General features: G+C 62.4%; 52 protein-coding genes and 1 pseudogene (1 of these 53 running past the window's edge). 39 read left to right on the top strand and 14 right to left on the bottom strand.

The features are described from left to right. Positions 1-74 carry the end of a bifunctional GTP diphosphokinase/guanosine-3',5'-bis pyrophosphate 3'-pyrophosphohydrolase gene (gene spoT / locus H9642_RS00265; protein ID WP_251834414.1) on the top strand. It extends 2,041 nt beyond the left edge of the window, so 74 of the gene's 2,115 nt are visible here — the last part of the coding sequence; the start codon falls outside the window, past its left edge; the stop codon is at positions 72-74. 138 nt (positions 75-212) lie between these two features. Continuing rightward, a complete protein-coding gene (locus H9642_RS00260) occupies positions 213-593 on the top strand; it encodes a RidA family protein (RefSeq protein WP_251834413.1) in 381 nt (126 codons plus the stop codon). Positions 594-734: 141 nt separating this feature from the next. Here the strand turns inward: H9642_RS00260 and H9642_RS00255 are convergent, their stop codons facing one another. Next, positions 735-1,595, bottom strand: coding sequence for an NAD-dependent epimerase/dehydratase family protein (locus tag H9642_RS00255; protein ID WP_251834412.1), 861 nt, complete (start codon positions 1,593-1,595; stop codon positions 735-737). 180 nt (positions 1,596-1,775) lie between these two features. Between H9642_RS00255 and exbB the strand changes: the two genes are divergently transcribed. The 6 genes from exbB (at position 1,776) to H9642_RS00225 (ending at position 8,614) form a co-directional block, all read left to right on the top strand. Then, the gene (gene exbB, locus H9642_RS00250; RefSeq protein ID WP_251834411.1) at positions 1,776-2,771 is read left to right on the top strand and encodes a tonB-system energizer ExbB; all 996 of its coding nucleotides are present in this window, start codon (positions 1,776-1,778) and stop codon (positions 2,769-2,771) included. 3 nt (positions 2,772-2,774) lie between these two features. After that, positions 2,775-3,200 (top strand): TonB system transport protein ExbD, encoded by a 426-nt coding sequence (gene exbD, locus H9642_RS00245; protein ID WP_251834410.1) that lies wholly within the window; start codon positions 2,775-2,777, stop codon positions 3,198-3,200. Further along, a complete protein-coding gene (locus tag H9642_RS00240; protein WP_251834409.1) occupies positions 3,197-3,958 on the top strand; it encodes an energy transducer TonB in 762 nt (253 codons plus the stop codon). The genes exbD and H9642_RS00240 overlap by 4 nt, the downstream gene beginning before the upstream one ends. A gap of 167 nt (positions 3,959-4,125) precedes the next feature. Further along, positions 4,126-5,058, top strand: coding sequence for a hydrogen peroxide-inducible genes activator (locus H9642_RS00235; protein ID WP_251834408.1), 933 nt, complete (start codon positions 4,126-4,128; stop codon positions 5,056-5,058). Then, positions 5,055-7,130, top strand: a complete 2,076-nt coding sequence (gene recG / locus H9642_RS00230) for an ATP-dependent DNA helicase RecG (RefSeq protein ID WP_251834407.1) — start codon at positions 5,055-5,057, stop codon at positions 7,128-7,130. Before H9642_RS00235 ends, recG begins: the two co-directional genes overlap by 4 nt. Before the next feature lie 107 nt (positions 7,131-7,237). Further along, positions 7,238-8,614 carry an HDOD domain-containing protein gene (locus tag H9642_RS00225; RefSeq protein ID WP_251834406.1) on the top strand — a complete coding sequence of 459 codons (1,377 nt, stop codon included), beginning with the start codon at positions 7,238-7,240 and terminating at the stop codon, positions 8,612-8,614. Positions 8,615-8,693: 79 nt separating this feature from the next. On the opposite strand, the gene H9642_RS00220 is transcribed toward H9642_RS00225, so the two are convergent. The 4 genes from H9642_RS00220 to H9642_RS00205 form a co-directional block, all read right to left on the bottom strand. Beyond that, positions 8,694-9,086 (bottom strand): helicase, encoded by a 393-nt coding sequence (locus H9642_RS00220; protein ID WP_251835328.1) that lies wholly within the window; start codon positions 9,084-9,086, stop codon positions 8,694-8,696. Positions 9,087-9,221: 135 nt separating this feature from the next. Continuing rightward, positions 9,222-9,494, bottom strand: a complete 273-nt coding sequence (locus tag H9642_RS00215; protein ID WP_251834405.1) for an HU family DNA-binding protein — start codon at positions 9,492-9,494, stop codon at positions 9,222-9,224. A gap of 184 nt (positions 9,495-9,678) precedes the next feature. After that, positions 9,679-10,830: an FAD-dependent oxidoreductase gene (locus tag H9642_RS00210; protein WP_251834404.1), complete on the bottom strand. Its 1,152-nt coding sequence runs from the start codon at positions 10,828-10,830 to the stop codon at positions 9,679-9,681. Positions 10,831-10,850: 20 nt separating this feature from the next. After that, entirely contained in the window at positions 10,851-11,018 is a 168-nt protein-coding gene (locus H9642_RS00205) for a rubredoxin (RefSeq protein WP_251834403.1), read from the bottom strand. 156 nt (positions 11,019-11,174) lie between these two features. On the opposite strand from H9642_RS00205, the gene H9642_RS00200 reads away from it, so the two are divergent. Beyond that, positions 11,175-11,720 carry a chorismate--pyruvate lyase family protein gene (locus H9642_RS00200; RefSeq protein ID WP_251834402.1) on the top strand — a complete coding sequence of 182 codons (546 nt, stop codon included), beginning with the start codon at positions 11,175-11,177 and terminating at the stop codon, positions 11,718-11,720. Between the two features lie 27 nt (positions 11,721-11,747). Further along, entirely contained in the window at positions 11,748-12,656 is a 909-nt protein-coding gene (gene ubiA / locus H9642_RS00195) for a 4-hydroxybenzoate octaprenyltransferase (RefSeq protein ID WP_251834401.1), read from the top strand. Positions 12,657-12,691: 35 nt separating this feature from the next. Here the strand turns inward: ubiA and H9642_RS00190 are convergent, their stop codons facing one another. Further along, positions 12,692-13,072: a COG4315 family predicted lipoprotein gene (locus tag H9642_RS00190; RefSeq protein ID WP_251834400.1), complete on the bottom strand. Its 381-nt coding sequence runs from the start codon at positions 13,070-13,072 to the stop codon at positions 12,692-12,694. 178 nt (positions 13,073-13,250) lie between these two features. Between H9642_RS00190 and phoB the strand changes: the two genes are divergently transcribed. The 3 genes from phoB (at position 13,251) to H9642_RS00175 (ending at position 16,681) form a co-directional block, all read left to right on the top strand. Beyond that, complete coding sequence (phoB, locus tag H9642_RS00185; protein ID WP_251834399.1) at positions 13,251-13,940, top strand: phosphate regulon transcriptional regulator PhoB; 690 nt, start codon at positions 13,251-13,253, stop codon at positions 13,938-13,940. Positions 13,941-13,949: 9 nt separating this feature from the next. Continuing rightward, positions 13,950-15,272 (top strand): phosphate regulon sensor histidine kinase PhoR, encoded by a 1,323-nt coding sequence (gene phoR / locus H9642_RS00180; RefSeq protein ID WP_251834398.1) that lies wholly within the window; start codon positions 13,950-13,952, stop codon positions 15,270-15,272. 68 nt (positions 15,273-15,340) lie between these two features. Further along, entirely contained in the window at positions 15,341-16,681 is a 1,341-nt protein-coding gene (locus tag H9642_RS00175) for a hemolysin family protein (RefSeq protein ID WP_251834397.1), read from the top strand. 22 nt (positions 16,682-16,703) lie between these two features. Here the strand turns inward: H9642_RS00175 and H9642_RS00170 are convergent, their stop codons facing one another. The 8 genes from H9642_RS00170 to H9642_RS00135 all read right to left on the bottom strand — a co-directional run bounded on the left by H9642_RS00170 (position 16,704) and on the right by H9642_RS00135 (position 26,254). Next, positions 16,704-16,955 (bottom strand): hypothetical protein, encoded by a 252-nt coding sequence (locus H9642_RS00170; RefSeq protein ID WP_251834396.1) that lies wholly within the window; start codon positions 16,953-16,955, stop codon positions 16,704-16,706. A 139-nt stretch (positions 16,956-17,094) separates the two neighbouring features. Further along, positions 17,095-17,991, bottom strand: a complete 897-nt coding sequence (locus tag H9642_RS00165) for a peptidoglycan DD-metalloendopeptidase family protein (RefSeq protein ID WP_251834395.1) — start codon at positions 17,989-17,991, stop codon at positions 17,095-17,097. A 138-nt stretch (positions 17,992-18,129) separates the two neighbouring features. Beyond that, positions 18,130-19,047 carry a response regulator gene (locus tag H9642_RS00160; RefSeq protein ID WP_251834394.1) on the bottom strand — a complete coding sequence of 306 codons (918 nt, stop codon included), beginning with the start codon at positions 19,045-19,047 and terminating at the stop codon, positions 18,130-18,132. A 325-nt stretch (positions 19,048-19,372) separates the two neighbouring features. Next, complete coding sequence (gene phoU, locus H9642_RS00155; RefSeq protein WP_251834393.1) at positions 19,373-20,101, bottom strand: phosphate signaling complex protein PhoU; 729 nt, start codon at positions 20,099-20,101, stop codon at positions 19,373-19,375. Positions 20,102-20,204: 103 nt separating this feature from the next. Further along, on the bottom strand, positions 20,205-21,038 hold the full coding sequence (gene pstB, locus H9642_RS00150; protein WP_251834392.1) for a phosphate ABC transporter ATP-binding protein PstB: 834 nt from the start codon (positions 21,036-21,038) through the stop codon (positions 20,205-20,207). A 96-nt stretch (positions 21,039-21,134) separates the two neighbouring features. Then, positions 21,135-22,751: a phosphate ABC transporter permease PstA gene (gene pstA / locus H9642_RS00145; RefSeq protein ID WP_251835327.1), complete on the bottom strand. Its 1,617-nt coding sequence runs from the start codon at positions 22,749-22,751 to the stop codon at positions 21,135-21,137. Positions 22,752-22,820: 69 nt separating this feature from the next. Beyond that, complete coding sequence (locus H9642_RS00140; RefSeq protein WP_251834391.1) at positions 22,821-25,103, bottom strand: ABC transporter permease subunit; 2,283 nt, start codon at positions 25,101-25,103, stop codon at positions 22,821-22,823. A gap of 182 nt (positions 25,104-25,285) precedes the next feature. Continuing rightward, the gene (locus H9642_RS00135) at positions 25,286-26,254 is read right to left on the bottom strand and encodes a phosphate ABC transporter substrate-binding protein PstS (protein WP_251834390.1); all 969 of its coding nucleotides are present in this window, start codon (positions 26,252-26,254) and stop codon (positions 25,286-25,288) included. 215 nt (positions 26,255-26,469) lie between these two features. Here H9642_RS00135 and H9642_RS00130 point away from each other — a divergent pair, with 215 nt between their 5' ends. The 26 genes and pseudogenes from H9642_RS00130 (at position 26,470) to H9642_RS00005 (ending at position 57,519) form a co-directional block, all read left to right on the top strand. Then, a complete protein-coding gene (locus H9642_RS00130; RefSeq protein WP_251834389.1) occupies positions 26,470-26,877 on the top strand; it encodes an acyl-CoA thioesterase in 408 nt (135 codons plus the stop codon). A 156-nt stretch (positions 26,878-27,033) separates the two neighbouring features. After that, positions 27,034-27,585 (top strand): TRAP transporter small permease subunit, encoded by a 552-nt coding sequence (locus tag H9642_RS00125; RefSeq protein ID WP_251834388.1) that lies wholly within the window; start codon positions 27,034-27,036, stop codon positions 27,583-27,585. Then, entirely contained in the window at positions 27,578-28,954 is a 1,377-nt protein-coding gene (locus H9642_RS00120) for a TRAP transporter large permease (protein ID WP_251834387.1), read from the top strand. The genes H9642_RS00125 and H9642_RS00120 overlap by 8 nt, the downstream gene beginning before the upstream one ends. A gap of 103 nt (positions 28,955-29,057) precedes the next feature. Beyond that, a complete protein-coding gene (locus tag H9642_RS00115) occupies positions 29,058-29,960 on the top strand; it encodes a D-hexose-6-phosphate mutarotase (protein ID WP_251834386.1) in 903 nt (300 codons plus the stop codon). 309 nt (positions 29,961-30,269) lie between these two features. After that, on the top strand, positions 30,270-31,832 hold the full coding sequence (gene tssA / locus H9642_RS00110; protein WP_251834385.1) for a type VI secretion system protein TssA: 1,563 nt from the start codon (positions 30,270-30,272) through the stop codon (positions 31,830-31,832). Between the two features lie 17 nt (positions 31,833-31,849). Further along, positions 31,850-32,353, top strand: a complete 504-nt coding sequence (gene tssB, locus H9642_RS00105; protein ID WP_251834384.1) for a type VI secretion system contractile sheath small subunit — start codon at positions 31,850-31,852, stop codon at positions 32,351-32,353. A 23-nt stretch (positions 32,354-32,376) separates the two neighbouring features. Further along, positions 32,377-33,855 (top strand): type VI secretion system contractile sheath large subunit, encoded by a 1,479-nt coding sequence (tssC, locus tag H9642_RS00100; RefSeq protein WP_251834383.1) that lies wholly within the window; start codon positions 32,377-32,379, stop codon positions 33,853-33,855. A 6-nt stretch (positions 33,856-33,861) separates the two neighbouring features. Further along, complete coding sequence (gene tssE / locus H9642_RS00095) at positions 33,862-34,266, top strand: type VI secretion system baseplate subunit TssE (protein ID WP_251834382.1); 405 nt, start codon at positions 33,862-33,864, stop codon at positions 34,264-34,266. Between the two features lie 13 nt (positions 34,267-34,279). Beyond that, a complete protein-coding gene (locus tag H9642_RS00090; protein ID WP_251834381.1) occupies positions 34,280-34,555 on the top strand; it encodes a PAAR domain-containing protein in 276 nt (91 codons plus the stop codon). A 1-nt stretch (position 34,556) separates the two neighbouring features. After that, on the top strand, positions 34,557-36,347 hold the full coding sequence (gene tssF / locus H9642_RS00085) for a type VI secretion system baseplate subunit TssF (RefSeq protein ID WP_251834380.1): 1,791 nt from the start codon (positions 34,557-34,559) through the stop codon (positions 36,345-36,347). Continuing rightward, positions 36,311-37,336 (top strand): type VI secretion system baseplate subunit TssG, encoded by a 1,026-nt coding sequence (tssG, locus tag H9642_RS00080; RefSeq protein WP_251834379.1) that lies wholly within the window; start codon positions 36,311-36,313, stop codon positions 37,334-37,336. Before tssF ends, tssG begins: the two co-directional genes overlap by 37 nt. A gap of 3 nt (positions 37,337-37,339) precedes the next feature. Then, positions 37,340-39,919: a type VI secretion system ATPase TssH gene (gene tssH / locus H9642_RS00075; protein WP_251834378.1), complete on the top strand. Its 2,580-nt coding sequence runs from the start codon at positions 37,340-37,342 to the stop codon at positions 39,917-39,919. After that, positions 39,906-41,435, top strand: a complete 1,530-nt coding sequence (locus tag H9642_RS00070; RefSeq protein WP_251834377.1) for a sigma-54 interaction domain-containing protein — start codon at positions 39,906-39,908, stop codon at positions 41,433-41,435. The genes tssH and H9642_RS00070 overlap by 14 nt, the downstream gene beginning before the upstream one ends. Before the next feature lie 11 nt (positions 41,436-41,446). Then, positions 41,447-43,525: pseudogene (locus H9642_RS00065) on the top strand (type VI secretion system Vgr family protein); the annotation flags it as partial. Positions 43,526-43,971: 446 nt separating this feature from the next. After that, on the top strand, positions 43,972-44,391 hold the full coding sequence (locus tag H9642_RS00060; RefSeq protein ID WP_251834376.1) for a hypothetical protein: 420 nt from the start codon (positions 43,972-43,974) through the stop codon (positions 44,389-44,391). Continuing rightward, complete coding sequence (locus tag H9642_RS00055; protein WP_251834375.1) at positions 44,388-45,260, top strand: DUF4123 domain-containing protein; 873 nt, start codon at positions 44,388-44,390, stop codon at positions 45,258-45,260. Before H9642_RS00060 ends, H9642_RS00055 begins: the two co-directional genes overlap by 4 nt. Beyond that, on the top strand, positions 45,257-46,084 hold the full coding sequence (locus H9642_RS00050; RefSeq protein ID WP_251834374.1) for a hypothetical protein: 828 nt from the start codon (positions 45,257-45,259) through the stop codon (positions 46,082-46,084). Before H9642_RS00055 ends, H9642_RS00050 begins: the two co-directional genes overlap by 4 nt. Before the next feature lie 6 nt (positions 46,085-46,090). Then, entirely contained in the window at positions 46,091-48,226 is a 2,136-nt protein-coding gene (locus H9642_RS00045) for a lipase family protein (RefSeq protein WP_251834373.1), read from the top strand. Positions 48,227-48,237: 11 nt separating this feature from the next. Next, the gene (locus tag H9642_RS00040; protein ID WP_251834372.1) at positions 48,238-48,369 is read left to right on the top strand and encodes a type VI secretion protein; all 132 of its coding nucleotides are present in this window, start codon (positions 48,238-48,240) and stop codon (positions 48,367-48,369) included. A gap of 19 nt (positions 48,370-48,388) precedes the next feature. Next, entirely contained in the window at positions 48,389-49,573 is a 1,185-nt protein-coding gene (gene tagH, locus H9642_RS00035; protein ID WP_251834371.1) for a type VI secretion system-associated FHA domain protein TagH, read from the top strand. Between the two features lie 5 nt (positions 49,574-49,578). Further along, on the top strand, positions 49,579-50,046 hold the full coding sequence (gene tssJ / locus H9642_RS00030) for a type VI secretion system lipoprotein TssJ (protein ID WP_251834370.1): 468 nt from the start codon (positions 49,579-49,581) through the stop codon (positions 50,044-50,046). Positions 50,047-50,048: 2 nt separating this feature from the next. Continuing rightward, a complete protein-coding gene (tssK, locus tag H9642_RS00025) occupies positions 50,049-51,380 on the top strand; it encodes a type VI secretion system baseplate subunit TssK (protein ID WP_251834369.1) in 1,332 nt (443 codons plus the stop codon). A gap of 5 nt (positions 51,381-51,385) precedes the next feature. Beyond that, the gene (icmH, locus tag H9642_RS00020; RefSeq protein WP_251834368.1) at positions 51,386-52,267 is read left to right on the top strand and encodes a type IVB secretion system protein IcmH/DotU; all 882 of its coding nucleotides are present in this window, start codon (positions 51,386-51,388) and stop codon (positions 52,265-52,267) included. Between the two features lies 1 nt (position 52,268). Beyond that, positions 52,269-55,793, top strand: coding sequence for a type VI secretion system membrane subunit TssM (gene tssM / locus H9642_RS00015; protein ID WP_251834367.1), 3,525 nt, complete (start codon positions 52,269-52,271; stop codon positions 55,791-55,793). Between the two features lie 13 nt (positions 55,794-55,806). Further along, positions 55,807-56,529 carry a PP2C family protein-serine/threonine phosphatase gene (locus tag H9642_RS00010; protein ID WP_251834366.1) on the top strand — a complete coding sequence of 241 codons (723 nt, stop codon included), beginning with the start codon at positions 55,807-55,809 and terminating at the stop codon, positions 56,527-56,529. A gap of 9 nt (positions 56,530-56,538) precedes the next feature. Further along, entirely contained in the window at positions 56,539-57,519 is a 981-nt protein-coding gene (locus H9642_RS00005) for a serine/threonine-protein kinase (RefSeq protein WP_251834365.1), read from the top strand. The last annotated feature ends 152 nt before the right edge of the window (positions 57,520-57,671 follow it).

The following is a 57,671-nucleotide window of genomic DNA, read 5'->3' as shown; positions in this document are numbered from 1 at the left end:
TACACCTGGCGCGGGTCATCAAGAAACTGCGCATTCTGATGGGCGTGACGCGCATTACGCGGGTCAGGGCCTGAAAGCAGCGGCAAGCTTCGGGCTGCAAGCTACCCGTAGCAGCCGCTGTTGAGCCATGCCACGTACAGTCTGCAGCGATACCCGCCTTACTTGCAGCTTGAAGCTCGCCGCTTGAAGCTGCCTTCATCAAGGAGTTTTCCATGAGCAAGACCGTCATCACCTCCGACAAGGCTCCCGCCGCCATCGGCACTTATTCCCAAGCCATCAAGGCGGGCAACACCGTCTACATGTCCGGGCAGATTCCGCTAGACCCGCAGACCATGGAACTGGTCGAGGGCTTTGAAGCACAGACCGTGCAGGTCTTCGAAAACCTCAAGTCGGTTGCCGAAGCCGCCGGCGGTTCCCTGGCCGACGTGGTCAAGCTGAACATCTACCTGACCGACCTGGCCAACTTCGGCCAGCTCAACGAGATCATGGGCCGTTACTTCCAGCAGCCCTATCCGGCCCGCGCCGCCATCGGCATTAACAGCCTGCCCAAGGGTTCGCTGGTTGAAATGGACGCCATCCTGGTCGTCGAATAAGCACGCCCTTTGCCAGCAGGCTTCCGCCTGCGGGTGATTACGGCGTCTCGGGCTGATATTCAGCGCAGCCCATGGTAAAGGCCCGCTCCAACGGTCAATCGTTGGAGCGGGCCTTTACGCATCACAGCCTTCCTTCTGCAATCATTGGCCTTGCGTCAGTAACGCGGCATAGCCTTCCCGGTAGCTGGGATACTCAGGCCGCCAGCCCAGCGCGCGAGCCCGGGCATTGCTGCACCGCTTGCTGCCGGCCCGACGCCCCAGGGCCTGCTCAGCCCAATTTCCTACACCCAGCTGCTCACGCAGCCAGGCCACCACTTCATGCAAGGCCGCCGGTTCGTCGTCCACGCCCAGATAGCAGTCGTCCAGCACCCTGCCTTGCGCATCGGCCTGCAGCAGATACGCCAGCAAGCCGGCGGCATCGTCGCGATGGATGCGATTGGCAAACAGGGGCGGCTCACTCTGTACCTGCAGCCCGGCACGCACCTGATCAAGCAGCATGCGACTGTGCGGGCCATACAGCCCTGCCAGACGCACAACGCTGGCCGGCACGCCGCTGCCGAGCGCCAGACGCTCGGCCTCGAGCATGACCTGCCCGTTGAAGCCGCTCGGCTCGCACGGCGAGTGTTCATCCACCCACTCACCCGCCTGCTGGGCGTAAACGGCGGTGCTGGAGACAAACAGCAGACGACGCGGTCGCTGACCACGCGCATCCAGCCAACCCAACAGATTACGCAGCCCCTCGACATAGGCGGCGCGATAGCCCGCCTCATCCCGTTGCTGGGCAGCCACGGCGTACAACACATAATCCGGCGCTGTCTTCGGCCAGTCCTCTGGGCAGTGTGGCGAGGCCAGATCGGCATAAAGGGGCTGGATAGCCGACGGCAAGCCTGCGACATGACGCCGCAAACCCTGTACGCGCCAGCCCTGCGTGGCCAGGCGCAGGCCGACCCGGGAACCAATGTCGCCGCAGCCGGCAATCAGTAAAGCAGGGGCATTAGGCATGATCTTCTCCATTAAAAGTGCTCGCTGCATTAGGCCATTGCGAGTAATAGCAGGCCACTCCAGGCAGCCGCTAATCGATTTAGCCCTTTGACGAACGAGAATTAATTGCAATAATGCCGGCCATTCCGCTTCAGCGTCTCGCGCTGAACTGTCTTGCTCTCACGCGTAGGTCCGGCCCGCATGAAATCGTTGCTCTTTCGCGCCCACCCCCGGGTTCATTCCCCACGCCATTCGAGCGTTTTGCTGGCTGCTGTCTTCAGCCTGCTGATCCTGCCCACCCAGGTGTTCGCCGACGCAGCCGTGCCCGCCCCGAACGCACACGACAGCGCAGCGCTTTCAGCCACTGCGCCGATTTCAGAAGCCGCCGACTCGGCCGCGCTGCCAGCCGACAGCACGGCTGAGGCACAAGAAGGCGCGCCAGAGGCCCTGGCTCCAGTACCCCAACCGCCAGCGGACGTTTCCCACGGCCTGGCCCATGACCTGTCGCCCTGGGGCATGTATCAAGGCGCCGACATCGTCGTCAAAGCCGTCATGATTGGCTTGATCCTGGCTTCGATCCTCACCTGGACCATCGGCATCGCCAAAGGCCTTGAGCTGATGCGCGCCAAACGCCTGCTGCGCCGCGAAGCGCTGGAGATGAAGAAAGCTCGCAGCCTCAAGCAGGCCGCCGAGCAACCCCGTGAAGCACACAGCTTCACTCGCGTGCTGATCGAGGATGCCCAGGACGAGCTGAACCTGTCCGGCAAGCACGCCGACAGGGAAGGTATCAAGGAGCGCGTCGGTTTCCGCCTGGACCGCCTAGTGGCTGCCAGCGGCCGGGAAATGAGCCAGGGTACCGGCGTGCTCGCCACCATCGGATCGACCTCGCCGTTCATCGGCCTGTTCGGCACCGTGTGGGGGATCATGAACAGCTTCATCGGTATCGCCAAGACCCAGACCACCAACCTCGCCGTGGTGGCTCCCGGTATCGCCGAAGCGCTGCTGGCCACCGCCCTGGGCCTGGTCGCGGCCATTCCGGCAGTGATCATCTACAACGTCTTCGCCCGCGCGATTGCAGCCTACAAGGCCCAGGTCGGCGACGCCGCAGCGCAGGTCTTGCTGCTGGTCAGCCGCGACCAGGACCATCAATCCTTCGGCGAGCGCAGCCCGCAGCCTCACGTGGTCAAGGTGGGCTAACCCATGGGCATGCACCTGAAGGAAGGAAACGACGATCTCGCCGAAGCCAGTGAAATCAACGTAACGCCCTTCATCGACGTGATGCTGGTGCTGCTGATCATCTTCATGGTCGCCGCCCCCCTGGCGACCGTGGACGTCAAGCTCGACCTGCCGGCCGCCGCAGCCAAACCCACGCCGCGCCCGGACAAACCGGTCTACCTGAGCATCAAGGAAGACCACAGCCTGTTCCTGGGCAATGACGAGATCAGCCTGGAGCAACTGGGTACGGCGCTGGATGGCGCCACCCAGGGGAAAAAGGACACCACCATTTTTCTACGCGGCGACAACGCGCTGGATTACGGCAACCTCATGGAAGTCATGGATGGCCTGCGCGCCGCCGGCTACCTGAAGATCGGCTTGGTCGGCCTGGAGACGGTCGGCCAGCAATGAGCAGCAGCGCGCGCAAATTGACCCGCTGGGGCCTCAGCCTGCTGCTGGTACTCGGCATCCATGTTGGCCTGGCCCTTTGGTCGCTGTACTGGCAGCCCCAGGCTGCGCCCTTGGCCGATTTGCCGCCCCCAGCGATGATGCTGGAGCTGGCGCCGATTCCCGAAGCGCCCAGCCCGACACCACCGCCGCGCCCGCAAGAACCCGAGCCGGAACCTGAGCCTGAGCCTGAATTGCCCAAACTGGCCGAGGCGCCCGAGCCGGAAATCGCCCTGCCACCACCGCCCAAGCCCAAGCCGAAACCGCCCAAGCCCAAGCCGCCCGAGCCCAAGCCGTTGCCACGCGAGCCCGAACCCGAACCCAGCTCGACACCGCCGGTGGAAACGCCGCCGGCCAAGCCGAGCCAACAGGCCCGTGCACCCGAATCATCGTCGCAGCTGTCAGCCAACACCCAGGCCACACAGGGACAACCAAGCTGGGAGAGCCGCCTACTCGGTCACCTGAACCGCTACAAGCGTTACCCCAACGACGCCCGGCGTCGCGGACAAGAAGGTGTGGTCAAGGTGCGCTTCGTGATCGACGCTCGTGGCAAGGTCATCGACCACCAACTGGTCGGCCGCTCCGGTAGCCCCTCGCTGGATCGCGCCACCCTGCACATGATCCGCCGCGCCCAGCCCCTGCCTGCGCCCCCGCCAGAACTGTTGAAAAATGGCAGCCTGGAAGTGGTCGCGCCGTTCGTGTACTCGCTGGAGCGTGGCTGAGTAGCCGCAATTCGAGCGTTTTCACCTTTAAGCTTGCCATGCGTCCGAGTCCACCGGGCCATGACGTTGACCGCTACACGTCTGCAGCTGCGTTTCGAGGGCCCGCCGGCGGTTGGTTCCAACCAAGACAGCGGCTATGCTTAGGGTCATTGCAATGGATATTCGCTATGACCCTTACTGAACTGCGCTATATCGTTACCCTCGCTCAAGAACAGCATTTTGGCCGCGCCGCAGAGCGCTGCCACGTCAGCCAGCCGACGCTCTCTGTCGGCGTCAAGAAGCTTGAAGACGAACTGGGCGTCTTGATCTTTGAACGCAGCAAAAGCGCGGTGCGCGTCACGCCCGTCGGCGAAGGTATCGTGGCCCAGGCGCAGAAAGTACTCGAACAGGCCCAGGGCATTCGCGAGCTGGCCCAGGCCGGCAAGAACCAGCTGGCCGCACCGCTCAAGCTGGGCGCCATCTACACCGTCGGCCCGTATCTGTTCCCGCACCTGATCCCTCAGCTGCATCGCGTGGCACCGGACATGCCGCTGTACATCGAGGAAAATTTCACCCACGTCCTGCGCGACAAGCTGCGTACCGGCGAACTGGACGCGATCATCATTGCCCTGCCGTTCCAGGAAGCAGATGTCCTGACCCGCTCGCTGTACGACGAGCCGTTCTATGTGCTGATGCCCAGTGGCCACCCCTGGTCTGCGAAAGACACCATCGACGCCTCCATGCTCAACGACAAAAGCCTGCTGTTACTCGGTGAAGGTCACTGCTTCCGGGACCAGGTGCTCGAGGCCTGCCCGACCACACGTCGGGGCGAAGCCGCCAGTCACACCACGGTCGAATCCAGCTCGCTGGAAACCATCCGCCATATGGTCGCCTCGGGGTTGGGTGTCTCCGTCCTGCCATTGTCGGCCGTCAACAGTCATCACTATGCAGAGGGCGTGATCGATATCCGCCCCATGACGCCCCCGGTCCCCTACCGCACGGTCGCCATCGCCTGGCGGGCCAGCTTTCCGCGGCCCAAGGCCATTGAAGTGGTGATGGACTCGATTCGTCTCTGTTCCGTCAGCCGTTCGCCCAGTCCGGCCGTCACCGAGCCGGCATGAGCGAACTGTCCCAAGTGCCGGTAACCACCTTGAAAGGGGTGGGCGCCGCACTGGCGGAGAAGCTCGCCAAGGTTGGCCTGGAAACGCTCCAGGACGTGCTCTTCCATCTGCCACTGCGCTACCAGGACCGCACCCGCATCACGCCCATCGCGGCCTTGCGTCCTGGTCAGGATGCCGTGATCGAAGGCGTAGTCGCGGGTGTCGACGTGGTCATGGGTCGACGACGCAGCCTGTTGGTGCGCCTGCATGATGGCAGCGGTGGCTTGTCCCTGCGTTTTTTTCATTTCAGCCAAGCGCAAAAAGACGGCATGAAGCGTGGCACTGCGTTGCGCTGTTACGGCGAAGTGCGTCCCGGCGCCACCGGCCTGGAAATTTATCACCCCGAGTACCGCGCTCTGAGCGGGGCTGAGCCCGCGCCGGTCGAACAGACCCTGACGCCCATTTATCCCAGTACTGAAGGCCTGACCCAGCAACGCCTGCGTACGCTTAGCGAACAGGCCCTGGCGCGCCTGGGGCCCCACAGCTTGCCAGACTGGCTGCCCCTCGAGCTGGCCCGCGATTACCGCCTCGGCGCGCTGGACCAGGCGATCCGCTATTTGCATCGCCCGCCACCGGATGCCGACCTGGACGAACTCGCCGAGGGCCAGCACTGGGCTCAGCGCCGCCTGGCCTTCGAAGAATTGCTCACTCACCAGTTGTCCCTGCAGCGCCTGCGCGAGCAAGTGCGCGCTCAGGCCGCACCCGCCTTGCCAATCGCTCAGCGCTTGCCGCAGCTGTTTTTACAGAACCTTGGCTTCGCGCCCACTGGCGCGCAGCAACGCGTTGGTGCCGAGATCGCCTATGACCTCAGCCAGCATGAGCCCATGCTGCGCCTGGTGCAGGGTGATGTCGGCGCCGGCAAGACCGTGGTCGCCGCGCTGGCCGCCCTGCAAGCGCTGGAAGCGGGCTATCAGGTGGCGCTGATGGCGCCCACCGAGATTCTCGCCGAACAGCACTTCATCAACTTCAGCCGCTGGCTGGAGCCGCTCGGCATTGAGGTCGCCTGGCTAGCCGGGAAGCTTAAAGGCAAGGTACGCGCCAGTGCCTTGGAGCGTATCGCCAGCGGTGCACCCATGATCGTCGGCACCCACGCGCTATTTCAGGAAGAGGTGCGTTTCCAGCGTCTGGCCCTGGCGATCATTGACGAACAACACCGCTTCGGCGTGCAACAGCGTCTGGCGCTGCGCCAGAAGGGTGTCGATGGCCGGCTCTGCCCGCACCAGCTGATCATGACCGCCACGCCGATCCCGCGCACGCTGGCCATGAGCGCCTACGCCGACCTGGACACCTCGATTCTCGACGAGCTGCCACCGGGGCGCACGCCGGTGAATACTCTGGTGATCGCCGACAGCCGCCGCATCGAAGTCATCGAACGAGTACGCGCCGCCTGCCAGGAAGGCCGTCAGGCCTATTGGGTGTGCACACTGATCGAGGAATCCGAGGAACTCACCTGCCAGGCGGCCGAGACCAGTTTTGAGGAGCTCACCTCGGCCTTGGGCGAGCTGCGTGTCGGATTGGTACACGGACGCATGAAGCCGGCCGAAAAAGCGGCAGTAATGGACGCGTTCAAACGTGGCGAACTGGAGTTACTGGTTGCCACGACAGTGATTGAAGTCGGCGTCGACGTACCCAATGCCAGCCTGATGATCATCGAGAATCCCGAGCGCCTGGGTCTTGCACAGCTGCATCAACTGCGCGGCCGAGTCGGCCGTGGCAGCGCAGCCAGCCACTGCGTCCTGCTCTACCACGCGCCGTTATCGCAGCTGGGTCGCGAACGGCTGGCCATCATGCGCGAAACCAGCGACGGCTTCGTCATCGCCGAAAAGGACCTGGAACTGCGCGGCCCGGGCGAAATGCTGGGCACCCGGCAAACCGGCCTCTTGCAGTTCAAGGTCGCCGATTTATTGCGCGACGCCGACCTCCTTCCCGCCGTACGCGATGCGGCCCAAGCGCTGCTGGCCCATTGGCCTCAGCATGTCAGTCCACTATTGGAGCGATGGCTGCGCCATGGACAGCATTATGGCCAGGTTTAAGCATCCTGAACCCTACTGAATCGCGCCTTGCGGCCGATATAGTTGAAACCCTGGCACTACCGCGGACCCGTTTCATGAGTGAATGTTTTTCGCCTCAAGAGCACGTGTTGACTCCTCCCCTTATCATTCAGCAGCTGTTGCGAAAACTGGCCGTTCCCGTGCGCACGCGCATTGAGGAGCCCGGTCAACCGGCAGCCCAACGTGTCCAGGCGGTTCTGCTCGAAGATAGCGCCGGTGCCGTCCTGGTTCTTTACCCGCGTAACCAATTGCTCGATCTGAAACGCCTGAACGAGGTCAGCGGCCGCCCGTTGAGCATCATCAAGCCGGATCGCTTGAGCCGCATGCTCACCCGACACGGCCTGAGCAGCCTGCCGGCGCTGCCGGCGATCACCAGTTCGCCTTGCCTGTACGATGAACGGCTGCTCGAACAACCGGTACTGCTCATCGAAGCCGGTGTCCCCAATCTATTGCTCGATATTTCCCGCGAGCATTTCCAGCTATTACTCGGCAAGGCCAAGCCAGGCCTGTTTGGCCAGCCGTTGAGCAATATCCGCCTCAACCTGACCCGCCCGACCGACGACGGTACGGAAATCGACCAGGCCGTGCAGAATTTCACCGCTCGACGCATCCAGCAGCGTCTGGGCGAGACCATGGAAATTCCGCCGTTGGCGCAGACTGCTCAGCGCATCATCAAATTGCGGGCCGACCCAGAAGCGAACATCGACGACATCACCAGCGTGGTGGAAACGGATCCGGCTCTGGCCGCCCAGGTTATCCGCTGGGCCGCCTCGCCTCTGTATGCCGGGCCGGGGCAGAAGGTTCGCTCGGTAGAGGACGCAATCATCCGTGTGCTCGGTTTCGATCTGGTGATCAACCTGGCACTGTCCTTGGCGCTTGGCCGTCATCTGAATCAGCTCAGCGACCCGAAGCAACAGCGCACGCCTTATTGGCAGCAAGCCATTTACACCGCGGCGCTGATCGAAGGTCTGACCCGCCTGATGCCCCTCCCACAACGCCCCGAAACCGGACTGGCCTATCTCAGCGGCCTGCTGCACAACTTCGGTTATCTGCTGCTGGCGCATATTTTCCCACCGCACTTCGCGATGATTTGCCAGCATCAGGAAGCCAACCCGCACTTGGCCCATGGCCATATCGAACAACACCTGCTGGGTATTACCCGCGAGCAGATCGGCAGCTGGATGATGCGCGACTGGGCCATGCCTGATGAAATCGTGACGGCGCTACGCTTCCAGCATGACCCGGACTATGCCGGCCCGCATTGCGCCTACCCAAACCTGGTATATCTGGCGATCAACCTGCTGCGTGGACGCGGAATCGGCTCAAGTCCGCCACAGCCGATTCCCGATGGCCTCTTGCAGCGCCTGGGGCTGGAGAAAAGCCAGGTTGAACACGCCCTGGACAAGGTATTGAAAGCCGAAGCGGCGCTGCGAGAGCTGGCCAACAACATCTCCCAGGCGCGCTGACTACCCCTACCGGATTCGGTGTCGACGCAAAAACGCCACGCGGCCCAGAGATCGCGTGGCGTTTTTCATTTCGGCGTGTTCAGGCTGCTTTTGGGGCCGCGCTTTTTTTCTTCGGCATCAGGTACTTGGTCAGCCCCTGGAACCACATCACCAGCGCCGGGTTGCCTTGAATCTGGATGTCTTTGTTCTGGATGCCCTGCATAAACGCCAGCTGCTTGTTCTTGGCGGTCATGGTGGCATATCCGTAGGTGGCGTCCTTGAAGCCAAGGGCAAAGGCCGATTGCTGGGCCGGACCGCGCTTGCTGACCACGCGTTGATCCTTGACGATGAAGTGGCGGGCGACCTTCCCGTCCAGGGTGTGCAACTGGAAAACCAGCTCCTTGTCGGCCAATTGCTTCTGGAAATCAGGATTAGTGCGGCTGGCCTTGCTCATCAGGCGACCCAACATCCAGAGAAGAAAGCGGAATTTCATCGAAACAGTCTCAATGACAAAAGATAAGGCGCGCGATTGTAGCGGCAGGCCCGCCGTATCACAGCCGGTCTTTCGGACAAATTCAAGCAATCGTCTGCACTAGCCGGCGCGCCCAGTGCAGACGCTGCCGGCCTGTCAGTTCACGGCGTCCTTGAGGGACTTGCCGGGTTTGAACGCCACAGTATTACTGGCCTTGATCTTTACGGGCTCGCCCGTTTGAGGATTCTTGCCGGTGCGCGCGCCACGGTGGCGTTGCACGAAGGTACCGAAGCCGACCAGGGTGACACTGTCCTTGCGGTTCAGCGCACCGGTGATTTCGTCGAGCACGGCATTGAGGACGCGGTTGGCTTGCTCCCGAGTCAAGTCAGCCTTTTCCGCAATGGCTGCGGCGAGTTCTGGTTTGCGCATACAAATTGCCTCTTAGACGGTGTTGTTGTTGTTTTTTCCGTGCTGCTCGCAGGAACAGCGCCCAAGGCGCCGCAGCGGCTCTACGCTGCGGCAGTCCTTGGAGAATGGCATGACACTCTGGGTCATGCCAGTTCCCCTATCCGCTTTCGTGAGCCAATGACCAGTCGTCTTAGGCCTACCGTGCTCAGCCCAACAGGTCGGGGAGCTGGCGATTCAGGGCCAGCCGACCCTGCACCTCGGCACCGGTCAAGGCATAGCCGAGCAACTCGCCTTGCGCATCACGGCATAACGCCCGGATATCCGCACCTGCGCCTTCGACTTGCCATTCGCCGTGCCGGCCTGCCGGAACCGGTGACAGCACCAGCGGACACACCGGCGTCTTGACCATGATCGGCATCGGCCCGTAGCGCACCTCGCCCGGCTGTCCTGCCAACGTCTTGCCCAGGGCACGAGCACCGGCCATCAACGGCATCACGTACATCAGGTTGAGACCGTCCACTTCGGCACAATCGCCCAAGGCATAGATGTTCGGCTGAGAGGTGCGCAGCTGGCGATCGACCACAATGCCGCGCTTGACCGTCAGCCCGGCTGTCTGTGCCAGTGCCGTGCGCGGGCGCAAGCCTACAGCGCAGAGCACCAGGTCGCACTCGACGTGCGTGCCATCAGACAACAGCGCGCTCAGGCCATTCACCGTACGGTTCAGACTGACCAGCGTAGGCCCCAGGCGCAGGCGCACACCCAAACCCTCCAGGCCAGCCTGCAGCGCACTGGCCGCAGCGGGATGCAACAGATACGGCATCACCTGTTCGCACGGCGCGACCATCTCGACCTGATAGCCTCCCAGGCTGAGGTCATTGGCAAATTCACAACCGATCAGCCCGGCACCGAGGATCAGCACGCGCTGCTGGCCGACCGCAGCGGCGCGAAAACGTCTGTAATCCTCCAGGTCGTTGATCGAATAAATCGCCTCGCTGGCATCCCCCACCACCGGTACGCGGATGCAATCCGCGCCCAGAGCCAGCACCAGATCGCGGTAGTCCACGGCTTCCTCATCAAGCCACAAGCGCCGCTGCGCTGGATCCAGGCCGGTCACTTGGGTATGGGTGCGCACCTGCGCATCCAGTTGCACCGCCATGGCACCCGCCTCGGCCATTACCAGAGCGTCGGCATCCTGGCCCTTGGCGAAGCCGGTGGAGAGCATGGGTTTGGAATAGGAGCGCCCATCATCGGCACTGATCAGCAGGAGCGGCGTCTGGCTATCGAGCTTGCGAAATTCCCGAGCCAGGTTATAGCCGGCCAACCCTGTGCCCACGATGACGACCGGCTTGTTGGGCATCGTCGATCCTCTCACGCCGATTAGGCGACTTTCTGCATTTCAAAATCCGCCTTGCTGACACCGCAGTCGGGGCAGATCCAGTCTTCCGGCACATCGGCCCAGCGGGTGCCAGCAGGAATTCCCTCCTCTGGCCAGCCCAGTGCTTCGTCATAAATCAGACCGCAGACCACACATTGCCACTTGTTCATCCAGGCGCCTCAATTCGTTGCGTTGGCGGCAACGCTATACCATGCGTGCCCCTCAGCCAACACTTGCGGACCCCTCCCTTGGTTGAGTGCAGCATCCGGTGCCAAGCCGTACGCGTGATAGACTTCGGCCTTCTTCCGCTGTGCCGATTGCCACCCGTGTCCGATTTCTGCTCCTGGCTGACCGCCGACCGCCTTGCCCCTGCGCTCGAACCGATGTGCCATGACTGGCTGCACGAACCGGGATCCTTGACCCGCCGCCTCACCGCGCTTGCTTGCGGCGCCTTCAACGTCGAACCGCTGCGCGAAGGCTGGCAGCCACTGCGCCCTGACGAATGCACGGCCCTGGCCCTGCCCCGCGGAAGTACCGGCTGGGTGCGCGAGGTCTATCTGTGTGGACACGGCCAGCCGTGGGTGTTCGCCCGCAGCGTTGCCAGCCGGGACGCCTTGCAGGCCTTGGGGCTGGATCTGCAGCATCTGGGTACGCGCCCGCTGGGCCACCTGCTATTCAGTGACAAGGCCTTTGCGCGCACGCCGTTCGAAGTCTGTCATTACCCAGCGGCCTGGCTACCGGAGGCCATCCGTCAGCCCCAACTGTGGGGCCGGCGCTCGTGCTTCCTGCGCGGCACCGCGGGTGTATTGGTCGCCGAGATTTTCCTGCCCGCGCTGTGGAAGGCGGCGCAGAGCGCTCACACGCCTCTATAATCGCCGCGTCCATTTGGAGGGGCCCCCATGTATACCCACCTGCTGCATTCCTTCAATCGCCTGCACCCACGCGCCTGGGATTTCATCCAGCTCATGCGCCTGGACAAGCCCATCGGTATTTACCTGCTGCTCTGGCCGACGCTGACCGCCCTGTTGATTGCCGGCAAGGGCGCGCCCAGCGTTGCCAACGTGGTGATCTTCACCCTGGGGGTGATCCTCATGCGCTCGGCCGGCTGCGTGATCAACGATTTCGCCGACCGTAACGTCGACGGCCATGTACGCCGCACCCGTGAGCGCCCGCTGGCCAGGGGCAAGATCAGCGTGCGCGAAGCCTGGGCGCTGTTCGCCGTATTGGTCGCGCTGAGTTTCGGCCTGGTATTGATGACCAATGCCGTCACCGTCTGGCTGTCGTTCGGCGCCCTGGCGGTCGCTTCGCTATACCCGTTCATGAAGCGCTACACCTATTACCCGCAGGTGGTGCTCGGCGCGGCCTATTCGTGGGGCATTCTGATGTGCTTCACCGCCGAGACCGGCAGCCTGCCGCCCGAAGCCTGGCTGCTGTTCGTCGCCAACTTGGTGTGGACCGTGGGTTATGACACCTACTACGCCATGGCCGACCGCGAGGACGACCTGAAGATTGGCGTGAAATCCACTGCCATTCTGTTTGCCGAAGCGGATCGCGCGATCATCCTCGGCCTGCAGTTTCTCTCGCTGTTCTGCCTGATGCTCGCCGCGGCGCGCTTCGAGCTGGGCCTGTACTTCCACCTCGGCCTGGTCGGAGCCGCGCTGTGCTTCTTGTGGGAATTCTGGCGCACCCGCCATCGTGATCCGCTGGTCTGCTTTCAGTGCTTCCTGCACAACCACTGGGCGGGGCTGGTGATTTTGATTGGCGCACTCGTCGATTACGCGCTGCGCAGCACACCCCTGGCCGGCTAGTCGACTGGTGGTCTACCTGGGCCAACAGCGCGCCCTTACTTCGGCTTGGCGACGTGCCAGACGCCCATCAGGGTGTCGCCGGTGGTGTCGCCGGGTTTGGTGTCCTTGACGTAGGTGTACAGCGGCTTTCCGTCATAGGCCCACTGTTGCGTGCCGTCGTCGCGGGTGACCAGGCTCCAGTCACCCGAGCCTGTGGCGTCCTCGCTGGCGACCAGCGGTGGCCAGATGTCCGCGCATTCCTGGGTACAGTTGGATTGGCCATCACTGTCCTTGCCGTAGGTGTAAAGGGTCATGCCCTGGCCATCGACCAATCGACCTTCTTTCACCATGGCCGGCTCCTGCGCCAGCACCAGGGCCGGAAGCGCCAGCCATGCGGCCAATGCGGCCCCCGTCAGCAACGTGAAACGTGTTTTCATCGCAATGTTCCTCTTGTCAGGCCAAGCGCGGGCTGCTGCCAGTTCGAAGGGTATGACCCTGCGCCCAGGCGGCATGTTCAACCCTGCCCCATCGGCAGCTGAAGTCCGCCTGTCACATCCCTGCAATAATTCCGTTATCTAATGCAGGCCAGTGACTGGAACCCAAAAGGCGATACCCATGGCAGGAAAAACCATTCTTATCGTCGATGACGAAGCACCCATCCGCGAGATGATTGCCGTAGCGCTGGAAATGGCCGGCTACGAAAGCCTCGAAGCCGCGGACAGCCAGCAGGCCCACAGCATGATCGTGGACCGCATGCCCGACCTGATTCTGCTCGACTGGATGCTGCCCGGCACGTCGGGCATCGAACTGGCCCGGCGCCTGAAGCGCGACGTGCTGACGGCAAACATCCCGGTAATCATGCTGACCGCCAAGGGTGAGGAGGACAACAAGGTGCAGGGCCTTGAAGTCGGCGCCGATGATTACATCACCAAGCCGTTTTCCCCGCGCGAGCTGGTTGCCCGTCTAAAAGCGGTGCTGCGCCGCACCGCTCCGGACCAGGGCGAGACGCCCATCGAAATCGGCGGCCTGCACCTGGATCCGGTCAGCCACCGGGTGACCATCGACGGTCGTCCGGCCGAAATGGGCCCGACCGAATACCGTTTGCTGCAGTTCTTCATGACTCATCAGGAGCGCGCCTACACCCGCAGCCAGCTGCTCGACCAGGTGTGGGGTGGCAACGTTTACGTTGAAGAACGTACCGTGGACGTGCACATCCGCCGGTTGCGCAAGTCGCTGGGCGAAAACTATGAAGGGCTGGTGCAGACCGTGCGCGGCACCGGTTACCGTTTTTCCACTAAAGGTTGAGTAACGCCCTTGAATTCCAATTGGCGAAGTGTGCTGTTCCGCCACATGGCCCTGTTGGTGGGCACCAGCCTGCTGCTGGGTCTGTTCACCAAGGCGTGGGGCTGGAGTGTGGCACTGTGCCTGGCCGCCTACCTGGCCTGGCTGCTCACGGGTCTGCTGCGACTGCGCCATTGGCTGGAACATGCCGAACCGGACGATGAAGTGCCCCATGCCAGCGGCTTGTGGGAAGAACTCTACGACCGCATCCACTACCAGAAGCGCCGCAGCCGCCAGGCCCGCGATCGGCTGCAGGCGGTGATCAACCGCGCCCAGAAGTCGACTGCCGCGCTCAAGGATGCGGTGGTCATGCTCGATCGCGACGGTAATCTGGAATGGTGGAATCCCGCCGCACGCACGTTGCTCGGCCTGACCGCACCCCAGGACACCGGCCAGGCGGTGACCAACCTGATCCGTCATCCGCGTTTCAAGGATTATTTCGATCGGCAGAATTTTCACGACCCGCTGGAGCTGCCCTCGCCGATCAACCCGCAGCTGCAACTGCAGTTTTTTATCACCCTGTACGGTCAGAGCGAGCACCTGATGGTGGTGCGAGACGTCACGCGACTGCAGTTGCTGGAGCAGATGCGCAAGGACTTCGTGGCCAACGTCTCCCATGAACTGCGCACACCCCTGACGGTGATTACCGGCTATCTGGAGACGCTGCTGGATAACGTTGACCAGATCAATCCGCGCTGGCTGCGCCCCATGCAGCAAATGCAGCAGCAGGCCGGCCGCATGCAGAACCTGCTCAATGACCTGCTGATGCTGGCCCGCCTGGAAGCCACCGAGTACCCCTCGGACAACCAGCCGGTGGCGGTCGACCTGTTACTGCTGTCGATCCGTGCCGACGCCCAGGCGCTATCGGGCGAGCGCCAGCATCGCATCAGTCTTGAGGCCGATCCGCACCTCAAGCTCAAGGGTAGCGAAAGCGAGTTACGCAGCGCTTTTTCCAACCTGGTGTTCAATGCGGTGAAATACACCCCGGATGAGGGGGAGATCCAGATTCGCTGGTGGGGCAATGAACAGGGTGGCCATCTGTCGGTGCAGGACAGCGGCATCGGCATCGAACCGCGGCATATTTCTCGCCTCACCGAGCGTTTTTACCGGGTCGATGCCAGTCGGGCTTCCGACACCGGCGGCACTGGGCTGGGCCTGGCGATCGTCAAGCATGTGCTCTTGCGTCATCACGGCCGCCTGGATGTGATCAGCACGGTGGGCCAAGGCAGCACCTTCACCTGCCACTTCCCGCACAACCAACTGGTCCAGCGCAACGCGCCAAATTCAAGAGACTGATCTTTATGCCTTGAAAAACCGTGCGCGCAGGCCCATCTTGCGCGCTTCATTGGCCAACTTTCGTATCCATGGACCCTTCCCCTAGTTTTACCGCTGCCTCCTACTTTGCCGACTTCGGCCTCGTCCTGTTCGCCCTGTTTCTCGTCCTGCTCAACGGCTTCTTCGTCGCCGCGGAGTTCGCCATCGTCCGCCTGCGCGCCACCAAGGTCGACGCCATTGCCGAGCAACACGGCTGGCGCGGACATATTCTGCGCACCGTTCACAACCAGATGGACGCCTACCTGTCCGCGTGCCAGCTGGGCATTACCTTGGCGTCGCTGGGATTGGGCTGGGTTGGCGAACCCGCCTTCGCCCATCTCCTCGAACCAATGCTGGAGATGTTCGGCGTCGAATCCGAGGCTTTGCTCCACGGTATTGCCTTCTTTTCCGCCTTCGCGGTGATTTCCTACCTGCACATCGTGGTCGGCGAACTGGCGCCCAAGTCCTGGGCGATTCGCAAACCGGAACTGCTGTCGCTGTGGACCGCCGTGCCGCTGTACCTGTTCTATTGGGCGATGTATCCCGCCATTTACGTGCTCAACGCCAGCGCCAATGCCATCTTGCGTATTGCCGGGCAGGGCGAGCCGGGCGAACACAGCGAGCATCACTACAGCCGCGAAGAACTCAAGCTGATCCTGCACTCCAATCGGGCTCACGACCCCAGCAATCAGGATATTCGCGTACTGGCCTCGGCCGTCGAAATGGGCGAGCTGGAAGTCGCCGACTGGGCCAACTCCCGTGAAGACCTGGTCTATGTCGAGCGCAGCGCCAGCCTCGAAGACGTGTTCCGTGTGTTTCGCCGCCACAAATACAGCCGTTACCCGATTTATGATGAGGATGCTGGCGAGTTCATCGGCGTTCTCCATATCAAGGACCTGCTGCTGCAACTCTCACTGCTGGAAAAGCGTCCCGAGCACATCGACCTCGACGAGCTGATGCACCCGTTGGAGCGCGTTTCACGGCACATGCCGCTGACCACGCTGCTCGAAACCTTCCGCCAGGGCGGGGCACATTTCGCCTTGGTCGAAGAGGCCGACGGCAAGGTGATCGGTTACCTGACCATGGAAGACGTGCTCGAAGCGCTGGTGGGCGATATCCAGGATGAACACCGCAAGACCGAGCGTGGCATTCTGGCGTACCAGCCCGGCAAGCTCCTGGTGCGCGGCGACACGCCGCTATTCAAGATCGAGCGCCTGCTCGATGTCGACCTCGACCATGTCGAGGCGGATACGCTGGCCGGCCTGATCTATGACACGCTCAAGCGCATGCCGGAGGAAGAAGAGGCGCTGGACACCGAAGGCCTGCGCATCATCATCAAGAAGATGAAAGGCCCCAAGGTTGTCCTGGCCAAGGTGCTCAAGCTGGGGTGAGGCCCGATGGATGGGCAGCCGTTTACTCCGGCAGTGCCCGTCCATGATCCAGGTGCTGATCCACCAGCCACTTGCCATGCGCAATGGACGCGCGCTGAGCACTGTCCAGGTCGGCCAGAAAAGCCGATTGCACCGGCAAGGCGATCCGCCGCGTGGTGTGTCCGTCCGGGGCGGTGATATGGCAGCCGCCCGCCCAGGGCGTGGGCAAGTCCGGATGCTCGACCACATCGGCCTTGATGGCATGTTCGCGATACTCGCACTGCAATCGGGTCATGAAAGCGGTCCTCCTGGCGATTGCACCACGCCGCGCGGCCCGTCCGCGGCGGCTGGGTTCTACGGCATGTTGAGTAATTAGTAGTCAATATGAGCGCGCGCCTGCGCAACTCCGTAGCAGCCGACGAAGGGTCGTACCGCTATTCGCCGCCCACCGCAAAATTCGGCAGGCTATTGACCGGCTGGGTAAAGGTGAACGGAATCGATTCCAGCGCCAGCCCGACATTACGCTGCACGACGAAGTGCAGATGAGGGCCGGTGCTGTTGCCGGTATTGCCGGAGCGGGCGATCAGACTGCCGGTTTCCACACGCTGCCCTTCGCGCACTCGCACCGAGCCACGCATCAGGTGCAGATACACGCCCATGGTGCCGTCGTTATGCAGGATGCGCACATAGTTGCCGGAAGGGTTATTGCCGCGCCCGCTCTGCTGATTTTCCAGGCTGACCACCACACCGCCACGGGCGGCCAGAATTGGCGTGCCTTCTGGCATGGCGATGTCCATGGCGTAGCGCCCTTTGGGTGTAAAGTGACTGTAGCGACCGTTGGCGCCCTGGGTCAGCCGGAAGGGGCCGCCCTGCCACGGCAGCGGGTAACGGCTGCTGGTCGGCAGCAGCCGTGGATCGCCCAGGGCATGGCGCAGCTTGGGCGTATAGCTGAGCGGCTTGGCAGGGTCTCGCGGCGCCAGGGTCAGCAGGCGGATCTCGCTGCGTGGCGGCAAGATCCAGCGTACTGGCTCATCCGGAGCGCCCACGGCATTGTCCACCTCACTCAGGCGCAGCTCGATCTCCACCGGCGCGTACAACTCATTGTGCACCACCAGAGTTTCGCCGGCGGCGTGCTTGCGCGTGGTTAGATGAACGCGATTCTCCAGCTCCTCGACCATGCGGTCGCGAAACACGAACACCTGAGCACCGCTGTGGGCCTGGTCGCTGTAGGTGACCACGCCGTTGGCATCGGTGTACTTGTAGATGGTCAAGGCGGTGGTTGGCACGCACAGGGCCAGCAGACCGCCGAGAAGAAGCAAGCGTGCAAGCATGGTGAAGAATATCTGAACCGCACTAGGCTGAACGCGGGAGCCTAGCGAGCCTTGCCAGGCGGTGCGAGTGGTGCGGACTCAAGCTGTGAAGCCGTTCGATTTCCGGCTCCGTCGAGGAGCCGAAGCGTCAGGAAGCTCTCAGGCGCCAGGCACAAAATGCCTGTGCTGAGTACCGCGGGCGATCTGCCGCGACAAGTAATCGAGCTTCTTCGGATCACTGTCGACAAAGCGCAAGACCAACTGCAGCCATTCGCTGTCCGCCCGGGGCTCCGCAGCAGCAATGGCGTGCACATAGCCATTGAGCCGTGCCACTTCGCCCCCTTCGCCCTGTTCGAGGTCCAGCACGGCACTTTCCAGCACCTGCGGAATGAAACTGGCGCTTTTGATCAGCACCGAGGCATCTTTGAGGCTGAGGTCCTTGATCAGGCACGGGAGGATGCCACCGGACAGGCGCAACTGACCACGCCCGCGATTGTTCAGGGACTTGTTCACCGCCGGTTTTGGCGCAGTCGCGCTGACGGCAGGTTTGCCAGCGGCGGAGGCGCCCGGCACGGGCGGGGCATTGAGAAGCGACTTCGCCGCATCGACACGCGCACCGGTCAGGGCGCTGACCGAGTCGCCGGCCATGGCATAGGCGGACTGGCTGTTGGTGCCCGACGCCAATGCTTCAAGACGCCCCGACTGGTGCAGAGCCTTCTTGACCTTGCCAAGCAGCTGTTCGCTGGTGAACGGTTTGCCAATGTAATCGGTCACGCCTGCCTTGACCGCCTGCACGACATTTTCCTTGTCGCCGCGACTGGTGACCATGATGAACGGCGTGGTCTGGTGCGCGTCATCGCTGCGACACCACGCGAGAAGCTCGAGTCCGGACATCTCCGGCATCTCCCAATCGCAGAGGATCAGGTCAATCTCGTTACGGCTGAGGTATTGCTGGGCCTTGCGGCCATTGACGGCCTCTTCGATGCGAATGCCCGGAAAATGCACACGCAAGCCCTTCTTTACCAGATCGCGAATGAATGCCGCGTCATCCACGATCAGTACGCTGACTTTGTTCATCGCACCCTCCCACTCGAGGGGATCAAGCATAGGCGGCAGTAATAGCCTAATGCCACTTCAAATCGTTCCGCTGATTCAGCCAAAACCCGCCCCTTTCGCCCACGGCACAAGGAAAACCGAGGCGTGCGCCGGTTTTCCGTACGTTGACACCTAGCAGTGCCTGTTCTGTTGGGTATCGGCTGGCCCAGGCCTGGCTTTAGCAAGCCATTGAAAACGACAGCAGGGGCCAGACTGCGAGCGCTGCGGATCAAGTTTGGCGAAACGATGGTACCGTTTGGCCGCGAACGTTATGCGCCCACTCGCGGCCATGCAGCGGTTCTGCACGTTATGCCGGCGAACCCTTGTCGCCCTGAACTTCCTCGCGCATGCGCTTGAGGCCCATGTGACGTACATCGGTGCCGCGTACCAGGTAAATCACCAGTTCGGCGATGTTGCGCGCATGGTCGCCGATGCGCTCCAGCGAGCGCAGCGCCCAGATCACATTGAGCACGCGCGAGATCGCCCGCGGGTCTTCCATCATGTAGGTGACCAGCTCGCGCAGGGCGGTCTTGTACTCGCGATCGACGGTCTTGTCATACTGCGCCACTGCCAGGGCCAACTCCGGGTCGAAGCGCGCGAAGGCGTCCAGCGCATCCTGCACCATCTTGCGTACTTGGTCACCGATATGCCGCACCTCGACATAACCACGCGGCGCCGAGCCTTCCTCACACAGTTGAATGGCGCGACGGGCAATCTTCGACGCCTCGTCGCCGATGCGCTCCAGGTCGATTACCGATTTGGAGATGCTGATCACCAGGCGCAGGTCGGAGGCCGCCGGCTGGCGGCGGGCGAGGATGCGCAGGCACGCCTCGTCAATGTCGCGCTCCATCTGGTTGGTCTGCTCGTCGAGCTCACGCACCTGCTGGGCCAGGCCCGAATCAGCCTCGATCAGCGCGGTGACCGCGTCATTGACCTGCTTTTCCACCAGGCCACCCATGGCCAGCAGGTGGCTACGCACCTCTTCCAGCTCGGCGTTGAACTGCTGGGAGATGTGTTGGCTGTGATTGTCTTTCATATCAAAACTCCGAAAAGCCGCTGAAGGCTGAAGGCTGAAGGCTGGACGAGGAAGCCATTCGTTCAGCCTCCAGCCTCCAGCGCTCTTCTCGTCTTGCGTGGTACTAGCCGTAGCGCCCGGTGATGTAGTCCTCGGTCTGCTTCTGCGCCGGGTTGGTGAACAGCGTGTCAGTGTCGCCGTACTCGATCAGTTTGCCCATGTACATGAACGCCGTGTAGTCCGAAACGCGCGCGGCCTGCTGCATGTTGTGGGTGACGATGACGATGGTGTACTTGGACTTCAGCTCGTAGATCAGCTCTTCCACCTTGAGGGTGGAGATCGGATCGAGCGCCGAGCAGGGTTCGTCGAGCAGCAGCACTTCCGGCGACACGGCGATGGTCCGCGCGATCACCAGACGCTGCTGCTGGCCGCCGGACAGGCCCAGGGCCGACTCGTGCAGGCGGTCCTTGACCTCGTCCCACAGCGCCGCGCCCTTGAGCGCCCACTCCACGGCCTCATCAAGGGTGCGCTTCTTGTTGATGCCCTGGATGCGCAGGCCGTAAACCACGTTCTCGTAGATGCTCTTGGGGAACGGGTTGGGCTTCTGAAACACCATGCCGACGCGGCGGCGCAGCTCGGCGACGTCCTCGCCCTTGCGGTAGATGTCGTTGCCGTCGAGGCGAATCTCGCCCTCGACGCGGCAACCGTCCACCAGGTCGTTCATGCGGTTGAAGCAGCGCAGCAGGGTGGACTTGCCGCAGCCGGACGGACCGATGAAGGCGGTCACGCGCTCCTTGGGAATGTTCAGGGCGACATTGTGCAGGGCCTGCTTCTGCCCGTAGAACAGGTTCAGGCCGGGCACTTCCAGCGCCACCTTCTCGTCGGCCAGCGACAGGCTCTGCTTGTTGCGACCCAGGGCGCCGATGTCGATGCCGTGGCTATGGTTTTGTGCTTGCATGGGTGTCTCCGTCATTCGCTGGAGGCCGAAGGCTTGAGGCTGGACGAAAAAGCCCTCACTCGTCCAGCGTTCAGCCTCCAGCGCTTTTATCGGCTGTTAGTGTTCAAGCGCCTTGTACTTTTCGCGCAGGTGGTTGCGGATGTAGACCGCACTCATGTTCAAGGTGGCGATTACCACCACCAGCAGCAACGCGGTGGCATACACCAAGGGGCGTGCGGCTTCGACGTTGGGGCTCTGGAAGCCGACGTCGTAGATGTGGAAGCCCAGGTGCATGATTTTCTGGTCGAGGTGCAGGTAGGGATAGTTGCCATCCAGGGGCAGGCTCGGCGCCAGTTTGACCACGCCCACCAGCATCAGCGGCGCCACTTCACCGGCGGCACGCGCCACGGCAAGGATCAGGCCGGTCATCATCGCCGGGCTGGCCATCGGCAAGACGATCTTCCACAGCGTTTCGGCCTTGGTGGCACCCAGCGCCAGCGAACCCTCGCGCACGGTACGCGGAATGCGCGCCAGGCCTTCTTCGGTGGCAACGATCACCACCGGCAGCGTAAGGATCGCCAGGGTCAGCGAGGCCCACATCAGGCCCGGCGTACCGAAGGTCGGCGCCGGCGCGGCTTCCGGGAAGAACAACCGGTCAATGGAGCCGCCCAGCACATAGACGAAGAAGCCCAGGCCGAACACGCCGTAAACGATGGACGGCACGCCGGCGAGGTTGTTCACCGCAATGCGGATCACCCGGGTCAGCACGCCCTGCTTGGCGTATTCGCGCAGGTACACCGCCGCGATCACGCCGAACGGGGTGACGATTACCGCCATGATCAGCGTCATCAGCACCGTACCGAAGATCGCCGGGAAGATGCCGCCTTCGGTGTTCGCCTCACGCGGCTCGTCGCTGACGAACTCCCACAGCTTGATGAAGTAGAAGCCGAGCTTGTCCCCGAACGACATGGCGTTGGGCTGGAAGGCACGCACCACCTTGCCGAGGCTGATCTCCTGCTCCCGGCCATCGACCGTGCGCACCGTCACGCTGTCACGGTTGAACGCCTGATACAGCTCGACCAGGCGGGTTTCCAGCACCTTGTACTCGGCATCCCACTGCGCCCGCTCGGCATCCAGATCAGCCTGGGCGGCGGCATCCAGCTTGCCTTGCAACTCCAGCTTGCGGCCCTGCAGACGCAAACGCTCCAGTCCATGGTTGATACGGCCGATGTCCTGCTTCTCGAGCGTTACGATGTCCTTGTGCAGCGCATCGACCCGGTCAATGCGCCGCTGCAACTCGCCCCAGGCGGCCTCGCCCTCGGCGACCAGTTGGCCGCTTTCCTTGACGTTGAGCAGATAGCCGTAGAAGTTGCCCCACTCGCGGCGCTCCAGCACCGTCAAGTCGGCAGGCGTGCGCAGGTTGGCCAGCCATTCGCCAACCACCCAGCTGAAGTCGGCGCCATACACCTCACGGTTGCCCACCTTGAGCAGCTCGCGGGTCATGAACTCGCCACCCTCGGCAGTCACCGGCAGGCCGGATGCGGCCAGGCGAGCACGCGGTACTTCTTCCAGCTGCACCACTTCGCCCGCCAATACACGACTGGCCTGGCCAGGCATTTGGTAATCGGCTTCGATCACATCGGCCGGCCAGAAATGTCCCAGCCCGCGGGTGGCAATCACCAGCAACAGCCCCAGGGTCATGACCACCGCGATGGCAACCGCCCCCGCGTTCATCCACACCCAAGGCGTGCCGCTTTTGAACCAGGTTTTCAGATTGTTCTGTTTCACGTCAAAACCTTCCTCTTACAGCGCCGCGTACTTGCCACGCAGGCGCTGGCGGATCAGTTCGGCCAGGGTGTTCATCACGAAGGTGAACATCAGCAGCACCAGGGCAGCCAGGAACAGCACGCGATAGTGGCTGCTGCCGACCTCGGATTCGGGCATTTCCACCGCCACGTTGGCGGCCAGGGTGCGCAGACCCTCGAAGATGTTGGCTTCCATGATCGGCGTATTGCCGGTGGCCATCAGCACGATCATGGTTTCACCCACCGCGCGGCCCATGCCGATCATCAGCGCCGAGAAGATCCCCGGACTGGCGGTCAGGATGACCACGCGGGTCAGCGTCTGCCAGGGCGTGGCGCCCAAGGCCAGCGAGCCGTAGGTGAGGCTCTTGGGTACGCTGAACACGGCGTCCTCGGCGATCGAGTAGATGTTCGGGATCACCGCAAAGCCCATGGCCAGGCCGACCACCAAGGCGTTGCGCTGGTCGAACGGGATGCCCAGGTCATTGCTCAGCCACAGGCGCATGTCGCCGCCGAAGAAGGCATTCTCCAGGTGACCGCTGATGCCCAGGGAGAACGCACCCACGCCCAGCACCACCGGAATCAGCAGCAGTGCTTCCCAGCCGTCCGGCACGCGCAGGCGGATGGACTCCGGCAGGCGGCTCCACAGCCAGGCGGCGCCGATAATGCCCACCGGCATCAGCAACAGCAGACTGAAAATGCCTGGCAGGTGCCCCTCGATATAAGGCGCGAGGAACAAACCGGCGATAAAGCCGAGAATCACCGTGGGCATCGCCTCCATCAGCTCGATCACCGGCTTGACCTTGCGGCGCAGCGTCGGGGCCATGAAGTAGGCGGTGTAGATCGCCGCGCAAATGGCCAGCGGCGCGGCCAGCAGCATGGCGTAGAAGGCTGCCTTGAGGGTACCGAAGGCCAGCGGCGCGAGGCTCAGCTTGGGCTCGAAGTCGGTATTGGCCGAGGTCGACTGCCACACGTACTGGGGTTCGTCGTAGCTCTCGTACCAGACCTTGCCCCACAGCGCGCTCCAGGAAATCTCCGGGTGCGGGTTGTCGATGACCAGGTTTTGCAGGCTGCCCTCGCGCTCCACCAGCAGACGGTTGGCACGGGGCGACAGTGCAGCGTGCGCGGTGCCGTCGGCCGCGGATTGGGTGAGCAGCGTGCGGTGCGCGGTGCTGTGGAAAACACCGACCTGGCCCGCCTGGTCCATGGCCAGGAAGCCTTTGCGGCGCTCCTCGGGCAGGATCTGCGTAATCGGGCTGTCGCCCAGCTGGAAGTTGCGCACGTTCTGCAGGGTGGACTGGCCATCCTCGTCGCGCACCATGAACCACTGGCCGATGCCGCCCTTCGAGTCGCCAATCATCAGCGAGATGCCGCCCAGTAGGGAACGCACCGTGGTGACCTCGCCCGTGCCGCTCAGCAGCTTGTAACGGCCGTTGAACTGCTGGCGACGCAGGTCGAACACGTCCACGCTCGCCTTGCCATTGAAGGCGAACAACCATTGCTGGCGCGGGTCGACGAGCACGGCCTTGATCGGCTCGGCGAGACGCGGCAGCTCGAAGCGATGCTCGTCGCGGGTGACCTCGCCAGTGAACAGGTTTTCCTCACGCTCCAGACGCAGGGCATGCAGTTCATTGCCCGTGGCAGCGGCCAGCAGCAGGCTCGATCCATTCAAGCTGACACTTACCTGCTGCAGCGCACGACCCTGGGGGTCCAGTTGGATCGGCTCCGGGCCGTAGGGGTAAACCAGCTCGGGGGTGATGGTTTTCTGATTGTTGGGGTAACTGAGCGTGTAGGCGTGTTCGATGACCAGCGCCTGGCCATTGCTCAGGCCCAGGACAAAGCGGCTGCTGCCGGGCGTGTCTTCGCCCAGGGAGACAATCTGGCTGTCGGCCGGCAAGGCTACGGCTTCGCTGCGCAAGACGTCGCCGCTAGCCACCGAAAAGAACTGCACCTGTCCGTCTGTACCCAGGCGCAATCCCACCTGGTTCTGCTCTTCGACGGCCAGCAGCAAGGGCGGCGATTGCTCCGCCAGCCAGGCAGGTTGCACGGCCTGTTCGGCCTGCAGGTCGGCGCCTTGGAACATGGGCAGGACGACTTGAGCCAAGTAGAAGAAGATCAAGGTAATGGCGCCCAGCACAGCCAGGCCGCCAATGGTGACGTACCAGCGGGCCAGACGGTCCTTGAGAGCGCGTATGCGCCGCTTGCGCTTGAGGGCAGGAGTGTTGAAATCCAGCCCCGGCGAGTGGGAAGGAGCAGTCATGGGTTCATTCGCCAATTCATTCATGCCAGGAATTCCGCGACCGCTACCAAACGCAGCGGGCTGTCGTAAATTTTAAGGCGCCACTTTATGCCGATCGTGTGACAGAAAAGTTACAGCGCACTAACACGACAATGCCCGTCATCGCCGAGGGCGTGACGGGCATTGGGGGGAGTCGCGAAGCCCGCGCCAGGCGCGGGCTTGCTGACTTACAGACCCAGTTCTTTCAGCGTCTTGTCGACCACGTTCTTGGGCAGCGGGATGTAACCGTCCTTGACGACCACTTCCTGACCCTGCTTGGACAGCACCAGCTTGATGAACTCGGCATCCAGCGGGCTGAGCGACTTGTTAGGCGCCTTGTTCACGTAGACGTAGAAGAAGCGCGCCAGCGGGAACTTGCCGGCCAGGGCGTTGGCTTCCGAGGCTTCGAAAGCTTCACCGCCTTTCTTGGACAGCGGCACGGCACGGACGCTGGAGGTCTTGTAGCCGATGCCCGAATAACCGATGGCGTTCAGGGTACTGGAAATCGATTGCACCACCGAGGCCGAACCCGGCTGCTCGTTGACGTTGGCCTTGAAGTCACCCTTGCACAGCGCTTCTTCCTTGAAGTAGCCGTAGGTGCCGGACACCGAGTTGCGACCGAACAGCTGAATCGGCTTGTTCGCCCACTCACCGGTCAGGCCCAGCTGGCCCCAGGTGGTGATGTTCTTGTCGCCGCCGCACAGACGAGTGTTGGAGAAGATCGCGTCGACCTGGGCGATGTCCAGGCTCTTGATCGGGTTGTCCTTGTGCACGAACACCGCCAGGGCGTCGATGGCCACCGGAACCGCGGTCGGCTTGTAGCCGTACTTCTGCTCGAAGGCCTGGATCTCGTTGTCCTTCATCGGGCGGCTCATCGGCCCCATGTTGGCGGTGCCTTCGGTCAGCGCCGGCGGTGCGGTGGAGGAACCGGCCGCCTGGATCTGGATATTGACGTTCGGGTAGCTGCGCTTGAACTCTTCAGCCCATAGGGTCATCAGGTTGGCCAGCGAGTCGGAACCCACGCTGGACAGGTTGCCGGAAACACCTGAAGTTTTGGTATAGCTGCTCAGCGCCGGATCAACGGCTGCCATGGCTCCAACAGAAGTGACACCCGCGGCGACAAAGGTCATGGCCGCCATCAATCGCTTCAATTTCATTCCTTGCTCCTGAACTCTTGGTATGGGGATGCTTCGGGGGCCAAGTATCTGCAGGCCGTGTGACCAGTCTATGAACGGAATATGACAGTTGGATGACGTCGACGGTCGTGGTCGCCCGACCTTCAGGCTGCCGGTATACTGCGGCGCGGTGCTTTTTAATCCAGACGCGCCTCCCACAACAACGATAACGACGACGCCCGATGAGCCTTTACCCCATGACTGAAGATCAAGAACTGGAACTGGACGATCCGATCCCCCAAGGCGACCTGGCCATGCAATTCACCGCGTTGCCACGTGAGACCAACGGCTTCGGCGATATCTACGGTGGCTGGCTGGTCGCACAGATGGACCTGGCGGGTACCTCCATGGCCAGTAAGATCGCCGGCGGCCGGGTAGCCACGGTGTCCATCGAACGCATGGCGTTCATGGTGCCGGTGTCTGTCGGCGCACAGCTGTCCTTCTATACGCAAACCCAGCACATCGGTCGCAGTTCGGTGCGCCTGCTGGTCGAGGTGTGGAGCGACGATCCGCTGTCCAGCGAGTGGCGCAAAGTCACCGAGGCGGTGTTCGTGTTCGTCGCCATCGATGGCAGTGGACGCACCCGACCGGTTCCCAAGCGCTAGGCCATTGGCGCCTCGCGCAACGCACGGGTACAGAGCGTTTGCTTGCCGCTCGTGCGGTGCGACGACTTATTTTTCAAGGCCGGTGAAGTTGCCGGCGTTTGGCCATGGGCCTAGAATCGCCGCCCTTCCTGCTTTCTCTTCCCTTAAGGACTCCCCATGTCCGCGAAAACTCCTCCCCTGCTCGCGCTTGCGCGGGCAATCGATGCGCTGAACGCGGCGCTGGGCCGAATCTGCGCCTGGATTCCTGTGTTTCTGGTATTCGGCACCACCGTCGTGGTCGTGCTGCGTTACGGTTTTGGCACAGGCGCCATCGCTCTGCAGGAAGCAGTGATGTACGGCCATGCCCTGGTGTTCATGGGCGCTGCCGCCTGGGCTTTGCAACGTGGCGCGCATGTGCGGGTGGATATTCTCTACCAACGCTTTTCCACCCGCACCCAGACCATCATGAACATGCTTGGCACTGTGATTCTGCTGATGCCAATGTGCGGCTTCCTGGCCTGGCTGAGCTGGGGCTATGTCAGCGCGTCCTGGGCCACGTTTGAAGGCTCGTCCGAAGCCGGCGGTCTGCCGCTCGTGTACCTGCAAAAAACCATCATTCTGATTTTGGTGTTCAGCCTGTTGCTGCAAGCCATCTCCGACCTGATCAAGGGCGCCTACCGACTGGCCGGCCGCCTCGCCTACGAAGACGCCGAGGTGCAACGTGGCTGAAGCAATGTCGCTCCTGTTGTTCGCCGGGATCTGTATTTTCCTGATGTCGGGCTACCCGGTGGCCTTCGTGCTGGGTGGAGTCTCCCTGCTGTTCGCCGGGATCGGCATCCTGACCGGCACCTTCGATGGCAGCTACCTGTCCGCGCTGCCCAACCGCATCTACGGCATCATGAACAACCAGACCATGCTGGCCGTGCCGCTGTTTGTATTCATGGGCGTGATGCTGGAGAAATCACGCATCGCCGATGACCTGCTGGAGTCCATGACCCGGCTGTTCGGCGCCAAACCCGGCGGCCTGGCGATCTCCGTGTGCCTGGTCGGCGCGCTGCTCGCCGCGTCTACCGGCATCGTCGGCGCCACCGTGGTAACCCTGGGCTTGCTGGCGTTGCCAACCATGCTGCGCCGCGGCTACGACCCAGCCATTTCCACCGGCACCCTGGCCGCCACCGGTACCCTCGGGCAGATCATCCCGCCGTCCATCGTGCTGGTTTTGCTGGGTGACGTGATGTCCAGCGCCTATCAGCAAGCACAGTTGAAGATGGGCATCTTCTCGCCGAAGACCGTTTCGGTCGGCGACCTGTTCATGGGCGCGCTGATTCCCGGCCTGCTGCTGATCGGCCTGTACATCCTTTACTTGGTGGTGATGGCCCTTCTCAAGCCGGCGAAGCTGCCCGCGCTGCCCAAGGAAGAACTGGGCGAGGTGCACTGGGGCAAACTCCTCGGCGCGCTGCTGCCGCCTTTGTTGCTGATTTTCCTGGTGCTCGGCTCGATCCTGCTCGGCTTTGCCACCCCGACCGAGGCGGCGGCCATCGGCGCCGTGGGCGCCACCGTACTGGCGCTGAGCAAAGGCAAGCTCAACTTCGCCCAGCTGCGTGACGTCTCACAAAGCACCACCTCGATTTCCGCCATGGTGTTCCTGATCCTGATCGGCGCCTCACTGTTCTCCCTGGTGTTCCGCGGCTTCGGCGGTGAAGCGGTGATCGAGGACGTGCTGCACAGCCTGCCGGGCGGTGTGATGGGCGCCTTCTTTATGGTCATGCTGGTGATCTTCATCCTCGGCTTCATCCTCGATTACATCGAGATCTGCTTCGTGGTGGTGCCCATCATCGGGCCGATCCTGCTGGCCATGGGGCTGGATCCGGTCTGGCTGGGCGTGATGATCGCCATCAACTTGCAGACCTCGTTCCTCACGCCGCCGTTCGGCTTCTCGCTGTTCTACCTGCGCAGCGTGACCCCCGCCTCGGTGCCGACCATGACCATGTACAAAGGCGTGCTGCCCTTCATCGCCATTCAGTTGTCGATGCTGGTGATCTGTTACTGCTGGCCGCAAATCGTCACCTGGCTGCCGGACACCGTGTACGGCCCGTGACCCGGAGCATTCGCTTCAACATAACGCCCGTCCTTGACGGGCGTTTTGCTTTGCGCAGGCTTAGGATTACTGCACAGCCCTATAACGAACCAAGGAGACGACCGTGACCACCAGCATCGAACTGCAGCAGATCGGCGACCTCCCCTGCTGGCAAATCACCCATCAGGGCGCCCAGTTGCTGATCGCCGAACAGGGCGCGCAAGTTCTCGCCTACCAGCGAGACGATAACCCGCCGCTGATCTGGCTCAGCGACCAGGCCGAATATCACAAGGGCCAAGGCCTGCGCGGCGGGGTACCCGTGTGCTGGCCCTGGTTCGGTGCGCTGGAACGCAATCCTGCCGAGGTACAGGCGATGCACCAGGGCACCGTGCCGGCACCCGCCCACGGCTTGGTGCGTACGCTCGACTGGCGGTTGCAGGACATCAGCGAACAGGACGGCGCGGTCATTGCCGAATTCTGCTTCGACAGCCGCGACCAACCATTAGCGGACTGGCCCCACGCGGTCGAACTGAGCCTGCGCATCCGCCTCGACCAGCGCCTGCACCTGGAGTTGACCAGCCACAACCATGGCCCGCAGCCGGTGTTTCTCAGCCAGGCCCTGCACGCCTACTTCGCCGTCAGCAACATCCACGACGTGCAAGTCGAAGGCCTGCACGGCTGCCGCTACATCGACACCCTGCAAAATTGGGAAAGTCGCTTGCAACAAGGCCCCCTGCACTTTACCGGCGAAACCGACCGCATCTACCTCGACGTACCCAGCCAGGTGAACATCCGCGACCCGCACTGGCATCGCCGCATCCACCTGCAGAGCAGCGGCTCGCACTCCGCTGTGGTGTGGAATCCGTGGACCGAGAAAAGCCGACTTTTATCGCAATTCGCCGCCGATGCCTGGCAAGGCATGCTGTGCATCGAAACGGCTAATGTGCTGGAAGATAGAATTGAGTTGGCGCCGGGTGGAAAACACCGCTTGACGTTAACGTTATGGGAAAGTTCCCTAGACATATAAACCACGACATATATAACAGATATATATCGGCGCCAACCTGCTGTAATCAGCTCATAATTAGAATGATCGCTCTAATTATTTGAGACGTGATTAAAGCTTTGTCTTTTTTGCCCCAAATCTAATTTTTATTAAATGGCTAAAACCCCTAACAGTTCACGCCATTGAACTTGTTCTATCTGACCAGCCGCTCTAGGATGCCGCCCTTCCTGCAGTGCGTAATGCTTGCGCCTAAATAGCGCAACTTGTTGCGCACTTAATTAATTATAAAAAATACCCCCGGCGCTAATTGCGCCTGCGGCGAGTCATGGAATGACCTATTCAAGCGCGCTCCATTCACATTATGTACAACTGGCCAATCTCCCCATTCGCCCCGACAACTTCGCGGGCGACGATGCGCGCTATTCCTCCGAATATGAATATCTAGAGCGGCAACTACAAAACGCCTCGTCCATTCATGCCGATGGCGCTGTCGATTGGCCGCATATGCTCGACGCCTGCGCAGCGCTGCTCGCCTCGCAATCCAAGGATCTGCGCGTAGCGGCCTGGTTGACCTGGGGCCTGTTACAGCAGGAAGCCTTGCCTGGCCTGCATGCTGGCCTCGGCATACTGCGGCACCTGTGCGTGCACCATTGGGACGATCTGCACCCCCGCAAACCGCGCACCCGGGCGGCTGCGCTTAACTGGTTGGTACCGCGCCTTGAGCAGGCGTTGAACGAAGAGCTGCCCCCAGGCGAGCAACCAGCATTGCTCCAGTCTCTGGCCGAACACCTGCGCGATCTGGATGCCTGCCTGAGCCAACACCTGGCCGACGACGCGCCGCTGTTGCTGCCGCTGTCCCGGCGCCTGACGGATCTGCTGAATACCACGCGACAAAGCCCCGCAGTGGCGCCCGCAGAAACACCGACAGTCGCCACGGCGCAGTCGATAACGCCGTCTGCTCCAGCCGCGCCCGGAGTGGTGCACAACGACAAGGACGCCCACAAGTGCCTGCGCCAGCTGCAAGACCAGGCACGCCCCCTGTGCGCCTGGTGGCTCGCTCGCCAAGCCGGCGACGTACGCGCCCTACGCCTGTCGCGCACCCTGTTGTGGCTGCCGATTGACAGCGTGCCGGAGCACAACGCCGAGCAGATCACCGCCTTGCGCGGCTTGCCGGTCGACAAGCTGGTCCAGTTTCAAGAACGCTTTCAGCAAGGCCGGCACACCGAGTTGCTGGTCGAGCTGGAGGCGAGTCTCGCCCGCGCGCCGTTCTGGCTAGATGGCCAACACCGCGTCTGGGAATGCTTGCACGCCCTGGATGCCACGCCCGCCCTGCAGGAAGTGGAGATTCAGCTGGCGCTGTTTCTGCAGCGTATACCGGGCCTCGACGAACTGCGTTTTCACGACGGCACGCCCTTCGCCTCGGAGGCCACCCGCGCCTGGATCAGCGCGCGTGTCATGCCCCATGTACAGGCGCCGCAGGCTGCACCGGCTTCCTCGCCTCCGCCTGCTGACGGCGCAGCCCCGTGGGAAACCGCCCTGCAGGAGGTTCTGCCCCTGCTGCGCAAGGAGGGGCTCAAGCCCGCCGTGCGACAGCTCAGCCAAGGCTTGGCCAGCGCGCGCGGCGGTCGGGAGACGTTCTTTTGGCAGCTTGCCCTGGCCCGCCTGTGCCACCAGGCCAAGCAGTACGAACTGGCCAAGGTCCAGCTCGAAACACTTGACCAGAAGCTACAAGCCAGCGGCTTGGACGCCTGGGAACCCAATCTCGCCCTGGACATCCTGCACCTGCTGTACGCGTGCTACGAGCGATTGCAGCAGCACGCCGGTGTGCGGGAACGCAAGGACGAGATTTACCGCAGGCTGTGCCACCTTGATCTCGGCGCGGCACTGGAATAACCACAAAGGAGAGAACCATGGCCAAAGAAGGCTCGGTCGCACCCAAGGAACGCATCAACGTCACCTTCAAGCCCGCCACCGGCAATGCCCAGGAAGAGCTGGAACTGCCGCTCAAATTGCTGGTGCTCGGCGACTTCACCCAGCGCGCCGACGACCGCAAGATCGAGGACCGCAAGCCGATCGCTATCGACAAGGGCAGCTTCGACGAGGTGCTCGCCAAGCAGGAGTTGAGCCTGTCGTTCACCGTGGCGAACCGCCTCCAGGACGACGCCAGCGACGACCTGGCCGTGGAATTGCGCCTCAACTCAATGAAGGATTTCAACCCGGCCAGCCTGGTCGAGCAGGTTCCCGAACTGAAAAAGCTCATGGACCTGCGTGACGCGCTGGTGGCCCTGAAAGGCCCGCTGGGCAATACCCCGGCCTTTCGCAAGGCGATTGAAAGCGTGCTGGCCGACGACGATGCCCGCGAACGCGTGCTGGGTGAACTCGGTCTTGCCGCCCAACAACCGCTGGATGCCTGAACATTTCACAAGGACTTGAACCCATGACCACTTCCGCATCGCTTGCCGAACCGGGCAACAGCCTCGCCGACGTCGGCATCCTCGACCGCATCATTGCCGAAACCCGCCTGACCCCCGATGACGACACCTATGACATCGCCAAGCGCGGCGTCTCGGCCTTTATCGAGGAGCTGCTCAAGCCGCATAACCAGCACGAGCCGGTAAAAAAGGCCCTGGTCGATCGCATGATCGCCGAGATCGACGCCACGCTCAGCCGGCAGATGGATGAGATCCTCCATCATCCGAGCTTCCAGTCGCTGGAATCCGCCTGGCGCGGTCTCAAGCTGCTGGTGGATCGCACCAACTTTCGCGAGAACATCAAGCTGGAAGTGCTCAACGCCTCCAAGCAGGACCTGCTCGAGGACTTCGAGGACAGTCCGGAAGTCGTCCAGTCCGGTCTGTACAAGCACGTTTATACCGCCGAGTACGGCCAGTTCGGCGGCCAGCCGGTGGGCGCCCTGATCGCCAACTACTTCTTCGACCCCAGTTCCCCGGACATCAAGACCCTGCAGCATGTGGCCAGCGTCGCCAGCATGGCCCACGCACCCTTTATAGCCGCGGCCGGCCCCAAGTTCTTCGGCCTGGAGAGCTTCACCGGCCTGCCGGACGTGAAGGACCTCAAGGACCATTTCGAGGGCCCGCAATACGCCAAGTGGCAAGGCTTTCGCGAGCAGGAAGACGCCCGCTACGTTGGCCTCACCGTGCCGCGCTTCCTGCTGCGCACGCCCTATGACCCTGAAGACAACCCGGTGAAAACCTTCGTCTACAAGGAAACCGTGGCCGGCAGCCACGAGCATTACCTGTGGGGCAACACCGCATATACCTTCGCCAGCCGCCTGACCGACAGCTTCGCCAAGTACCGCTGGTGCCCGAACATCATCGGCCCGCAGAGCGGCGGCGCGGTGGACGACCTGCCGCTGCACCACTTCGAGAGCATGGGCGAGATCGAGACCAAGATTCCGACCGAGGTATTGGTTTCCGACCGTCGCGAGTACGAGCTGGCCGAGGAAGGCTTTATCGCCCTGACCATGCGCAAGGGCAGCGACAACGCCGCGTTCTTCTCCGCCAACTCGGCGCAAAAGCCCAAATTCTTCGGCAACAGCGAAGAAGGCAAGAATGCCGAACTGAACTACCGGCTCGGCACCCAGTTGCCCTACATGTTCATCGTCAACCGCCTGGCCCACTACCTGAAGGTGCTGCAGCGCGAGCAGATCGGCGCCTGGAAGGAACGCACCGACCTGGAGCTGGAGCTCAACAAGTGGATTCGCCAGTACGTGGCCGACCAGGAAAATCCCAATCCCGAAGTGCGCAGCCGCCGTCCGCTGCGCGCCGCCCAGGTGATCGTTAATGAGGTAGCGGGCGAGCCGGGCTGGTTCCGCGTCACCCTCAACGTGCGACCGCACTTCAAGTACATGGGCGCCGATTTCACCTTGTCGCTGGTCGGCAAGCTGGATAAGGAATAACCCGCAGTGAGCTATGGCAGCCTGTTCGAACGCCTGGGCGGCACCACCGTGCAGCGCGCCGGGCACAGTCTGGAAGTGGCTGCCATGGCCTCGGTGGCCGCCCATCTAAGCCAGATGCTGAGCACCCGCGCGGGCAGCGTGCAAACGCTGCCCGACTACGGATTGCCTGACCTGAACGATATGCGCTTGTCGCTGCACGACTCGCTGCAGCAGGCGCGCCTGGCCATTGAACGCTTCATCGAATCCTATGAACCGCGCCTGAGCCGCGTGCGGGTGGTGTCATTGCCCCGCGCCCACGATCCCCTGCGCCTGGCCTTCGCCATCGAAGGCTGGCTCGCAGTGGAAGGCGTCAACCGCCACGTGAGCTTTTCCGCCAGCCTGGATGGCAGCGGACAGGTTCAGGTGCAGTAACAGGAGAACACGGATGTCTGCTAAACCTGCCGCCCGCGTCAATGACCCCACCGCGTGCCCGCTTCCCGGCCACGGCAACAACCCGATTACCGCCGGCTCACCCGACGTGCTGATCGAAGGCCTGCCCGCCGCGCGCCTGGGCGATCCCACCGGTTGTGGCAGCACATTGGCCAGCGCCGTGGCTTCAACGGTGCTGATCAATGGCAAACCGGCAGCCGTACAGGGCTCAATGGGCAGCCATGGCAATGTGGTGACGGCAGGCGCCGGCACCGTACTGATCGGCGCTTGAAATGTCCTTCAACTCCTACTACCAGAGCGAACTCAGCGCCCTGCGCCAGCTCGGCAAGCGTTTTGCCGAGCGCAATCCGGCGTTGGCGCCATTCCTCGGGCAGAGCGGGCGCGACCCAGATGTCGAGCGGCTGCTGGAAGGGTTCGCCTTTCTCAGCGGACGGCTGCGTCAGAAGCTTGATGACGAATTGCCGGAGCTGACCCATTCGCTGATGCATTTGCTGTGGCCGAACTACATGCGTCCGCTGCCGGGCTTCAGCATGCTGCAATTCGACCCGCTCAAACGTCCCGGCCCGGCATTGACCGTGCCGCGCCATACGCCGGTAGAGGCGCGACCGGTGCAGGGGGTGACCTGCCGTTTTCGCACCTGCCAGACCACCGAGGTGTTGCCACTGGCGTTGCAGGCGCTGGACTATGCGGTCAAGGGCGACGGCGCGTTGCTCAGCCTGCGCCTGGCCATGAGTGCCGACGGTCACCTCGGCGAGCTTGGGCTCAGCCGACTGCGGCTTCACCTGGCGGGCGAACGGCATATCAGCCAGATGCTCTATCTGGCCTTGTTGCGCAACTTGGGTGGCATCGAAGTAGTGCTGCTGGATGCCGCCGGCGCGCCGTTGCAGGAGGCCGACGGCCAGCCCGTCGCGGGTATCCAACTGAAGAGCGATCAGGTGCACCCGGTGGGTTTCGCGGAAGACGAAGCACTGGTGCCTTACCCGCTCAACACCTTTCGCGGCTATCGCCACCTGCAGGAATACTTCGCCTTCGAGGAGAAATTCCTCTTCGTCGACCTGCTCGGCCTCGACGCGATCGGGCGTCAGCCGCAGGCGCTGCTCAAGCGTGCGCGTGGCCTGCTGCTGCGCTTCGACATTCGCAAGGCCGACGGCCAGCGGATCCGCCCGACGGTGGACAACGTGCGCCTGTACTGCACGCCGGTGGCCAACCTGTTCGCCCACGACGCCACGCCGATCCGCCTGGACGGCAAGCAGGACCAGTACCGGCTGCTGCCGGCTGAATACGACACGCAGCAGTGCGGAGTGTTTGCCGTCGAGCGAGTCACGGGCTGGAAGCCGGGCGGCATGGGCTACGAGGAATACGTACCGTTCGAATCCTTCGAGCACGACCCAAGTTTTGACGTGCCGCTGGCGCGCCCGCACTACAGCGTGCGCCAGCAACCCTCGCTGTTCGGCGACGGCCTGGAAACCTGGCTGAGCTTCGGCCAACGCAGCCTCGATTCGCACGAGACGCTGTCCATCGAGCTGACCTGCACCAACCAGAACCTGCCGCGCCAGCTCAAGCTCGGCGACATCTGCCTGCCCAGCGAGGACACCCCGGAATTCCTCACCTTCCGCAATATCAGCGCGGTGACACCCAGCTACGCCCCGCCGCTGCACGGCGATTATTTATGGCGGCTGATTTCCAACCTGTCGCTGAACTACCTGTCGCTGGCCAACGTCGAGGCGCTCAAGGTGATTCTGGAAACCTACGACCTGCCGCGCCACTACGACAAACACGCCGCCAATGTCAGCCGCCAGCGGCTCGGCGGGCTGAAGCAGATTGCTCATCAGCACATCGACCGCCTACACCGCGGCCTGCCGGTGCGCGGCGTGCGCACCGAGCTGAGCATGGATCTGGAGGGCTTTCTGGGCGAAGGCGATCTGTTCCTATTCGCCTCGGTGCTCAATGAGTTCTTTGCCCTGTACGCCAGCCTCAATTCGTATCACGAGCTGCACGTGCGCAGCCTGCAAGGAGAGGTGTACCAATGGTCGCCGCGCATGGGTCAGCAACCGCTGCTGTGACATCGCTCAGCCCGCGCATCCGCGAGTACAGCCTGTTCCAGGGCGTACTGTTGGTGCTCGACCGGCTGCGCACCGCACATCCGCACCTGGACGACGAAGCGCTCTATGAGCGGCTGGAGCTCCAGGCCAACCCGAGCCTGGGATTTCCCGGCAGCGATATCGAGCGCGTGGAGTTCTTCGAGGAACACGGCGAGCTACGCGCACGCCTGTGCATCAATCTGCCGAGCCTGGTGGGCGCTGGCTCGCCGCTGCCGGCCTTTTATGGCGAGCAGGCCCTGGGCGATGATGAAAGCGGCAATCCCACCCGTGAATTTCTCGACCTGTTCAACCACCGCCTGCAGCGGCTGTTGCTGCCCATCTGGCAGAAATACCGCTATCACGCCCGCTTCAGCGCCGGTGCCAGCGACCCGTTCTCCGCTCAGCTGTTCGCTCTGATCGGCCTGGGCGGCGCGCCCATCCGCGACAGTGCCGAGCTGAACTGGAAACGCCTGCTGCCCTACCTGGGCCTGCTCAGCCAGCGCGCTCATTCGGCGGCACTAATCGAGTCAGTGCTGCGTTATTACTTCAAACATGCCGCGTTGACCCTCGAGCAATGCTTGGAGCGGCGTGTGGACATCCTGCCCGACCAGCTCAACCGCCTGGGCCTGGGCAACAGCCAGCTGGGCGAAAACCTGGTGCTCGGCGAGCACGTGCGTGATCGCGGCGGCAAATTCCGCATTCACATCCATCAGCTGTCCTGGCAGCGCTTCCACGATTTCTTGCCGACCGGCAGCGCCTATCAGCCGCTCTGTGCGTTGGTGCGTTTCATCCTGCGCGACCCGCTGGACTACGACATCACCCTGGAATTGCACCGCGACGACCACCCGGACAGGCAATTGCGGCTCTCCGCTGACAGTCAGTGCAGCCTCGGCTGGACCAGTTGGCTGGGCCATACACAGACCGACGCCCTCGTCACCCTGCGCAGCGCCCCCCTCTTCATTAAGGATTGATGAATGCTCAATGTCGATTTGCAACAGCTCGTCCAGGCTCTGGATGCCGCCACCAAGCGGGACCTGGAAACCGCCGCCGAACGCTGCGTAGTCCGCGGCGGCAGCAAGATTCTCGTCGAGGACCTGCTGCTCGGTCTGCTGGAACGCCCCCAGGGCCTGCTTGAGCGCGCCCTGCAGGACGCCGAAATCGAGCCCGGCGAGCTGGCCCGCGTGCTGCACCCCCGGGGCGAGGCCAGCGAATCGCGCAACCCGGTGTTTGCCAACGAACTGGTGCAGTGGCTGCAGGACGCGCTGCTGCTGGCCAGCCTGGAACTGGGCCAGCCGCGCATCGACGAGGCCGCGTTGATCCTCGCGCTGCTGCGCAATCCACTGCGCTATGCCGGCAGTCATTACCAGCCGCTGCTGGCCCGACTCAACGTCGAACGTCTGCGCGAGTTCGCCCTGGCCGCGCAACCGCAGCAGCCAGGACAATCCCCGGCCCACGGTGAATCGGCCCTGCAGCGCTTTACCCACAACTTCACCCAGCAGGCACGCGACGGCAAACTCGACCCGGTGCTGTGCCGCGACAACGCGATCCGCCAGATGGTCGATATCCTCGCCCGCCGGCGCAAGAACAACCCCATCGTGGTCGGCGAGGCCGGCGTGGGCAAGACCGCCATCGTCGAGGGCCTGGCCCTGCGCATTGCCAGCGGTGAAGTGCCTGACATTCTTAAAGGCGTCGAACTGTTGTGCCTGGACCTCGGCCTGCTGCAGGCCGGCGCCAGCGTCAAAGGCGAGTTCGAACGCCGCCTGCAGGGTGTGATTGACGAGGTCAAGGCCGCGCCCAAACCCATCATCCTGTTCATCGACGAGGCACACACGCTGATCGGCGCCGGCGGCCAGGCCGGCAGCGGCGATGCCGCCAACCTGCTCAAACCGGCCCTGGCACGCGGCGAGCTGCGCACCATCGCCGCCACCACCTGGAGCGAATACAAGAAGTACTTCGAGAAGGACCCGGCCCTGGCGCGGCGTTTCCAGCCGGTGCAGTTGCACGAGCCAACGGTGGACGAGGCGGTGACCATCTTGCGCGGGCTCGCGCCGGTGTATGAAAAAAGCCACGGCATCTACCTGCGTGACGACGCAGTGGTCGCCGCCGCCGAGCTGTCGGCGCGTTACCTGGCCGGACGGCAACTGCCGGACAAGGCGGTGGACGTGCTCGACACCGCCTGCGCCCGGGTGCGCATCAGCCTGGCCGCCGCGCCCGAAGCGCTGGAGCGCCTGCGCGGCGAAATCGCCGAGGGTGAGCGCCAAGTGCTGGCCCTGCGCCGCGACCTGGACGCCGGCCTGCTGGTGGATACCGAGGCCCTCGCCCAGCTGGAACAGCGCCTGACGCAGGCTGCTATCGAACGCGAACAGCTGGAACGCCGCTGGGCACAGCAACGGACATTGGCCGAACGCCTGCTCGAACTGCGCCAGCAGTGCGCCGAGGCCCGGCTGGCCGACACGCCCGCAGACGCGCTGCAAGCCCTGGACAATCAACTGCGCGCCACCCAGGCAGAACTGGCCACGGCCCAGGCCGCCGAGCGCCTGGTCAGCCATGAAGTCAGCCCGCGCCTGGTCGCCGAGGTGATCAGCCACTGGACCGGTGTGCCGCTGGCGCAGCTGGCCCGCGAACACAGCACAAAAATCGCCACCTTTGCCGATGATCTGCGCGAGCGGGTGCGCGGTCAGGGGCAGGCCATCGCCGCCCTGGATCGCGCCATGCGCGCCAGCGCCGCCGGGCTCAACAAGCCTGATGCGCCGGTCGGCGTGTTTTTGCTGGTCGGCCCCAGCGGGGTCGGCAAGACCGAAACCGCCCTGGCCCTGGCCGATCTGCTGTACGGCGGCGAGCGTTTCCTCACCACCGTCAACATGTCGGAATTCCAGGAAAAGCACACCGTTTCGCGGCTGATCGGCGCGCCACCGGGCTATGTCGGCTATGGCGAGGGCGGCATGCTCACCGAGGCGGTGCGCCAGAAGCCCTACTCGGTGATCCTCCTCGACGAGGTGGAAAAGGCCGATCCGGAGGTGATGAACGTCTTCTACCAGATCTTCGACAAGGGCGTAGCCAACGATGGCGAAGGCCGCGAGATCAACTTTCGCAATTGCCTGATCCTGATGACCTCCAACCTGGCCAGCGAGCGCATCGCCAGCCTGTGCGCCGGCGATCTGCTTCCTGAGGCGGAGGCTCTGGAACGAGCGATCCGCCCAGCGCTCAGCCAGCACTTCAAACCCGCCCTGCTGGCGCGCATGCGCGTGGTGCCTTACTACCCGGTGGCCGGCGAGGTGCTCAACGAGCTGGTCGAACTCAAGCTGGCGCGCTTCGGCGAACGCCTGCAACGCCGTCAGGTGCGCTTCAGCCACTGCGCCCACCTGATCACCCACCTGGCCGAGCGCTGCACCCACAGCGACAGCGGCGCACGACTGATCGATCAACTGCTCGACCTGCATCTGCAACCGCTGGTGGTCGACCGCCTGCTCGACGCCATGGCCGGCGGCGAACCTCTGCAGCACGTTCACGCCACCCTCGACAGTGAAGGAGGCCTACTCTGTGAGTTCGCTTGAAATCCCCACCCGCCTCACGCCGATCGCTCAACCGCTGCGCCATGCCGAGGCGCTGCTGACGCACCTCACCGAACTGGCCCATGCCACCAGCAGTGAACGACTGCTGGCCGGCCTGGTGCAGGCGGCTGCGCAACTGTCAGGTTGCGAGCTCAGCCAGTTGTACCTGCTGGACGACACCCATACGCGCCTGTGGTTGTGCGCTGAATGGCACGATGGGCTGCTGCAGCCTCGCGAGGCGGCTAGCCTGCCGAGCGATTACGACGGCGAGCAACTGCTGCAATTTTCCCTGTGCCAGAACCGCACGTTGTTTTTGGGCGAGCTGGATACGCGCCTGCACAACACCGGTTTCCTGCCGGCCAGCCCGCATGCCTGGCGCAGCCTGCTGTGCTGTCCGCTGCTAGATAAACAGGGCAAGGTCGGCGGCCTACTGGTGCTCGCCAGCCGTCACGCCCACGCCTTGCAAAGCGTTGCCGACGCGCTGGGCCAGCTGGGCACCTTCGCCCTCGCCCAACTCAAGCTGCTGCGCCGCTTGCACGCTCCGCAAGACGACGGCCCGCTCACTACCGCCCCCTGCGCCAGCGGCTATGGACTGATCGGCGACAGCCCCAGCATGCGCGCCTTGTATCGCCTGATCGGCAAGGTACTGCACAACCCGGTCAGCGTGCTGATCACCGGTGAAACCGGCACCGGCAAGGAGCTGGTGGCGCGCGCGATCCATGACTGCGGCCTGCGCCGCAGCAAAGCGTTCATCGTGCAGAACTGCGCCTCGCTGCCGGAAAGCCTGCTGGAAAGCGAGCTGTTCGGCTACCGCAAAGGCGCGTTCACCGGCGCCGACCGTGACCGGAGCGGCCTGCTGGACGCCGCCCACGGCGGTACGCTGTTCCTCGATGAGATCGGCGACATGCCACTGATCCTGCAGGCCAAGCTGTTGCGCGTGCTGCAGGAAGGCGAGGTCCGCCCGCTGGGCGCCACCGAACCCCATACCGTCGACGTGCGCATCATTGCCGCCACCCACCGCGACCTGCGCGCCTTGGTGGAAAAGGGCCAGTTCCGCGAAGACCTGTTTTACCGCCTGGCCAACTTCCCCATCGAACTGCCGCCGCTGCGCGAACGCGACGAAGACATCCTGCGCCTGGCTCGGCATTTCGCCGATGCCGCCTGCGCCTTGCTGCAGCGCGAGGCCAGCCGCTGGTCTGCGGCGGCGCTGGAACACCTGGCCACCTATGCCTTCCCCGGCAATGTGCGCGAACTCAAGGGCATGGTGGAGCGCGCGGTGCTGCTGTGCGACGGCAACGAGCTGCTGCCGGAACACTTCAACCTGCCGCAGACCAACGAGCCTGTGGCCTCCGGTAGCGGCCTGCGCGAACGCCTGGAGCGGGTCGAGCGCAACCTGTTGCTGGACTGCCTGCGCAAGAACGGCGGCAACCAGACCCAGACCGCCCGCGAACTGGAGCTTCCGCGTCGCACGCTGCTGTACCGCATGGAGCGCCTGAAGATCAGCGCCGCCGATCTATGAGGCTCAAGGAGATGAGCATGTCCACGCAGAATCATTTCACTCTCGACCTTCAGGGTATCGCCCACGACTTCAAGGTGCTCGCATTCCACGGCCGCGAAGCGATCAGCCAGCCCTATCGCTTTGTACTGGAACTGGTCAGCGAACGCCCGGATCTCGACCTAGACAACCTGCTCGGGCAACCGGCCTTTCTGGCGTATTCCACGAGCGGCAGCGGTGTGCACGGGCTGATCGAACAGATCGCCCAAGGCGACTCGGGCTCGCGCCTGACGCGTTATCACCTGACTCTGGCGCCGCAACTGAGCCAGCTCGCCCTGCGCCGCAACTCGCGGATTTTCCAGCACCTGACGGTGCCGCAGATCATCGCTCAACTCCTCGAAGAGCACGGCATCCAGGCTGATGCCTACCGGTTCCAGCTGGGCCCGACCGTCTATCCGGCCCGCGACTATTGCGTGCAATACGGCGAAACGGACCTGCATTTTGTGCAGCGTCTGTGTGAAGAGGAAGGCCTGCATTACCACTTCCAGCACAATGCCGAGGCTCATGTGCTGGTGTTTGGCGATGATCAGACAGGGTTCCCCAAACCGGGCCGGCCCACCGCCTACCTGCCGGATTCCGGCATGGTCGCCACCGAGCCGGTGATCAAGCATTTTGGCGTGCGCCTGGAAACCCGCACCAGCGCCGTCATCCGCCGCGACTACGACTTCCAGAAACCTCGCCTGCAGCTGGAGAGCAGTGTCTCCAGCCAGAGAGACCCGGTGCTGCAGGACTACGCCTTTCCCGGACATTTCACCGAACGCAGCCGTGGCAAACATCTGGCTCAGCGGACCCTTGAGCGCCACCGCGCCGATTATCAGCAGGCTGCGGGCAACAGCGACCAGCCCCTGCTGGGCTGCGGGCATTTCCTTGAAATGAGCGAGCACCCGCGCGCCGAGTGGAACCAGTTGTGGTTGTTGACCGAGGTTGAGCACCAAGGCAAGCAACCGCAGGTGCTAGAAGAGGTGATGACCAGCGACACCATCCCGGCCGACGGTTTTCAGCAGGGCTACCGCAACCGCTTCACCGCCACGCCCTGGGACGTGCCATTCCGCCCGCCGCTAAAACACCCCAAGCCCCGCCTGCTCGCGGCGCAAAGCGCGGTGGTCACCGGACCGGCTGGCGAGGAGATCCATTGCGACGCATACGGCCGGGTCAAGGTTCGCTTCTTTTGGGACAGAGAGCATTGGGATCGCGACGGCCAAGGCGATGACAAGAGCAGTTGCTGGCTGCGCGTGGCCAGCGGCTGGGCAGGCGATAGATACGGCAGCCTCGCCATCCCCCGCGTGGGCATGGAAGTGCTGGTCAGTTTCCTGGAAGGCGACCCGGACCAGCCGCTGATCACCGGCTGCCTGTATCACAAGACAAACCCGGTGCCCTACGACCTGCCGGCGCACAAAACTCGCAGCCTGTTTAAAACGCTCAGCTCACCCGGTGGCGGTGGTAGCAATGAACTGCGTATCGAAGACAAGCAAGGCGCCGAGCACATATACCTGCATGCCCAGCGCGACTGGGAGCAGCACATCCGCCGCGACCAGACCCTGCACGTCGGTCATCAGCGCCACGACACCGTGGTTGCCAACAGCTACAGCGAATTCAAGGCTGAAGAACACCACACCACCCACGGCGACCGGCGCTGCGAAGTCCGCGCCGACGACCACCTCAGCATCGGCGCCAGCCGACACACCAGCATCGGCACGGGCCTGTTCACCGAAGCCGGCGACGAAATTTACTACCACGCCGGCAGTAAAGTGGTCATCGACGCCGGCATGGAACTCACCGCCAGCGGCGGGGGCAGCTGGCTGAAGCTTGATCCGGGTGGCGTCAGTCTCAGCGGCGCGACGATCAAGATCAATTCCGGCGGGGCGCCGGGCACTGGATCGCACATCAAGATCAAACCACCCGTTATTCCGGGAGCGGTGGAGCAGGGTAAGGCCGGAGAGAAGCTCCGGCTCGCCTTGGCCAACGTCCAACTGCAAATGGCCCGCAAGGCGCGCCAGCTTGGCGCAAGCCGCTGCCCTATTTGCGAGGCCTGCCGAGAAGGCATTTGTGCGGTGCAGCCGAGCGCATTAACCACATCGCCTAACCATACATTGGCACCTGCACGCGCTACGGCAAAACCTGTCACCGCATCCAACACTGCGACACCAGCCACAAGCGGCCCCGGTAAATGGGTGACCCAGGAGGTTGATTACCATGGCGTCCGAAATACGGGAATGCTGCTTATCAATCGCCTCGCATCAATGAGCGACCAAGGTCGAGCTTTTGGTTCAGACGGAAAGGACTATCAGCACACCAAGCGCACCATGATCCAGACTTGGCAACCGCTGGGAGACAACGAACAGCACCTTGCTGCCAGCTCGCTCATTCGTCGCTACGGCGAGGAGCGCAGGATCGAGCAGACCTATCTGGAAGGGCCGGACGCCTGGCACGTGTCAGGAAAGTCGTGGCACTGGCAGCCCGTAACCGCCACTACCGTTTATGAAAATAAGGATGCCGAAACGTGATCAGAAGACGGGCACGGATAAAAAAATCGCTGCTGACATGGGGGCTTCTGGATGCCTTCTATGTCGTCTGGTACAGCATGAGGAGCTGGGAAAACGACCGCATCCCGTATATCACCGACCTGTCCAATACCCTTGCGCTTGGCACTGAACTTGGTGGCCCCAACATGGCAATGGCAGCCATGTCATGGCTCCTGCAGTTTTCCATCATATTGAGCGCCGCGTTGTTCCTGTGTGGCTACCGGTGGGCTCGCTACCTCGGTTATGCGCAGATTCCATTCCGCCTCCTGCTCGTATACCCGTCGGTTTCGCTGATTCTCGTGGCGGGTGGCTACTGGCAAGATCATCAGGCAATGCTGGTTGTGCTGGTTCTCGCCTCCGAAGCATTGAAAGCCTGGTCACTGTGGAGGTTCGCATGACGCAGGCAGAACAAGGCCTTTATCCGACAATCACTGCCTCCGAGTGGATCGCCGATCAGCTTGCACAGCAGCGCGAACTGGTACTAGTTATCGACCGCCTTGCCGAGCCGGACCCAGTCCAGGCCCTGTTCAACGCGGACCTGATGCAGGACTACGTCAACCTTTACCAAGACACCGAATTCGCCGATATGGCGGAGGTCGGCCCTTGGCTGGTTCGTTTATACAACCCCGATGCAGAGCTTGTGCAAACGCTGCTAGATACGCCTGAAGACAACTGGGGTTGGTTGGCCAGCGCAGCAGATATTGATCTGACGATTTTCGCCCAACACTGGCGCGAACGCATATTGATCGATGAGGAAGAGCAACCTGCGCTTTACCGCTTTCAGGACAACCGGGTGATTGCACGCAGTCTTGCCCACCTAACATCCCAGCAGCTTCCTCAATTGCTCGGCCCGCTGAGTTCGATCCTCTATTGGGACGGCGGCGCTTGGCGCAGCCAGGATAATCCGGCGCCGGGTTCTGAACCGTTTAGTAAGCCCGCTCCGTGGTTGTATCCAGAGCCACAGCACATCGCACGACAGATACGTCTGGACAATCTCGAGCAATGGCTGTGGGAAACCCAGCCGGATGCCACTACCGCACTGGCCAAGCATCACAACATTCGCCACTGGCTGAACGAACGCCTCGATCTGGCTGAGCGCTGGGGTTGGGCAGCGGCGGAACAGGTATTGCTGGTACTGAACACCAAAAGAGGCACGCTGGATATGCATCCGGCCTGGGAGCCTTTGCCCGGCGAGGCTGCGGAGAATCACTTTTTGCGTTGCCAGTCGATCTTCGCCTCGCTCAACCATGAGGGCTCCCAGGCATGAGGCGCCTCATTTTGTTGTTGAGCGTGGCGCTGCTCGGCTCCTGTTCCTGGGTCGGCAACGCCATCAAGGAGGGCGCGATCGAGGCCGTCAGCTATTCCAGCCGCGCGCATTTCACACTCACGGGCAAAGTGCCTGAAAACTACTGGTTCCAGTACTCAGCGTACTACCAGCCTGAAAAACACATGGCATGCGCTCGGTTCAGCCCAGGCACGGGCGGCTATGTGCCCCGCGAGCATGTTGAGCAGGCCATCACCGAACCCATGAGCGAGCCCCACACATTCCGTTACCGCATCCCGTTGGCCTATCACACGGCAGGCTGCACGCTGAAACTGGTCAACGTGAGCATGCTGGCGTTTGGCCGGTTTCGATCCGGCGACTGGAGCTCAGGGCGCGATGGAGCCTCGCTGGGCATTTACGACACCTTGCCCGACAGCGTGCCCCCCTTTCCCGCTAGTGGCGTGCGAGAACTGCGCGGCACCTGTATGTGGCTGTTTCGCCTTATTGGAAAAAACAACTCGCTGGTAAAAATTTTGGTGTGTCACGAAGCCGATGAGCACTGGCAAGTGCCGCAGGATTATGACCAGCGACGCCGCTTGGGCGCTTCGCTGCGCCGCGATGAACTGAATGGCAAGACGGTGCATGTGGAGTTTAGGCATTCGCAGGAAGAACGGCCTTTATTCAGAGGAACATGGCTGAATACCACGGCTGGCTGGAAGCCCTGTATCGAAACACATACTTCTATTCGCTGCCAAAACCCACCTGAGTTCCGACCATTCCTAATAAATGGTCGTAAATGCACGGTATATCCGAACTGCACGGAGTAAATATTCATGGACGAAATATTTTCCGCAGCCTTTGCGGCGAAGGCCCAGCAATGCCCTTTACGCACACACTGGATTAGCTTCCGGCTGGTTGACGAGTTTGGAAGTGGTGCGCCGTATGCTGACTTACACTATTTAGTTATTGATGGGCAAGGACAAGAAATTACAGGAATATTGAATGGTGATGGATATGCGCTAGTTGATAATTGTTACAGCGGACCGTTTGTTCTTCGCTTTTCTGATCCATATCAGGGCGGTACCGATATTTGGTATGAGCGTTTAATGATTAGGGAAAATTACCCCCTGCCTATCACCGCCCTGCAAGTCGCCGCCGAACACACCCTGCGACGGCCTTCCAGCGAGCCCAGCGCAAGCCTGACCCGCGCCGTTAAGGAAAAAGCCGAATTCTATCGAGTCGAGGTCAGAGACCTGGTCGAAATCACCAGCCATTTACCGCCGGCCTCCACTCTTGTCGCGCCGCGCCCTTCAAAAGTGCTGGCCGCCAATGCTCGTCAGAATGGAGTTACTTTTGGCGTTGCCCTGGAGCCCAACAAGCATCATGTACTGGAAGTCAGGGCACTGCGTGCCTGGCGTCCATTGCTGTCGCTGACTCCCACATTCTCCGCACTGGATGCCTACCAACTGGCGCTCTTCACCAACCTTGCCTATGCCGGCTTCGGCCAGAAATACGATGAGAGCGAAAAACAACCACCCACCTATCCGGTACCTGGCACCGTTGGCCATGTGCTCAATGCCCGCCTCGGAAATATTCAGACCGGCGCGCTGATTGAAGAGCCCGGTCGATTTCATCGCGCTCAAGGCTTTTATCCCATTCTGGAAGAAGTGCCGTATTCCAAGCGCCTGGAAGTCGTGCCCTACGATCCACAGCGCTACACAAAGCACAAGGAACAGCTGCCCTGGGACTTGCATACCCTCGATCACACCGATAGCAACACCCAGGCCTATGTCACCCATGACGACCGCATGATCCTGATCGGTGTACGCGGTACCCAGGAAAACCCGGATGACCTGATGCTCGATCTGGATGCGGCCCAAGTTCCTTATGAGGAAGGCATCGGCCAAGCACACCAAGGTTTCTATCGGGCCTTCAAGGCAGTGAAGGCTTTTGTTGAGCCCTATCTGCTCAACTTTCATACAGGTCAAAAAGTCGTTGTCTGCGGTCACAGCCTGGGTGGCGCTATCGCCTCGCTGCTGGCTGAATGGATTCGTCGAAACGAACAGAAATTTGACGTTCTGCTCTACACCTACGGCGCCCCACGTACCGGTGACCGCACCTTCGTCGAAGGGGCATCGGCGTTGGTGCATCACCGTCTGGTAAATCACAACGATCCGATCCCCAGCCTGCCGGCCACCTGGATGGATACCGACAAGCGCCTGTGGATACCTGGCCTAGCAGCACTGATCACTGGCACCACCGGAGTTGGTGGGGCGGCCTTTCTTGCCGGTGTGGTCAATCTCCAGGGTGATCCCTACCAGCATCACGGCACGCAGCATCATTTCCTGCCCCTGAAAATTGCCAAAGACGAGGAAACTTCGTTGCTTTGGCAGCCCGACTGTTCAGGCATCGAGAACGCAGCCGGTGCGCATTGCGCCGCGAAAAACACTGCCGACATGCCACACCGCGCCACCTTCGTTGCTCAACTCGCATCTGTGAAACAGCATTACATGGCCAGTTATATCTCGGCCTGCCACAACACGATCCTGCGTTGGAAAACCGCGACTGAAACGATGCCGAGCACCTACCTGACCGCGCGCGAAGAGCATTGGCTACGCGAGGAAATCGAAAGCTATCACCGGAAACTTGATAACTGGGAACGGCAAGCCAGACGCCGTTACGAGGCCGATCATCGATATAGCGGACCGTCCCACACGGAAAAACTTGAGCGCGCGATAGCTGAGGCCAATGCTGAACGCCGACGCCTTCCGCGAACCCTAGCACGCATAAAGCTGCTGGCAGAGCAGTACGTCGATAAAGCCCAGCTTTATGGCGCCCAGGCCACCAACCCTCAGCTGGAAAGCTTGATAGCACGCTGGCAGGAACACGAACGCAACCTGCCGACCCTGCGCCAACAACAGGCGCAATTTTCCCGCGCTATTTCAGCACATCACGCCCAACTGCAATGAAAGGTGACGTCATGAACATCCACTATCCCCTCGCCCTGCTGGCCCTAACCCTCGCTCTCTCCGGCTGCTCCGGCAATTACACCTGGAGCGATGATCAATACCGTCCCCTGGGCGAGCCGCAGGCTGCTCAACGCGGCAAGTGAGTTTAAGGAGCAACACACCATGGAACTGGTATTCGATGTGGTCAGTGCCGGGGAATTTCTCCCGGGCCTGTTGACCAGCAAAACCTTTACTCAAGCGGGTGGCGTCATTGGCCGGGCGGAGGGTTGCGACTGGGTGATTCCGGATCGCTCGCGCGTCTTGTCTGGCCGGCATGCCACAGTCAGTTATCGCGACGGCGCGTTTTTTCTGACCGACACCAGCAGCAATGGCATCCAGCTCAAGGACACGGGGGCCAGCCTGCCCAAGGGCATGCCCCAGCGCATCGAAAACGGCAGTGAATATTGCTTGGGCGATGTGCAGATCCGTGCACGGTTGCTGCAGGACCCTATGCTGTTCGAGGGCGATCTTGGGCGTCCACAGCCTGCCGGCAGCCTGATTCCTGACGATGCCTTTCTCGATCTCGATCCTTTGCACGGTCTGGAGCAACCCGTGGCCGCGTATGCCGAGGTCGATGAACTGGCGCTGTTGACGCGCCCGGCCCAGGCTTCGCAGCAGCACGATTATGCGCGCAGTGAGCGGGACAACCTGCCGCCGCCCACACTGGTGAGCCCCACACCGCCCCACGAAGTCGCGATGCAGCCGCAGCCTGCGCCTGCCAGTTTCTGGGAGCGTTTTGGTGCGGCCCTGGGAGTCGATCTGGACACGCTGGATGAAGCCCAACGCGAAGACCTGGCGCTGCGCTGCGCCCAGTTGCTTAAGCAGAGCATTGGCAGCCTGCAACAAAGCCTGCGCACGCGCAGCGAATTGAAGAACGAATTGCGCCTGGCCCTGACCACCGTGCAGGGAGCCAGCAATAACCCGCTCAAACACAGTATCGACGGTCAGGCTGCGCTAAACGCTCTGTTGCGCGACAACAGACCCGGCCAGCTGCCCGCCGAACAGGCGATCAGCCAGGCCTTTCGTGATTTGCAAGCCCATCAGGTGGCGTTGCTTGCCGCCAGTCGCGCGGCGGTCAACGGCATGCTCGAACAGCTGTCGCCCGAGCGTTTGGCGCTGCAGTTCGAGCGCGACGGCAAGCCGCTGCTGGCCACCGGTGGCAGCCGCTGGCGGGCCTATCAGCGCTGGCACCGCGCCCTTGAGCAGGACAAGGACTGGAGCGAGCGCCTGCTCGCCCGCGACTTTGCCAAGGCCTATGAAGAACAGGTGCGCCTGATCGCCACCCTCACTACCGACGTTCAAGGATGATGTGCATGCCTCGCTCGATTTTCCTGCCGTTACTGCTCGCTCTACTGATGCTTGGCGGCTGCAGTTCCTCGATGACCAAACTGGACCTGTCGCTGACCGGCAGCCAGCGCCTTAATCCGGACCTCAACGGTCGGCCTTCACCCATCGTCGTGCGCCTGATTGAACTCAAGCATCCGGCGGCCTTTGCCAATGCTGATTTCTTCTCGCTGTATGGCAGCGCCAAAGAAGCGCTTGCGCCTGATTTCGTGACCCAGGAGGAGCTGGAACTGCGCCCCGGACAAAGCCAGACCCTGAAAGTCTCAACCAAGCCCGGCAGCCGCTATATAGGCGTGCTGGCCGCCTACCGCGACCTGCCGGACAGCCGCTGGCGGTTCGTCATCCCGCTGCGGGAAGAGGCCCGTCACCGCGTCCAACTGCACTTCGGCGCCCGCGAAATCATCGATGCCGAATCCTTCGCCTTGCAGGAGCACTGAACATGAGCCTGCATAAAGTGATTTGGCAGGAAGGCATGCTGCTGCGCCCGCAGCACTTCCAACAGAACGACCGCCATTACGAGCACCAGTTGAAGACCCGCACCCGGCATCTGCACAGCTACGCCTGGGGCTTTTTTACCCTGGAGATTGATCGGCAATTTCTCAACATGGGCAAGCTGGTGGTCAGCCAGGCCAGCGGCGTACTGCCAGACGGCAGCCTGTTCGAGCTGGACGCCGAACGCGAGCCACTGGCTGTGGATATTGCGCCGAACACCGGCAATACCCCGGTGTACCTGGCATTGCCGCTGGTGACCGGCAACCACATCGAAAGCCGCCGTGCGGAACAGAAAGACGTGCTGGCCCGCTTCACGGCCTTCGAGACCGAGGTGGCCGATTCCAATGCGGGCGATAGCAGCATCAGCCAGGTCAGCTGCGGCCGGCCGGATTTTCGCCTGCTGGTGGGCGAGCAGCAGAGCGACCAGGCCTTTGTGAAGCTGCAGCTGTGCGAAATTCTCGATACCACCCCAGACGGCGTGATCAGCCTGAGCGCGGAGTTCATTCCCACGTTTGTGAGCTTTCATGCCAGCGGTTACCTGCTGTCCTGCCTGAAGGAGGTGATCAGCATGCTCGCCCACCGCGGCGACACCCTGGCTGAGCGCATTCGTGCGACGGGCAAGGTCGGGGGCGCAGAAGTTGGCGATTTCATGATGTTGCAGTTGATCAACCGCCACGAACCGGTGCTGCGCCATTACCTGGGTGTGGAGCAGGTGCATCCCGAGCAGATCTACCGTGAATTGCTCGGACTTCTGGGTGAGTTGGCCACCTTCGCCAGCGAAAGCAAGCGTCCGCGGCTGGACGGCCGCTACCAACATAGCCACCAGGGCGCCAGCTTCCGCACGCTGATGGATGCGATTCGGCAGGTGCTGTCGATGGTGCTGGAACAGCACGCCGTTGAATTGCCCCTGCAGCAACGTCAGTACGGCATCCAGGTGTCGCCGCTGCACGATCATCAACTGCTCGGCACTGCGTCCTTCGTGCTGGCCGCCAGCGCCGAGGGCGATTCCGAAGCGCTGCGCCAACGCTTGCCGGCGCACCTGAAAGTCGGTCCGGTGGAGCAGATCCGTCAGTTGGTCAACCTGCATCTGCCCGGCATAAAGGTTCGGCCGCTGCCGGTTGCGCCACGACAAATCCCTTTCCATAGCGGCAAGACCTACTTCGCCCTGGAGCTGGGCACCGAGGAACAGGCGCAGCTGTCGCGTTCCGGCGGCTTTGCCTTTCACGTGTCCGGCGAGTTCACCGGGCTTGATCTGAAATTCTGGGCGATCAGGGACTGAGCGACATGATCAGAGAAATGGATAACCTCGCGGATGACAAGACCGTCGTGCTCAATCGCCATGGCGCGACGCCGGCGCAAAGCCCGCTGACCGATTTTTCCGCGCCGCGCTACGAACAACTGGAAGAACGCATGGTTTACGCGGCGCGCCTGCGCCCGGCGGAAACGTTCAATATCAGCCTGAACCCGCTGGTCGCGGCAGCCTCAGCGCTGCTGTCGGAAGTGGTGCGGCTGAAACCCACCCTGGAGCCCGAGGATCTGTTCGTGCTCAAGGAGCGCTTGACGGGTGAGATCAAACTGTTCGAGCACCGCGCCCTGCACGAAGGTGCGGAAAGCGCTCAGGTCATGGCCGCACGCTATGTGCTGTGCACCGTGCTGGACGAGGCGCTGGTGACCACCTCGTGGGGCAACGAGAGCGAATGGTCACAAATGAGCTTGCTGTCGAGCTTTCACAACGAGACCTTTGGTGGCGAACGCTTCTTCCAGTTGCTGGAGCGCCTGGCCCGCAACCCGGTCAAACACCTGCACATGCTGGAGTTGATGTACCTGTGCCTGTCGCTGGGGTTCGAGGGCAAGTACCGCGTGCTGCCCCGCGGCATGCTGGAGCTGGAAGCAGTGCGCGACAGCCTGTACCGGCAGATTCGCCAACTGCGCGGCGACGTGCCTCGCGAACTGTCCCCACACTGGGAAGGCCTGCGCGACCCGCGCCGGCGACTGGTGCGTATCGTGCCCTGGTGGATGGTTGCCGTATGCACCCTGAGCTGCCTGGTCATGCTGTATGCCGGCTTCGCCTGGGTGCTTGGCGAGCAACGCGACACGGTGCTGCAACCGTATCACGTGCATGAAATGGCCAAGGATAGATCTACATTGTCTGCAGGGATGAATTGAGATGAAGGATTTTTTCGCCAAGGTTGCCAGGGTGTTGCGTAAAACCTGGGTTTGGAGCCTGTGCCTGGTACTGATGCTGACCTTGCTGGTGTGGTTTGTCGGACCGCTGCTGGCCGTCAACGACACCAAATTCTGGGCCTCTGCCACCAGTCGCCTGCTAAGTATCAGCGGGCTGTTCTTGCTCTGGGGCCTAAGCATGGTGTTCGCCAGTTGGCGCGCCACGGCCCGTAAGAAGCAAGCCGAGGCGGATGAGGACGCACAGGAAAAACTGCGCCGCGACGAACTGCTTGGTGACGAACAGCACGAGTTGCGCCAGCGTTTCAAGCAGGCGCTGCGCACCGTACGGCGCTCCAGTCTGTATCGCGGTCGCAGCGAAAAATGGCGCAACGACTTGCCGTGGTACTTGCTGATCGGCCCGCACGGCAGCGGCAAGACCAGCCTGCTGGATTTCTCCGGCCTGGAGTTTCCACTGCACAGCTCGGAGCAGCGCCTGACCAAGGATGTCTCCGGCACCCGCTACGCCGATTGGTACTTCGCCGAGCATGCCGTGTTGCTCGACACTGCCGGGCGTTACCTGACCCAGCCCGACGCCCACCTTGATGGCGCCGCCTGGCGCACGCTGCTCGGCCTGCTACGTCAGCGCCGTGCCCGGCCGCTCAATGGCGTGCTGGTCACCGTTCCGGTAGAGCAGTTGCTCAATGGCAACGAGCTGGAGCTGGAAAATCTTGCCCGCCAGACACGCCAGCGGCTGCACGAAATTCGTGAACGCCTGAGCGTCGAGGTACCGGTGTATCTGGTCCTGAGCAAAGCCGATCAGTTGCAGGGCTTCGATGAGTTTTTCGACCAGTTGTCCCGCGAGGAAAGCGATCAGGTGCTCGGGGCCAGCTTCCGCAAGGAGCAAAACGGCACTGACGCGCAGGTCGTCCGCCAGGAGTTCGAGGAACTGCTGCGGCGTTTAAACAGCCAGGTGGTGATGCGCATGCATCAGGAGCGCGACACCCAGCGGCGCGGGCGCATCCTGGATTTTCCGCACCAGATGGGGCAAATCGGCGAACGCTTGTGTCTGTTCATCGAGCTGGCCTTCAGCGGCAACCGTTACCAGCAGGCCAGCCAGCTGCGCGGTTTCTACCTGACCAGCGCGCCACAGCTGCGGGATGCGCTGGATCCGACCACCGTCGATATCGGTCGCCAGCTCGGCTTGCCGGCCACCGCCCTGCCGAGTTATCGCAGCGGACGCGCACGCTTCATCCATCATCTACTCAGTCGGGTAATTTTCCCCGAAGCCGAATTGGCGGGGCTCGACCAACGCGAGGTCAAGCGCATCGATTGGGGACAGCGTGCCCTCTATGCCGGCGCCTTCGCCTGCCTGTTGATCGTTGGCGGGCTGTGGGCCAACAGTTTTTCAGCCAACCACGGGCGCCTGGAACAGCTGCGTGAAATCGCCCAGCGACTCGGCGGCGAACGCCAGGAAATCGCCCCTGCGGACGATGCCCTGCAGACCCTCAAGGCGCTGGACAGTAGCTATGCCGCCAGCCAGGTGTTCCCTTCCGGCACGGATGTGTCCTGGCTGCAGCGCGGCGGGCTGTACCAGAAAAACGCCGTCGATCCGGTGCTGCACGATGCCTATCACCGCGATCTGCATACCCTGCTGCTACCGCGCGTGGCCAACCAGTTGGAGGCCCAGGTACGCGCCAACCTGGATGAGCGCAGCCGCCTGTTGGGTAGCCTGCGCGCCTATTTGATGCTGAACATGGAAGCACGCCGCGACCCAGCCTTCCTCAAGGAGTGGCTGGCCAGCGACTGGTCGCTGCGCTACGCCGGCAATGCGACAGCGCAACAGGGTCTGAACAGCCATTTCGAGCGGCTGCTGGCCGAAGGTTTCAGCCCTTACCCGCTGAACGATCAACTGATCGCCGAGGCCCGGCAGGTGCTGCGCAGTGAATCGTTGGCTGAGGTGGTCTACCGCATGCTGCGCGACCAGGCACACAGCATGCCGGATTATCAGCTCAACCAGAAACTCGGCCCACAGGGCGGCGTGTTTACCGGTGCCGATTACCGCATACCCGGCTTTTATACCCAGCGTGGTTACCAGCAGTACTTCGTTGCCCAAGGCGCCGAGCTGGTGCGCGAGATCCTGCGCGACAACTGGGTACTGGGCGAAAGCGATAGCCTCAGCCTCAACGAACTCAGCCGCTTGCTAGTTAGTGTCGAGCAGCTGTACTTCGGCGATTACACCCAATACTGGGGCGATGCGCTGTCGCAACTGGCGTTGGAGCCCATTGGCAATGCCCAGCGCGGCGCCGACCAGTTCACCGCCTTGAGCGCGGCCAACTCGCCGTTGCTGGCGCTACTGGTTGAAGTGCGAGCCAACACCAGGTTCGAAGGGCCGGCAGCCACCGAAGAGGTGGCCGACGCTGCACTGGACCTCGGCGGCTCGCTCGGCAAAGCCGGACAACTGGCCGCTGCGGCATCCCGCCAAGCCCAGGCGGCGTTAGCCAAGAACTTGCCGGATACCTCGCGCAAGGCTCTGGAGCGCCGCTTCGAGCCGCTGCACCAGTTACTCGATGAGCATGGCGGCCCCACCGGCAATCTCACCGCCACGTTGCAAGCCATGGACGCCCTGCAAGCACAGCTGTCCACACTCGCGCATGCCAGCTCACCGGAGCAGACCGCGTTTGAAGCCGCCAAAGCCCGCCTCAATGGCAAGCAGGACGCCATCAACCTGCTGCGCAGCAGCGCCGGCCGCTTACCATTACCGCTGGGAAACTGGCTGGGCCTGCTTGCCGAAGACAGCTGGCTGCTGGTGCTCAACGAAGCTCACCAGTACCTCAATCAGCGCTACCAGAGCGAACTGTACGACGCGTATCAGGGCTCGCTGAAACAGCGTTATCCCTTCTATGCCCACAGCCAGAGCGAAGTGGCGATAGCCGACTTTCGCGAGTTCTTCAAGAGTCAGGGCATTGCCCAGCGTTTCTTCGATACCTACCTGAAACCCTTCGTCAGCGGCAGCGCCGGACGCTATCAGTTGCGCCGCGTGGACGGGCTCGGCCTGCCGCTGTCGCAGGAGTTCCTGGCCCAAATGAGCCATGTGCAGACAATCAACCGCAGCTTCTTCACTGAGAATCCCGCCGAGCCGTCGGTGCTGTTCAAATTGGAACCTTACTCGCTGGACTCCAGCCTCAGTCGCGCCGATTTCCGTCTGGGCAACCAACTGATGGAGTATCGCCACGGGCCCATTGTGCAGACAGCCTTCCGCTGGCCAACCCAAGATGGCGAGGCGCGAAGCAGCCTGGTCGTTGAGGAGTTAGGTGGTCGGCGTATCGGCATTGAGCAGAATACCGGCCCCTGGTCGCTGTTCCGCTTGCTGGATTTGATGGAAGTGGATTACCACAGCGGCCGCGATGTGCTGTTGCTCAAAGCCAACCTGGGTGGAGTGCGGGCCAACTACCTGCTGCATAGCCAGCGCTCGCCGAATCCCTTCGACATCGCTCTATTGCGCGGCTTCAAGCTGCCTGCAAGCCTGTGAGGGCGAGGCAGCCATGATGCTAACTTGGCACAGCGCCGCGCGAACCGACACCGGCAAGGTTCGCCCGCGCAACGAGGACGCCATACTCAATCTGCCCGAGCGGGGCTTGTGGGCCGTGGCCGATGGCATGGGAGGGCATCATAACGGTGCCCTCGCCAGCCGGCTGATCGTGGAAAGTCTGGCTGACTTACCCTACGAGGGCAGCCTGGAAGACCGTATAAAGCAACTGCGCCACTGCTTGCATCATCTTAATCTGCGTTTGGGGCGCGATCTGACCCTCCTGCGCGACAATCCTGACCCCATCGTCGGCAGCACGGTCGTGGCACTACTCGCTGCCGGAGACCGCGCCGCATGCGTCTGGGCCGGCGACAGTCGTTGCTACCTGTGGCGCCACAAGCATCTATATCAGCTCAGCCGCGATCATTCACTCGCCCAGCAGCTGATTGATCGACAGCAACTGCGTGCGGAACAGGCGGCTCGCCATCCCTCAACCCATGTCCTGACCCGCGCCATTGGTGCCAGTGAGGAATTGGTGCTGGATATCCTGCAATTCGAACTGTTACCCGGTGACGTGCTGCTGTTATGTAGCGATGGCCTCTATCAGAGCCACTCGGCAGATTCCCTGGGTGCGGCACTGAATTGCTGCACGCCCACGCAAGCAGTGGCACGTTTGTTCAACCAGGTGCTGTCAGGGCCGGCTCGGGACAACCTCAGCGCCGTGGTGATGAAGCGGTGAGGAAACATTATGAGCATTCAGGACGTGGCAGGCTCGGAGGCGCTGACTTACTTCGCCTTCACCGCCCCTGGCAACCCGCGCCAAGCAGATCGTCCTGCCAGGTCCGCGCAGCCGTTGCCTGACGTATTATCAGGCCGCTATCGCATCGAGCGCCTGCTTGGGGTGGGAGGCATGGGCGCGGTTTACCGCGGCTGTGATTTGCTACGCAAACAGCTTGGTGATCCACACCCCTACGTGGCGCTGAAAACCCTCAGCGAGAGCTTCCTCGACTATGCCGATGCCCACGCGTTGCTGCACAGCGAGTTCGCCCTCACCTCACGACTGCACCACAGCCATGTGATCCGTCTGTTCGGCTTTGAGATAGACCCGGTCAGTGAGCGGCCTTTCATCATCATGGAGTTGCTCACTGGCTGCACCCTCGATGACCTACTGTTACGCTATCCCCAAGGACTGCCCTGGCTCAAGGCCAGAGACCTCTCACTGGCGCTGCTGCTGGCGCTGCGTTATATCCACAGCCAAGGCGTGATTCATGGCGATATCAAGCCCAGTAATCTGATGCTAGGGAACCAGGGCATTCGGTTATTTGATTTCGGCCTTGGGCACGCTAAAGAAAACTCACTGGCTGGCTTGCCCCAACTGTCACGAGAGCGTTTTGCCGCGTGGACACCGCGCTATGCGGCGCCAGAAGTTTTCAACGGCAGCCCCCTGAGCACGGCTACAGACCTGTACTCTGCCGCTTGCGTCATTTATGAGCTGTGCCACGGCCAGCCACCTTATCCACAGGTCGACACTAAACAGGTGGAAGCCATAAGCGCTCAGCCGACTAGACCGAGTGATATGCCCCAGCGTGTGTGGAAAGTGCTAAAGCAGGGCTTGGCCCTTGATCCAGGCAAGCGGCTCCAGACCGTAGACGCCTTGCTCAGTGCTGTTGAGGCCCAGTCGAGGCTTGCCGCGCTGACCTCTTGGCTCAACCGCAGCGGGCGTAATTAGCTATTTGGCTTCGCGCGTTTTTTCTCTGCCCAAAGACAAAACCCCAACCCGCGTAGGCGGATTGGGGTTTTGGGGTTAGGCGCTTGACGATGACCTACTCTCACATGGGGAAACCCCACACTACCATCGGCGAAGAGTCGTTTCACTGCTGA

It is taken from the genome of Serpens gallinarum (assembly GCF_014836765.1).
Classification (GTDB): domain Bacteria; phylum Pseudomonadota; class Gammaproteobacteria; order Pseudomonadales; family Pseudomonadaceae; genus Serpens; species Serpens gallinarum.
This window is presented reverse-complemented; position numbering and strand designations above follow the sequence as displayed.

Coding starts and splice junctions, on each gene's coding strand:
- H9642_RS00260 (WP_251834413.1), top strand. CDS start 213: ATGAGCAAGACCGTCATCACCTCCGACAAGGCTCCCGCCGCCATCGGC.
- H9642_RS00255 (WP_251834412.1), bottom strand. CDS start 1,595: ATGCCTAATGCCCCTGCTTTACTGATTGCCGGCTGCGGCGACATTGGT.
- exbB (WP_251834411.1), top strand. CDS start 1,776: ATGAAATCGTTGCTCTTTCGCGCCCACCCCCGGGTTCATTCCCCACGC.
- exbD (WP_251834410.1), top strand. CDS start 2,775: ATGGGCATGCACCTGAAGGAAGGAAACGACGATCTCGCCGAAGCCAGT.
- H9642_RS00240 (WP_251834409.1), top strand. CDS start 3,197: ATGAGCAGCAGCGCGCGCAAATTGACCCGCTGGGGCCTCAGCCTGCTG.
- H9642_RS00235 (WP_251834408.1), top strand. CDS start 4,126: ATGACCCTTACTGAACTGCGCTATATCGTTACCCTCGCTCAAGAACAG.
- recG (WP_251834407.1), top strand. CDS start 5,055: ATGAGCGAACTGTCCCAAGTGCCGGTAACCACCTTGAAAGGGGTGGGC.
- H9642_RS00220 (WP_251835328.1), bottom strand. CDS start 9,086: ATGAAATTCCGCTTTCTTCTCTGGATGTTGGGTCGCCTGATGAGCAAG.
- H9642_RS00215 (WP_251834405.1), bottom strand. CDS start 9,494: ATGCGCAAACCAGAACTCGCCGCAGCCATTGCGGAAAAGGCTGACTTG.
- H9642_RS00210 (WP_251834404.1), bottom strand. CDS start 10,830: ATGCCCAACAAGCCGGTCGTCATCGTGGGCACAGGGTTGGCCGGCTAT.
- H9642_RS00205 (WP_251834403.1), bottom strand. CDS start 11,018: ATGAACAAGTGGCAATGTGTGGTCTGCGGTCTGATTTATGACGAAGCA.
- ubiA (WP_251834401.1), top strand. CDS start 11,748: ATGTATACCCACCTGCTGCATTCCTTCAATCGCCTGCACCCACGCGCC.
- H9642_RS00190 (WP_251834400.1), bottom strand. CDS start 13,072: ATGAAAACACGTTTCACGTTGCTGACGGGGGCCGCATTGGCCGCATGG.
- phoB (WP_251834399.1), top strand. CDS start 13,251: ATGGCAGGAAAAACCATTCTTATCGTCGATGACGAAGCACCCATCCGC.
- H9642_RS00175 (WP_251834397.1), top strand. CDS start 15,341: ATGGACCCTTCCCCTAGTTTTACCGCTGCCTCCTACTTTGCCGACTTC.
- H9642_RS00170 (WP_251834396.1), bottom strand. CDS start 16,955: ATGACCCGATTGCAGTGCGAGTATCGCGAACATGCCATCAAGGCCGAT.
- H9642_RS00165 (WP_251834395.1), bottom strand. CDS start 17,991: ATGCTTGCACGCTTGCTTCTTCTCGGCGGTCTGCTGGCCCTGTGCGTG.
- H9642_RS00160 (WP_251834394.1), bottom strand. CDS start 19,047: ATGAACAAAGTCAGCGTACTGATCGTGGATGACGCGGCATTCATTCGC.
- phoU (WP_251834393.1), bottom strand. CDS start 20,101: ATGAAAGACAATCACAGCCAACACATCTCCCAGCAGTTCAACGCCGAG.
- pstB (WP_251834392.1), bottom strand. CDS start 21,038: ATGCAAGCACAAAACCATAGCCACGGCATCGACATCGGCGCCCTGGGT.
- pstA (WP_251835327.1), bottom strand. CDS start 22,751: ATGAACGCGGGGGCGGTTGCCATCGCGGTGGTCATGACCCTGGGGCTG.
- H9642_RS00140 (WP_251834391.1), bottom strand. CDS start 25,103: ATGAATGAATTGGCGAATGAACCCATGACTGCTCCTTCCCACTCGCCG.
- H9642_RS00135 (WP_251834390.1), bottom strand. CDS start 26,254: ATGAAATTGAAGCGATTGATGGCGGCCATGACCTTTGTCGCCGCGGGT.
- H9642_RS00130 (WP_251834389.1), top strand. CDS start 26,470: ATGACTGAAGATCAAGAACTGGAACTGGACGATCCGATCCCCCAAGGC.
- H9642_RS00125 (WP_251834388.1), top strand. CDS start 27,034: ATGTCCGCGAAAACTCCTCCCCTGCTCGCGCTTGCGCGGGCAATCGAT.
- tssA (WP_251834385.1), top strand. CDS start 30,270: ATGACCTATTCAAGCGCGCTCCATTCACATTATGTACAACTGGCCAAT.
- tssB (WP_251834384.1), top strand. CDS start 31,850: ATGGCCAAAGAAGGCTCGGTCGCACCCAAGGAACGCATCAACGTCACC.
- tssC (WP_251834383.1), top strand. CDS start 32,377: ATGACCACTTCCGCATCGCTTGCCGAACCGGGCAACAGCCTCGCCGAC.
- H9642_RS00090 (WP_251834381.1), top strand. CDS start 34,280: ATGTCTGCTAAACCTGCCGCCCGCGTCAATGACCCCACCGCGTGCCCG.
- tssF (WP_251834380.1), top strand. CDS start 34,557: ATGTCCTTCAACTCCTACTACCAGAGCGAACTCAGCGCCCTGCGCCAG.
- tssG (WP_251834379.1), top strand. CDS start 36,311: ATGGTCGCCGCGCATGGGTCAGCAACCGCTGCTGTGACATCGCTCAGC.
- tssH (WP_251834378.1), top strand. CDS start 37,340: ATGCTCAATGTCGATTTGCAACAGCTCGTCCAGGCTCTGGATGCCGCC.
- H9642_RS00055 (WP_251834375.1), top strand. CDS start 44,388: ATGACGCAGGCAGAACAAGGCCTTTATCCGACAATCACTGCCTCCGAG.
- H9642_RS00050 (WP_251834374.1), top strand. CDS start 45,257: ATGAGGCGCCTCATTTTGTTGTTGAGCGTGGCGCTGCTCGGCTCCTGT.
- H9642_RS00045 (WP_251834373.1), top strand. CDS start 46,091: ATGGACGAAATATTTTCCGCAGCCTTTGCGGCGAAGGCCCAGCAATGC.
- H9642_RS00040 (WP_251834372.1), top strand. CDS start 48,238: ATGAACATCCACTATCCCCTCGCCCTGCTGGCCCTAACCCTCGCTCTC.
- tagH (WP_251834371.1), top strand. CDS start 48,389: ATGGAACTGGTATTCGATGTGGTCAGTGCCGGGGAATTTCTCCCGGGC.
- tssJ (WP_251834370.1), top strand. CDS start 49,579: ATGCCTCGCTCGATTTTCCTGCCGTTACTGCTCGCTCTACTGATGCTT.
- tssK (WP_251834369.1), top strand. CDS start 50,049: ATGAGCCTGCATAAAGTGATTTGGCAGGAAGGCATGCTGCTGCGCCCG.
- icmH (WP_251834368.1), top strand. CDS start 51,386: ATGATCAGAGAAATGGATAACCTCGCGGATGACAAGACCGTCGTGCTC.
- tssM (WP_251834367.1), top strand. CDS start 52,269: ATGAAGGATTTTTTCGCCAAGGTTGCCAGGGTGTTGCGTAAAACCTGG.
- H9642_RS00010 (WP_251834366.1), top strand. CDS start 55,807: ATGATGCTAACTTGGCACAGCGCCGCGCGAACCGACACCGGCAAGGTT.
- H9642_RS00005 (WP_251834365.1), top strand. CDS start 56,539: ATGAGCATTCAGGACGTGGCAGGCTCGGAGGCGCTGACTTACTTCGCC.